The organism is Methylobacterium oryzisoli, assembly GCF_046557895.1.
Lineage (GTDB): Bacteria > Pseudomonadota > Alphaproteobacteria > Rhizobiales > Beijerinckiaceae > Methylobacterium > Methylobacterium oryzisoli.
On the sequence record NZ_JBKIBX010000002.1, the window covers coordinates 259,255 to 314,565 of the forward strand.

The following is a 55,311-nucleotide window of genomic DNA, read 5'->3' on the forward strand; positions in this document are numbered from 1 at the left end:
CTTTCTGAACCGGGGGCTCCATAGAGCATTTCCGTCCGGTATGGACACTCCAGCCGGAGAGAAAATCGAGCCGGCGCCATCCCCAGAGGGTTGGCGCTGCGACCAACCGACAGGGCCCTGCACCATTGTCAACGTCATCGCAGAACGGCTAAGCACCCGCGCGAGTTCGCACCGCGCGGCCCTGCGGCCGGTCCTGCATTCCCCACCCGCCTACGAGGCCCTGCTCGTTCGAGCACCGGAGCTGCCGAGACATGGATTCCTTCGAGCTTAACAAGATCGCCGGCGCCGTGCTGGGCGCGCTGCTCCTCGCGATGGGCACGGGGTTCCTGGCCGAGTTGATCTACAAGCCGAAGCCCGCGGGAGACCGTGGCTACGCGCTGCCGGCCGCGCAGGAGACGGCGGGCGGCGCCCCGGCCGAGGCGCAGAAGGAGGAGCCGCTGCCGGTGCGCCTCGCCAGCGCGGACGCCACCAAGGGCCAGTCGGCCGCCAAGAAGTGCGCCGCCTGCCACAGCTTCGACAAGGGCGGCGCGAACAAGGTCGGCCCGAACCTCTACGACGTCGTCGGCCGCGCCAAGGGCAGCCACGCGGGCTTCAACTACTCGGCCGCGCTCAAGGCCAAGGGCGGCGACTGGAGCTACGACGACCTCGACCACTTCATCCACGCGCCGAAGGGCTACGTCTCGGGCACCATCATGGCTTTCGCGGGCATCCCGTCGGGGGCGGAGCGGGCCGACATCCTGGCCTACCTGAAGACCCTCTCGGACAAGCCGGTGGATTTTCCCAAGCCCTGACGGGCGGGACGGCATCGGACGGCCGGGCGGGGGCCCGGCCTTCGTCGCTTGAAGCGACGCGCATCGCCTTGCTCGCGCCGAAAACCGGGTGAAGATGCGTCGGGCGCGGCCGCCCCCGGCGGGGTGCCGCCGAGAAGACCCGGCCGGCGCAGCGCCGGACTGCATCCGCGAGGTGGCTGTCGTGTCGCTCCGTTCGCTCGGCTGGCTCGCCGGCCTTCCGGTTCTCGCCGGTCTCGGCTTCGGGACCGTGCACTGGACCGCGCCGCATCTCGACCAGGACCTGACCGGCCCGGCCGAGGCCGTCGCCACCGCCACGTCGAGCGAGGCGGGTGAGCCGTGGCTCCGGATCGAGCGCCGCGGGCGCGACCTCGTCGCGCTGGGCGAGGCGCCGACGCCCGCCGAGCGCGACGCCGCCCTCGACCGCCTGCGCGACCTTCCCGGCCCGCGGCGGATCATCGACCGCGTCGGCGTGGTGGCCGAGCAGAACCCCTTCGTCTGGAGCGCGACGCGCCGCGACGACGACCGCATCGACCTCCTGGGCTACCGCCCCGCCGAGATGCGCCGCTCTGCGCTGACGGAGCGCCTCGGGGCGATCCTGCCCGGCGACGTGACGCTGCGCGACCATGCCCGCGCGGCCCGGGGGGCGCCCGCGGGCTTCGCCGAGGCCGCCGACTTCCTGCTGCGCCAGGTCGTGCGCCTCGGCCCCGGCGCCACCGCGACCCTTCAAGACCGCACGCTCACGCTCCAGGGCGAGGCGATGACCGTGGACGCCTACGAGGCGGTCCGCGCCGATCTCGGGCGCCCGCCCGCCGGCTTCGTGCTCGGCGACGGCGCGCCGGAGCCCGCCACCGTGAAGCCCTTCACCTGGGCGGCCACGCGCGCGCCGGACGGCCGCATCCGCCTGTCCGGCCACACCGTCTCGGAGACCGAGCGGGCGGCGATCCTGGGCGCGGCCCGGGCGCTGGCCAACGGCGCCCCGGTCGAGGATGCCATGCGCACCGCCCGCGGCCTGCCCGCGGGCGTCGACGCGCGGGCGCTGACCGATCGGGCCTTCGCGGCGCTGGCCCTCGTGCGCGACGGCAGCGTCACCCTGGAGGGGTCGGCCCTGTCGGTGCGCGGCGCGGCCATCGACGCGCAGGCGGTGCAGGAGGCGGACGCCCTCACCACCGGGAGCCTGCCGGACGGCGTCACGCGCGGCAGCGTCGACCTGACGGCGAGTCCCGTCTCGCCCTACGTGGTCGGCATCCGGCGGGCGGGCGAGACCGTGACCGTCACCGGGCACCTGCCGACGCCTGAGAGCCGCGCGGCCCTCCTGGCCGCCCTGCGCCCGCACTTCTTCGGGGAGCGCATCCTCGACCGCACCCGTCTCGCCGAGGGCGCGCCGCCCGACCTCCTGCGGGCACTGCAGGGCGCGGCGGCCCCGCTCGGGCAGCTCGCGGCCGGCGAGGTCACGGCGACCGATCAGGTGCTGCGCATCGCGGGCGAGAGTCTCTACCCGGAGAGCGCCCGCCGCCTCTCGGCCTCGGGCGACCGGCTCGCCCCGTCCGGCTGGCGCGCCGAGGTCGCGGTCTCCGCCCGGGACGCCCCCAGGCTCCTCGACGCCGACGCCTGCCGCACGGGCTTCGACGCGCGGCTCGCGGCCCGCACGGTCCGCTTCGCCCCCGGCAGCGCCGATCTCGAACCGGACTTTTACCCGTTGCTCGACGACCTCGCGGCGCTCGCCCGCTCCTGCCCGGACGAGCGCATCGAGGTGGCGGGCCACGTCGATCCGCCCGGCACCGCCCCGCCGCCGGCCCCCAAGCCGCCTCCGCCGGCGCCGCCGAAGGGCAAGGCCGCGAACGCGAAGAAGGCCGCCGAGAAGACCGCTCAGGACAAGCCGGCCCAAGACAAGCCCACTGAGGAAAAACCCGCCGAGACGGCGATGCCGGATGTGGGCCTGCCCCAGCGGCGCGCCGCCGTGATCGTCGATTACCTGCTCAAGGCCGGCGTGCCGGCCCAGCGCGTCGGGCCGGGACCGGCCGAGACGATGGCCGAGCGCCGGGCCGTGGCCTTCGCGGTGTCGAGGACCCGGTGACGCTGCTCCTCGCGCAGCTCTGGCCGGCCGCCCTGGCGGCGCTGCTGCTCGGCCTCGCGGTGGGCTGGTGGTTCGGCTGGCCGGGCGACCGCGCCGCCCACGCGGCGGCCGTGCTGATCGCCGCGGGCGCGCTCGTCCTGGCCGCGGTGGCGGCCGGCGAGGTCGTGCCCGGGGAGCCGGGATTGTGGGTCGAGACGGCGGCCCTGCTGCTGGTGCCCTACGCGATCGGCTGCCTCGCGGGCGCCGTCCTCCGGCGGCGCGGCCCGGCGCCGGATGCGCCGACCCCCACGGACCGGGCCGGGTGAGGCCGGATCCAGCGTTTGCGCGCGGTGCCCGGCGCTGCTATCCCGCAGCGCGGCTCGCGGCGAGGGCCGGACGGGAGCGGCGGATGGCGGCGCGGCGGGGCGAAGCGCGACGACGGCGGGACTGATCCGCCCCTCGTCCCCGTCCCCCCGATTCCGCGAGCTTCGTCCGTGAGCAGCCTTCCTCTTGTCATCCGTCCCGAGACCGCGCGCGACGCCGAGGCGATCGAGCGCCTGCACGAGCGCGCCTTCGGCCCCGGCCGCTTCGCCCGCACCGCCTATCGCCTGCGCGAGGGCGTGAGCCATCTCACCGATCTCTCCTTCACGGCCCTCGTCGGCACGCTGCTCGTCGGCTCGGTGCGGGTGTCGCCCGCGCGGGCGGGCGGCGCCCCGGCGCTGGTGCTGGGTCCGCTCACGGTCGATCCGGCCTTCGGCAGCCGCGGCATCGGGGCGGCGCTGACCACCGCCTCGATCGAGGCCGCACGCGCCCAGGACCACGGCATCGTGCTGTTGGTCGGCGACGCGCCCTACTACGCCCGGTTCGGCTTCCGCCCGCTTCCGCCCGGGCGCCTGACGCTGCCCGGACCGGTCGATCCCGCCCGCTTCCTCGCCCTCGCGCTGCGCGAGGGCGCTCTCGACGGCGTGTCGGGCGCGGTGGTCGGGGGGGCGTGAGATCACCCCTCGTCGGCAGCGTCAAGGCCGACGGAGGCGGCGAGGAGTGCCTCCCAGTCGTCCGGCGGGGTGTTGCGATCCAGCATGGTGCTGAACACCGCGTAGGGGTCGGTGCGCGCACCCCGGCTGCGGAGCGTGTCGCGGTCGTTCACCCAGGCGTAGATGATGACGCGCGCCTCGCTGCTGTAGCGGAAGAACAGGCGGAACCGCTGCCCGCCGAACTTCGCGCGAAACCAGTGCCGCCGCTCCGGCCCGAGGGTGCCGCCCTGACGGTACTCCGGTCGGGCGGGATCGGCCGGAATGCGCTCGAAGACGAGGTGATTCAAGGCCGAGAGGAGCTTGGCGTTGGCTCCCGTCCGGTAGCCGTCCGGATCCTTGGCCCGGGCCCGCTCGACCGCGGCGGTCAGCCGTTCGAGCTGTTCGAGGAAGAGCGGATGGCCGACGAGGTGCCAGCCGCGGACGATCATGCGCTCACAGATCGACCGCGCCGCCGATCGGCGCGTCCGGATCGTCCTCCACCCCATCGACGAGGTCCTGGATCCTCGCGGCCAGTGCGGGCGTGAGCGTCCGGAGCGCCTGCGGCCGTGTCAGCATGTCGGCGGCCAGAACGGCCAGGAAGCGGGTGACGACGGGGTCCTCGTCGTCCTCGTCCACCCGGTGCAGCGTCACGCCGGCCTCGGTCACCCGGAAGGCGATCCGCCCGCCGGGCTCCACCCCCAGCGCCCGCCGGACGGCCTTGGGCACCGTCGTCTGGCCCTTGGCCGTGACCGTGCTGATCGCCTCGTGCTCGATGGTCATGGTCCTGCTCAGGTCACGGCTCTGCTCTTGGCGAACAGGTAAGCTCTTGGCGAAGAGTAAGGAAAATTCCTTACTTCGGCAAGAGGTCAGGCGCGCCCGCGCCGCCCTTCGCTGAGCCACATGGCGAGCACCGCGGCCGTCAGGAGCGCCAGGGCCACGAGCCCGAGCGCCAGGGGATAGACCGAGACGCCCCGCACCACCGCGCTGTCGCTCGGCCGGAAGCCGATCCACTCGGCCCCGGCGAGACGGCCCGAGCGGGCGATCTGGAGCCGCGGCACCGTCACGCTGCCGCCGGCCTCGGCGAGGCGGCGCACCGAGCCGCCCGTGGCCTCGGCTACCGGGCGCAGCCGCTCGGTGTCGCTGAACACGTCCACGAGTTCGCGCGGGTTGGCCGGGCCGACGCTCACGAAGGTGACGAGGCTGCCCGAGCGCAGGGTGTGCAGGCCGAGTTCCCCCGCCTCGAAGGTGGTGGAGAACAGGCCGGGCTTCTCGGGCTCCAGGGCGAGGGTGCGGGTCGTGCCGTTCGGCGCCGTCACGGTGACGGGTTCGGCTGAGTCGGACATGGTCTGGCGCTCGATGCGCACCTCGCGGCCGTGGCCGGTGGCGGCGGCGCGCAGCGCCTCCTCCTCCAGGGCCGGCTCCTTCATCAGCCAGTGGCCGAGGCGGCGCAGCAGGTCGAGATGCGGCCCGCCCTCCTGGTAGCCCCGCGCCCACAGCCAGGCGTGGTCGGAGAGCAGCAGGGCGACCCGGCCCTTGTCCTCGCGAGAGAGGGCCAGCAGCGGCAGCGCGTCGGCGCCCGCCATGATCGGGGTGATGCCGGGCCGCACCGCCGCCCCGATCACCCGCAGCCAGTCGCCCCAGGCCGGCGGGTTCGCCTCCGAGCCCGGCAGGTCGCGGGTGACCGGATGGCGCTGGCCGCTGCCCGTGAGCGCGGCCTTGAAGGGCCGCTCGACCACACGCCCGTTCGGCTCGCCGGGCAGGATCGCGGCGAGCCGGGTGCGCGCGAGGCTCGCCGCCGAGGCGAATTCGGGTCCCGCCGCGATCAGCAGCGCCCCGCCCTCGCGCACGTAGCGCACGATGTTGTCGAAGTAGCTCGACGGCAGCACGCTCTGATTGGCGTAGCGGTCGAAGATGATGAGGTCGAAGTCGCGGATCTTTTGCTGGAACAGCTCGCGGGTCGGGAAGGCGATCAGCGAGAGTTCGGAGATCGGGGTGCCGTCCTGCTTCTCGGGCGGGCGCAAGATGGTGAAGTGCACGAGGTCGACGTTGGCGTCGGACTTGAGCAGGTTGCGCCACGTGCGCTCGCCCGCATGCGGCTCGCCGGAGACGAGGAGGACGCGCAGTTTCTCGCGGATGCCCTCGATGGGCAGCACCGCGCGGTTGTTGGCGGTGGTGAGTTCGCCCGGCAGCGCCTCGGCCTCGATCTCCACCACGTTGGGCCCGCCGTGCTCGATGCGCAGGGTCAGCGCGAAGGGGCGCCCGGTGCGCACGGTCTGGCGGGCCACCTCTTCGCCGTCGCGGCGCACCGTCACCACGGCCGAGCCGGTGCCGCCGCGCTCCATCACCTCGGCGCGGATGGTCTGCTCGCGCCCGACGATGCCGAAGCGCGGCGCCTCGATCAGGCGGATCTGCCGGTCGCGCTCGTCGGGCCGGCCGGTGACGAGGACGTGCAACGGCGCCTTGAAGCCGAGGGCGGCGGCGTTGGCCGGAACGTCGTGGACGACGCCGTCCGTCACCATGACGACGCCCGCCAGCCGGTCCGGCGGCACGTCGGCCAGCGCGTTCGAGAGCGCGGTGAAGAGCTTGGTGCCTTCGTCGCTGCCCGCCTCCGGCACCTCGATGAAGCGCGGCTCGATCTCGGTGAGGCTGCCGAAACGGCGCTGCAGTTCCGCCCGGACCTGATCGGTCATGGCCGGCCGGTCGCCGAGGCCCTGCGAGCCCGAGCGGTCGACGACGATGGCGGCGATGTCCTTGACCGGCTCGCGCTCCTCCTGGACCAGCGCCGGGTTGGCGAGCGCCGCCAGCACCAGGGCGAGGACGAGGACGCGCAGCAGCGCCACCGGCCCGCGGGCGAGGAACGCCACCACGCCGAGCAGCACGATCACGGCGGCGAGGCCCCACAGGACCGGAACCGGGATCAGGGGCGAGACGCTCAGGCTCAGCATGAAAGGACCTCAGCGTCTCGCGGCCGCACTCCTTGCAGGCGCGGGATCCCCTCTCCCGTGCGGCCCGCGCCATCTTCGTGGATCGACAGGATCTCGCACCTCATTGCCCGAGCCGCTCCAGCAGGGCCGGCACGTGCACCTGATCCGCCTTGTAGTTGCCGGTGAGCGCGTACATCACGAGGTTGACCCCGCCCCGGAAGGCCATCTCGCGCTGGCGCGGGTCGCCGCCGACCACCGGGTAGAGCGCCTCGCCGCGGCGGCCCATCGCCCAGGCGGAGGCGAGATCGTTGCCGGTGATCACGATCGGCGAGACGCCGTCGCCCGCCCGGGCCGGGCGGCGCTCGGCGCCGTCGCCCGCGGGCGGCAGGGCCTCGACCCAGGTCTGGCCGTTGGCGTAGCGGCCCGGGAAGCTGTCCACGAGGTAAAAGGCCTTGGTCAGCACGTGGTCGCGCGGCACCGGCTCCAGTTCCGGCACTTCGAGGGTCGCCAGCATCCGCTGAAGATAGAGGCCCTCCGGCGTCGGCGGTCCCCCCGACCGCGCCGTCATGGCGTCGCGGGTGTCGAACACCACGGTGCCGCCGTTCTTCATGAACGCGTCGATGCGCCGTATCGCCGCCTCGCTCGGCTGCGGCCGGCCCGGGACGATCGGCCAGTAGATCACCGGGTAGAAGGCGAGTTCGTCGCGGGCCGGGTCGACGCCGGCCGGCTCGCCGGGTTCGAGGGCGGTGCGGCTCGCCAGCATCTGGGTCAGGCCGGCGAGCCCCGCCCGGCTGGTCTCGTCGACGGTCGCGTCGCCCGTGACCACGTAGGCCAGACGGGTCACGAGGGAGGATTCGATGCCGTTCGGCCGGTTGGCCGCGGGCTCCGCCGCGCGGGCCGGGGCGGGCGCGCCGGCCAGGACGAACGGCACGAGCAGCGGCAGGAGCAGGGCCGCCGCGGCCGGCCGGCGCCAGCGCGCCGCCATCAGGCCGAGGAAGCCGCCGAGCCACAGGGTCGCCAGCGTGTCGAGGGCGAGGAGGGCGAGCGCCAGGAGGAAGAGCGGGCCGCGCAGGTCGTGCATCCGAGCCTGTTCGAGGCCGCCGAAGCGGGCCGTCGCCAGGGGCGCGAAGTCGAGCGGGCGCAGGCGGTCGTCGGGCCGCAGCGCGTTGACCGCGAGCCCGCCGTCGGGCGGGCCGTAGAAGCCCGGCGGGTGCTCGGCCGTCGCCCGGTCGGTGTAGGTGGCCGGCACCGCGCGGGCGGTGGCGGGCGGGGCGATGAACGCCCCGAACCCGTCGAGGACGAGGCGCGGGGCCAGCACCGGCGGCGGCCCGGCCTGCGGGCCGCCCTCCACCGGGGGATTGGTGCCCGCGAGCGCCACCGTGCGGCGCAGCAGGTCGAGGAAGAGACCGGAGAGGGGCAAGTTCGACCACGTGGTATCGGCGGTGACGTGGACCAGCACGAGCAGCCCCTCACCCCGCTTGGCGGCCGTTACAATCGGCGTGCCATCTTCCAGCGCCGCCCAGGTCTTGCGGGCGAGGTCGCCGTCCGGTTCGGCCAGGATCTGGCGGCGCACGCCGATATCGGCCGGGGGCTTGAGGCCGGAGAAGGGGCTCTCGGGGGCGAAGGGCGCGAGCGTCTTGGGGCTGTCCCAGGACAGCGCGCCGCCGAGCACCCGCCCGCCCCGGCGCAGGCGCACCGGCACGAGGTCGTCGCTGCCGGCCGCGAGCCGCGGGCCGGCGAAGCGCAGCAGGAGCCCGCCCTTCTCGACGAAGCCGCTCACCCGTTCGAGCGTCGCCGGATCGAGGGCGCCGACATCGGCGAGCACCAGCACCGAGACCTGGGCGTCGAGCATCTGACCGCTGGATTCCGCCACGCCCTTGCCGCCGCGGGGCTCCTGCACGTCCGCGAAGGGCGAGAGCGCGCGCGACAGGTAGTAGGCCGGCGAGAGGAGCGGCTGGGCCTGGTCCGCCGTGCCGCCGAAGACGAGGCCGACCCGGCGCCGCCGCCCCCGCTCGTCCGCGAGGGTCACGGCGGCGGCCGAGCGCTCGCCCACGATCTCGAAACGGGCGATGGCGTTGCGGATCTCCACCGGCAGGTCGAAGCCCACCTCGGCCTCGGTGGCCCCGCCCGCGAAGGCGAAGGGCCCCTCGGCGAGCGCCAGCCCCTTGGCGTCGACCGCCCGCACGGCGCCCGCCTCGCGGCCGTTCGCCTCCGCGCGCACCACGCGCACGCCGATGCGCCCGCCGCTGCCCTCCGGCCCAGCGAGCGCGAGCGCCGCCGCGCGGTCGCCCTTGAGGACCGTGAGCGCGGCGCCCCCCTTGGCCACGGCCTCCGCGAGGCCCGCCGGGAAGCGCCCGGCCTCCGCGCCCCCGACCCCGTCGCTGATCCAGACCACGGCGCTGCCCGGCACCCGCTCCAGAAAGGCCGCAATGGCCGGCAGGTGGGCCTCGCGGTCGGCGAGGTGGGGCTGGGGCCGCACGGCGCGCAGGCGCTCCAGGGCCGGCCCGGGACCGGTCGCGTCGAGCCCCGCGGGGGCGGTGGCGGTGGCGACGAGCGCCACCGGCCGGCCGGCGCGGGCGGCCGCCTCGATCTCGTCGGTGGCGATCCGCACCCGGTCGCGCCAGTCCTGCGCGGCGGTGGCGCCGTTGTCGAGGATGAGCAGGAGGGGCGTGCGCCCGTCGCCCAAAGCCGTGGCGGCCGGGTTCCAGACCGGACCCGCCACCGCCAGGATCAGGCAGGCGGCGGCCATGAGGCGCAGGATCAGCAGCCAGGGCGGCGTGCGGGCCGGCGTCTCGCGCTCGGGCAGGAGGTCGGCGAGGATGCGCAGCGGCGGAAAATCGATGCGGCGCGGGCGCGGCGGCGTGACCCGCAGGAGATACCATAGGGCCGGCAGCGCCAGGAGCGCGCCGAGGGCGAGCGGGGCCGCGAAGCTGAGGGGCAGGCCGAACATCCGGAGAACCTCCCTCAGCCCGCCGCGCGGGCGGCGACGAGCGTCACGAGGCGCAGGGCCGCCTCGCTGGCCGGACGGTCGGTGCGGTGGAGGCCGAAGGTCCAGCCGTGGCCGCGGGCGATCTCAGCCAACGCGTCGCGATGGGCCTGGATCCGCACCCGGTAGGCGCTGCCCCAGGCCGCCGCGTCGCCGACGCGCAGCGACAGCCCGGCTTCGAGGTCGTGCAGTTCCGCCTCGCCCGCGAACGGGAAGGTTTCCTCCACCGGGTCGACGATCGCCACGAGGTGGCCCCGGCAGCCCGAGGCGGCGATGCCGGCGACCGCCGCCCGCACCTCGTCGAGGGGGGAGAGGAAGTCCCCGATCAGCACCGCCTCGTCGAACCGGGCCACCGGCGCGCGCGGCGGCATGTCCTCGTCGAGCCCGGCGGCATCGGCGACGAGGGCCTCCGCGATCCGCTCGACGATGGCGCGGGTGGCCTGGGGCCGCGACAGGCCCAGCAGCCCCACCCGCTCGCCCGCCTCCACGAAGGCGTCGGCCAGCGCGAGGCCGAGCACCAGGGCGCGCTCCACCTTCGGGCAGAGCGCCAGCGAGGAGGAAAATCCCATCGAGGCGGAGCGGTCGATCCAGAGCCAGACGTTGTGGGCCGCCTCCCACTCCCGCTCGCGCACGTAGAGACGGTCGTCCCGGGCCGAGCGGCGCCAGTCGATGCGGTTGGCCGCCTCCCCGGCCACGAAGGGCCGGAACTGCCAGAAGCTCTCGCCCGGGCCGGCGCGGCGGCGGCCGTGCAGCCCGTGCGAGAGGGTGGCGGCGACGCGGCGCGCCTCCAGGATCAGGCGCGGCATCCGCTCGGCGAGCGTCAGCGCGCTCTCGGTTTCCCGCCGTCCGGGGGAGCGTCCGCCGGGGCTGAGGACGCGGGTCGAGGCCATGCGGCGGTCAGAGCCGCGCGGTCAGGCGGCCGACGAGGCCCGGGATGGTCTCCCCGTCCGCCCGCGCCGCGAAGGTGAGCGCCATGCGGTGCTTGAGCACCGGCTCGGCGAGCGCCGCCACGTCGTCCACCGAGGGGGCGACGCGGCCCTGGATCAGGGCGCGGGCGCGCACGGCCAGCATCAAGGCCTGGCTCGCGCGCGGGCCGGGCCCCCACAGGAGCTTGCCGGCGATCTCGGGGGCGCCGCCCTCGGGGCGCGCGGCGCGCACGAGGTCGAGGATCGCATCCACCACGCCCTCCCCCACGGGCAGGCGCCGCACGAGCCGCTGGGCGGCCAGCAGCGCCTCGGTGGCCATCACGGGCTGCGGCCTGTGCTCCTCCGCGCCCGTGGTCTCGAGCAGGATGCGCCGCTCGGCGGCGCGGTCGGGATAGCCGACGTCGATCTCCAGGAGGAAGCGGTCGAGCTGGGCCTCGGGCAGCGGGTAGGTGCCCTCCTGCTCGATCGGGTTCTGGGTGGCGAGCACGTGGAAGGGACGCGGCAGGTCGTGCCGGTCGCCGGCCACCGAGACGAAGTGCTCCTGCATCGCCTGCAGCAGGGCCGACTGGGTGCGCGGGCTCGCGCGGTTGATCTCGTCGGCCATCAGCAGCTGGGTGAAGATCGGCCCGCGCACGAACCGGAACGAGCGGTGCCGGTTCTGGTCCTCGTCGAGGATCTCGGTGCCGAGGATGTCGGAGGGCATCAGGTCGGGGGTGAACTGCACCCGGCGCGCGTCGAGCCCGAGCACGGTGCCGAGCGTCTCGACGAGCTTCGTCTTGGCGAGTCCGGGAAGGCCGACGAGCAGGCCGTGGCCGCCGGCCAGGATGGTCACGAGGGCGAGGTCGACCACGCTCTCCTGGCCGAAGATCACCTGATGGATGGCCTCGCGGGCGCGTCCGACCGAATCCAGGCAGGCTTCGGCCGCGGCCACGATGCCGTCGTCCAGGGTGGTCGCGGTGGCCGGCGCGCTGCCGTGTGTCATGCGGGTGTCCTCACCGATCAGCCTCGTGCACGGACCCGCCCCGATCCGCACCAGACCCGGGAGTGTGGAACCCTTGTTCCCCGCGGGCAAGGTCGGCGAGACGACGCAGGCCGGCGCGCGGCCCCGTGCGCTGGTCCGGCCGGGCCGCGTTGCGGCGGCGCCCTCGCCCCCCTATGCCACCCGCATGACCGCTTCCGATCCCCTCGCCGACGGCTGGCACCCCTTCACGGATCCCGGCTTCATCGACCTCGTCGGCCCGATCCTCGTACGCGAGGGCCACGGCCCGACCGCCTACGCGTTCCGGGCCTCCCCCAAGCACGCCAACCTGATCGGCGTCGTGCAGGGGGGCATGCTGATGACCTTCGCCGATCGCGCGCTCGGCGTCGCCGCGATGGCGGCGGCCGAGGGGGCGAACTGCGTCACGGTGCAGTTCGAGATGCAGTTCATCGGCGCGGTGCGCATGGGCGACGTCGTCACGCTCGTGCCGCAGGTGGTGCAGCGCACCGGCACCCTGGTGTTCATGCGCGGCGACCTGCGGGTCGGGGAGCGGATCGCCGCGAGCGGCACCGGGGTGTGGAAGATCCTGCGGCGGCGCCCCGAGGCGGCGGCCTGACGCCGTTCAAAACCCGCGCGCCTCCCCTATGTGAGCCGGGATGACGCAGGACAGGCCCGCGCCCGGCGCGCTCGAACGCCTCACGGCCGCCCTCGGCTCGAAGGAGCGCCGCGGTCCGCCGCCGGTGGAGCGGTGGAACCCCGCCTATTGCGGCGAGATCCCGATGCGGATCGCCGCGGACGGCACGTGGCACTACAACGGCAGCCCGATCGGGCGGCCCGCCCTGGTGCGCCTGTTCGCCTCGGTCCTGCGGCGCGACCCGGACGGGCGCACCGTCCTCGTCACGCCGGTGGAGCGGGTCGGGATCGAGGTGGAGGACGCGCCCTTCCTCGCCGTCGAGATGGCGGTGGAGGGCGAGGGCGACGATCGCGCCATCGCCTTCCGCACCAACGTCGACGACGTGGTGCCGGTGGATGCCGACCATGCCCTGCGCTTCGCGCGCGACCCGGACGGGGGCTTCAAGCCCTACCTGCACGTCCGCCACGACCTGTGGGCGCTGGTGACCCGCGCCCTAGTCTACGACCTCGTGGAGCTGTGCGAGACGCGCGAGGAGGACGGCACGGCGTGGTTCGGCCTCGCGGCGGGCGGGCGCTTCCACCGCATCATGCCGGCCGCCGAGCTCTCGTGAGCGCCGCATCCGCCGTCGCGGCGTTCCTCGCCCGCGCCGCCGCGGGCCTGCGGCCCGAGCCCCCCGGCCCCCTCGATCCCACCGCGAATCCCCGCGGCGACCACGACGTGGAGCCCGACGTGCTCGACGCCGCCCTCTCCCGCCCGCCGCGGCTCGCCGCCGTGCTGGTCCCGGTGCTGGCGCGGCCCGAGGGCGTGACGGTGCTGTTCACCGAGCGCGCCGCCCACCTGCGCGACCATTCCGGGCAGATCGCCTTCCCGGGGGGGAAGATCGACCCCGCCGACCCCTCCCCGCTCGCCGCGGCCCTGCGCGAGGCCGAGGAGGAGATCGGGCTCGACCGCGCCTTCGTGCGGCCGCTCGGCTACCTCGACCACTACCTCTCGGGCACCGGCTTCTTGGTGACGCCGGTGGTCGGCCTCGTCGGGCCGGAGGCCTCCCTGCGGCTCAACCCGAACGAGGTGGCGGACGCCTTCGAGGTGCCCCTCGACTTCCTCATCGACGTCGCCAACCACGCGCTCCACAGCCGGGAATGGCGGGGCCGGCAGCGGCGCTACTACGCGATCCCGTTCGGCGATCGCTATATCTGGGGGGTGACCGCCGGCATCGTGCGGAATTTCTCGGAACGCCTCTCAGCCCCCGGACCGCGATGATCCGCACCCTCCTCGACGACGTCGCGCTGTTTCTGCTCCCCTTCGGGCTCTACGCGATCTACCTGCTCGCGCGCCGCCGCAGCCCGCTGCGCTGGGTGCACTGGAACGACCACGCCCTCCGGCTCGCCCTGGCGGGCGGCGTCCTGGTGATCGGCTCGCTGCTGTTCGCGGGGCTGTTCGGCGAGCGCCACCGCACGGGCTACGTGCCCTCCCACATCGAGAACGGGCGGGTGGTGCCGGGGCAGTTCCGGTGAGCGGCGAGGCCGGGCGGCTCGCCCCGGAGGGTCTGACGGCCCTCCTGGCGCGGGCGCGCCTGCGCCGCGTGCTCGACGCCCTCGCGGTGCCCGGCGAAGAAACCCGGCTCGTCGGCGGGGCGGTGCGCGACGCGCTGCTCGGGCGGGCGGTCACCGACATCGACCTCGCCACGACGCTTCGGCCCGAGGCGGTGATGGAGCGGGTGGCGCAGGCCGGCCTCAGGCCGGTGCCGACCGGGATCGACCACGGCACCGTCACGGTGGTGGCGGGCGGCGAGCCCTTCGAGGTCACGACCCTGCGCGAGGACATCGAGACCGACGGACGCCACGCCGTCGTGCGCTTCGGGCGCGACTTCGCGCAGGACGCGGCCCGGCGCGATTTTTCCATCAACGCGCTCTCGGTCGGCCCCGACGGGCAGGTGCACGACACGGTCGGGGGCCTCGCCGATCTCGCGGCGGGGCGCGTGCGGTTCATCGGCGAGGCCGGCCAGCGCATCCGCGAGGATTACCTGCGGGTCCTGCGCTTCTTCCGCTTCCACGCCCGCTACGGGCGCGGGCCGATCGATCCCGCGGGGCTGTCCGCCGCCATCGCGGCCCGCGACGGCCTGAGTTCCCTGTCGCGCGAGCGGGTGCGGATGGAGCTCCTGAAGCTGCTCACCGCGCCGGGCGCGCCGGAGGCGGCGGTGATCCTCTCCGGCACCGGCCTGCTGCAGCGGCTCCTCGGCGGCATCGGCGATCTCGGGCGGCTCGCGCGGCTCGCCCCGACGGAAACGGCGCCCGACCCGGTGCGCCGGCTCGCGGCCCTGGCGGTCCACGCCGGCCCCGACGCCGAGCGCCTGCGCGACGCCTTGCGGCTCTCCCGGGCCGAGCACGCGCGGCTCTCGGGCTTCGCGGCGGCGGCGGCGCCCCTGCACGGCAGCACGACGCCGCTCGACGCGGCCGACATCCGCCGCCTCGTCGCCCTGCACGGCGTCGCGGCGGTGGCCGACGCGACGGCGATCCTCGCGGGCGAGCCGCGCCCGGTGCTGGACCCGGAGGCCGGGCGGGCGCTCGCCGCCTTCGCGTCCGGCGCCGAGCCGGTGCCGGTCCTGCCCGTGACGGGTGCCGCCCTGGTGGCCCGCGGGGCCGCGCCGGGCCGGGCGCTCGGCGCCGGGCTGGCCCGGGCGCGGCAAGCGTGGCTCGCCGCGGGCTGCCCGACCGGCCGGGAGGCCCGCGAACGGCTGACGGCCCTCGCCCTGGCCAGCGCGCCGGACCCGCCTAGAGCATTTTCCGACGAAGTGGATGCCGGTTCGTCGCAGAAAATGCGGCAAAACAAGAACTTAGAGTAGCGCCCCGGCCAGGAGGTTCAGGCCCGGACCCGGAGGGCATCGGCGCGCCGGAGCGCGACGGGCGCCTCCGGCGGGCGCAACGCGGGCGCCGAGGCCATCACGACGCGCAGGAGCTCCGCCTGGCGGCGCGTTCCGGTCTTGTCGAACAGCCGGGCGAGGTGCGTGCGGACCGTCGCGACGCCGATGCCGTAGGCCTGCGCGATCTCGTTCAGGGTGAGATCCTGCACGAGGCCGAGCAGCACGCGCAGTTCGCCTCCGGTGAGGCCGTAGAGCCGCACCAGCGCCTCGCCGGGCACCGCGCAGGGCTGGTCGGGGTCCTGCACGAACAGGGCGGCCACGGGTCCCGGCGCATCGGCGACGTCGCTCCCGGGGTCGCGCAGGCGCACGAGGCGCCCGACGAGGCCCCGGCCCGATGCGGCCCGGTTCGGCGGGAACGGCAGGGCCGGCGCGGGCGGCGCGGCGCCGAGGCGGCAGGCGGCGAGCGCCGCCTCCAGCCCCTCCTGGGCGGCCGGATCGCGGGCCGCGAGACCGCCGGAGGCGATGCGGCGCAGCACGCTGCCCTCGCGCAGGATCGTGTCGGCGGCGGCGTTGGTGCGCAGGATGCGGCCGGCGCCGTCGAGCAGGATCACCCCCGCGCAGAGCGCGTCGACGGCGGCGCCGAGGCCGCGCGACTCGCCGTCCCGCTCGGCGAGGCGCTGCCCGGTCTCCAGCGCCTGCCGGACGTGCGGCAGCAGCAGGCGCATCACCGCGCGGGCGGCCTCGGGCACGTGCGGGTGCCCGCCCCGATGGCCGGCACCCGGCATCCGGCGCGCGGCGGGAAACGGGCCTGCGCCGGCTTCGAGCCACGCCACGACCTGCAGCGGGCAGAGGCCGGCGAAGAGCGCGGCCAGGAGGTCGCGGTCCACCGCGCCCTCCCGCACGGCGCGGGGCGGAGCACAGACCGGATCCGGCAGGCCGGCAAGGCAGGCGACGCAGACGGCCAATCCGGCCGCCTCCACGATGCCCGCCAGGGTGTCGGGCCACAGGTGCGGCTCGGCCACGCAGGCGTAGATGCGAGCCACGAGATCCGAGAACTCGCTCTGCGTCAGGGACATGTCGTGAAACCCCCACGGCCGCCGATACACCCCGGGCAGAGTGACGCGGCGGCTCGGCCAGATCAGCCAGGACTTATTTTGGTATCTTTTTGGGCTGATCGACAAGCTGAGACACTGTGTCGGCGGACTCGATTCTCACCGTCATGTGTTCCCGCGCACATCGGACGGGCCCGCCCCACCCGCCCCGCGCCGCCGCTTTCCAGTCCCGCCACGCTTGATCTTGGGGCGGCGCACCCCACGTGCCGGACGATCACAGTCTGCCACCAGGAGGTTCGAGCGGCCGATGCTGAGCCTGTCGATCCCGCGCCCGGCGGCCTGCGCCGCGCCGGTTCGCGCAGCGGCCCTGGCGGTCCTGGCGCTGAGCCTGCTCGCGGGGCCGGCAGGGGCGCACGACCTCTGGCTGACGCTCAGTTCCCCCGAGGCGGGTCCCCAGGTGCGGGTCAATTTCGGCCGCGCCCGCGAGCGGCTGACGCCGTTCAGGCCGAAGCTCCTCGACCTGACGGCGATCACCCCGGACGAGACGAAGGACCTCGTCGGGGCGCTGAAGCCGAGCCCGCCCGACGTGCCGCCCGCGCTCCTCGCGGCCCTGCCCACCCGGCCGGGCCGGACGCTCGTCGCCGCCTCCTACGACAGCGGCTACTGGGTGCGGCTGAAGGACGGGACCGGGCGCAACACCAGCCGCCGCGTGCTGCCGGACGCGGAGGGGGCGCGCTGGTCGATGAAGTTCGCCAAGGCGGCGTTCGGGCCGGGGGCGCCCTGGCAGCGCGTGGTCGGACACCTCTTGGAGATCGTGCCCCTGGAGGTGCCCGGGCCGACCGCGGGGGCGCTGCGCGTGCGGGTGCTGTTTCGCGGCGCGCCCCTGGCCGGCGCCGCCCTGATGACCGGCGAGGGCGCGATGGATGCCGGGCAGACGCCCCACTACACCACCGACCAGGACGGGGTCGCGACGGTGCCGATCCGCCAAGCGGGCGCGCAGCTCATCACGGTGACCCACGACGTCGCTCCCTCGGCGACGCCGGACCTCGCCGACCGCGACGAGTACAGCGCGACCTTCGCGTTCCGCCTCGACGAGGCCCCGGTGAACTGACGCCGGGAGCAAGAGTCAGCGGATCAGCCGCGTCAGCGGGCCAGCCCGTGTCAGCGGGCCAGGACCTTGCCGGGATTGAGCAGGCCCTCGGGGTCGAGTGCGGCCTTGATGCGGCGCGCGAGCGCGATCTCCTCGGGACGGCGGTGCCGCACGAGTTCGGCCACCCGGTACTGCCCGATCCCGTGCTCGGCCGAGATGCTGCCGCCGAACCGGTCCACCACCCCGTGCACCAGCCGGTTGACCGCGTCGCTCTCGTGGTCGGGTGCGACCAGCACGTTGTAGTGGATGTTGCCGTCGCCCATGTGGCCGAAGGCGTTGGCCCGCGCGCCCGGCGCCCCCTCCGCCAGCGCACGGCCGGCGGCCTCCAGGAAGGCGGGAATCGCGGTGATCGGCACCGAGACGTCGTGCTTGACGGCGCGGCCCTCCTTGGCCTCGGCCTCGGTGATGCCCTCGCGCAGCGCCCACAGCCCCGCGGCCTGCTGGCCGGATTCCGCCAGTACCCCGTCGACGGCGTCCCCGCGCTCGAAGGCGGCGGCGAGCATACCCTCGGCGGCTTCGCGCAGGGCGGGCAGCGAGGAGGCGGCCTCCAGGAGCACGTGCCAGGGCGCCGGTCCCACCGGGCGCGTCAGCGCGGAATGGCGCCCGACGAGGTCGAGCGAGAGGCCGGAGATCAGCTCGAAGGCCTGGATGCAGTCGCCGAGTTCCTCCTGCGCCAGGGTGAACAGCCGCAGCGCCGCCTCCGGATTGGGCACGGCGAGGAGCGCCGTCGCCACGTGCCGGGGCCGCGCGGCGAGCCGCATCACCGCCGCCGTGACGAGCCCGAGCGTGCCCTCGGTGCCGATGAACCACTGCTTCCAGTCGTAGCCGGCATTGTCCTTGCGCAGGGCCCTGAGGCCGTCGACCACGGTCCCGTCCGCCAGCACCACTTCGAGCCCGAGCACGAGGCCGCGGGTCATGCCGTAGCGCACCACGTTGAGGCCGCCGGCATTGGCCGCGATGACGCCGCCCAGCATCGCCGAGCCCTCGGCCGCGAAGCTGACCGGCAGGAGCCGGCCGGCCGCCGCCGCGGCGTCCTGGGCGGTCCTGAGGACGCAGCCCGCCTCCGCCGTCAGGGTGAGGCCGACCGGATCGACGGCCCGCACCGCGTTCATGCGCGCGAGCGAGACCACGACCTGGGTCCCTGAGGCGTCCGGCGAGGCCCCGCCCGCGAGCCCGGTATTGCCGCTCTGCGGCACCATCGCGGCCCCGGCCTCGCGGCAGAGCCGCACCGCGTCCGCCACCTCGGCGGTGGAGGCGGGCCGCACCACGCAGGCCGGGCGCCCCGGGAAGAGGCGCCGCCAGTCGACCGCGTAGGAGGCGATGTCGCCCTCCTGCGTCAGCACGCCGGCGGGTCCGAGCCGCGCCGTCAGGCGTGCGACGAGGTCGTGATTCGTCCGGCCGTGGGTCGTCTCCTGGGTCATCACGGATCGGGTCTCCGGCGGGGGCGTGTCGCCGAGCGGCCTCGCGCGGTTAGGGCGCGGGGTCAAGGGCGCCGACCGCGGCGGATCGCGTGACGCGCTTGCACGGGTCGCCTTGCACGCATCCCTTGGCCCGCGGACGCGGCCGGGCCAGAGTGACGCCCGTGACCGCCCCCTGGGAGACGCCATGAGCGCGACGGACGAATTGCTGTGCGAGGTGGATGCGGACGGCATCGCGCACCTCACCCTGAACCGGCCGCAGGCCCGCAACGCGCTCACCTTCCCGATGTACGAGCGCCTGTTCGAGCTCAGCCGCAGCCTCGACGCGGACGGCGCCGTGCGGGCGATCGTGATCACGGGGGCGGGCGACCGGGCCTTCGCGGCCGGCACCGACATCGCGCAGTTCCGCGCCTTCTCGACGCCCGAGGACGCGCTCGGCTACGAGCGCTTCATGGACCGGGTGCTCGGCAGCCTGGAGCGCTGCCGCAAGCCCACCATCGCGGCGATCGCGGGCGCCTGCACGGGCGGCGGCGCGGCGATCGCGGCCGCCTGCGATCTCCGGATCGCCACCCGCGACGCCCGCTTCGGCTTCCCGATCGCGCGCACGCTCGGCAACTGCCTGTCGCTCGGCAACCTGCGGCGGCTCTCGGCCCTGGTCGGGGCGGCCCGGGTGAAGGAGATGATCTTCACCGCCCGCCTCGTGGAGGCCGAGGAGGCGAAGGCGATCGGCCTCGTCGGCGAGGTGCTGGCGGACGCGGACGCCCTGCGGGCGCGGGCCGGCGAGCTCGCGCGCCTCCTCGCCGGGCACGCGCCCCTGACGCTGGCAGCCACCAAGGAGGGCCTGCGCCGCCTGAACGAGGACGAGGCCTCCGAAGGCGCCCGGCCGGGGGATGACCTGATCCTGATGTGCTACACCAGCCGCGACTTCCGCGAGGGCATGGAGGCGTTCCTGGCCAAGCGCCCGCCGGAGTGGACGGGGACGTGAGGCCCGGGGGCCGCGCCACGCCCGCGCTCGGATGCTGCCCGCGCCTGACCCGGAGGGTGGCGGGGATGGGAGAGCCGGCCGCGCCTACGCCGCGGCCTTCAGCCCGACCTCCGGCAGGACCGGCCGGGTGGCGACGGCCTTGGCGACGATCGCCTCGACCTCGGCCCGCTCGGGATCGGTCAGGGCGAGGCGCGGCGGGCGGGTGAGCGCGCTGCCGCGGCCCATCAGGTGCTCGCACAGCTTGATGCACTGGACGAGGTCGGGCCGGGCGTCGAGGTGCAGGAGCGGCATGAACCACTCGTAGAGCGGCATCGCCTCGGCGAAGCGGCCCGCGGCGGCGAGGCGAAACAGCGTCTCGCCCTCGCGCGGGAAGGCGTTCGACATCCCGGAGACCCAGCCGACCGCCCCCATCGCGACGCTCTCCACCACCACGTCGTCGAGGCCGGCAAACAGCACGAAGCGGTCGCCGACCTGGTTGCGCGTGTCGATGAAGCGACGCGTGTCGCCCGACGAATCCTTGAAGCAGACCACGGTCTCGACGTCGGCCAGCGACACGAGGATGTCGGGCGTGACGTCGTTCTTGTAGATCGGCGGGTTGTTGTAGAGCATCACCGGCAGGTCTGTGGCGGTCGCCACCGTGCGGAAATGGGCCGCCGTCTCGTGCGGCTTGGCGCTGTAGACCAGGGACGGCATCACCATGACGCCGTCGATGCCGACGCGCGCGGCCTCGCGCGCGGTCTCGACCGCGAAGGCGGTGGTGAACTCGGCGATCCCGCACAGGACCGGCACCCGCCCGGCGGCGACCGACTTCGCCGCCTCCATGATCGCGACCTTTTCGGAGCGCGTCAGCGAGGTGTTCTCGCCCACCGAGCCGCAGACGATGAGCCCCGACACGCCGTCGCGGATCAGGCCGTCCATCACCCGGGCGGTGGCGTCGATGTCGAGGGAAAGATCGTCGCGGAACTGCGTGGTGACGGCCGGGAAGACGCCCGTCCAGGAAATGCGGGGAGCCATGGGGTTTCTCCGAGAGGCGGGCGTGACGCGGCCCGCAGGAAAGGGGCCGCCCCGGCCGCGGGCCGGGGCGGCGGGGATCAGGCGAGGGTCGCGCCGACCTTGCGCAGCTCGGCCAGCACCGGCGCCTTCGGCAGCCAGATCTTGTCGTAGGCCTCGATGATCGGCTCGGCGTCCTTCACCTCGGAGACCACGATCTTCACCGGCTGCTTGGCGAGGTTCGCCCAGATGCCGGGCTGGTTCGCCACGATCTCGTCGATCTCGGCGTCGAGCGCGGCCTTGGTGGTGCGGGTGACGAGCTCGCGGTCCCCTGCCGGCAGGCCCTGCCAGACGCGGCCCGACACGAGCGCGATCATCGGCATGTGCACGGCGTTCATGCGCAGGATGGTCTTCGCGACGCGGTCGAAGCGCTGGTTCCACGAGAAATCGAGATCCGCCTCCAGGCCGTCGACCTGGCCGTTGGCCATCGCGTCGTAGACCTGCGGGGTCGGGATCGGCGTCGGGGCGGCGCCGAGCAGCTGGTAGAAGTCGCGGAAGGCCGGGGTCGGGTTGATGCGCAGCTTCATGCCCTTGAGGTCGCCCACCGAGGCGATGTCGCGCGCCGCGAACACCGCCCGGATCGAGGTGATGCCCCAGGCGAGCCCGATGGTGCCGGTCTCGCGCGGCAGCACGTCGAACAGGCCGAGGGCGACCGGATGGCGCACGAGCTTGGCCACGGCCTCGGTGGAGCGCACCACGTAGGGCGCGTTGATCGCCGCGATAGCCGGCACGCGCGAGCCGAGTTCGGCGGCCTGGATGAAGGCCATGTCGAGGGCGCCCGATTGCAGCTGCTGCATCATCGCGCCCTCGTTGCCGAGCTGGCCGGCATGGAAGACCGTGAGCGAGAGCCGCCCGTTCGTCTCCTGCTTCAGGCTCTCGCCGACCCTGAGCGCCGCGTTGTTCCACGGGTGGTTGGGGGGCGTGATCAGCCCGAGGCGGAACTCGCGGGTCTGCTGGGCGCGCAGCACGGACGGGGCGGCGAGCGGCAGCGCGGCGCCGGCCGCGGCGGCGAGGAGATGGCGGCGGGAGAGGGTCATGATCGGCACTCCTTCGAAGACATCGCGGATGGGCCTCTCGGGCCGGGGGGGTCGGGCTACGCGGACGAACACCAGCTCACTGCTTGACGAGGGCGAGGGACAGGCCCGGCCACACCGACAGGAGCAGCAGCAGCACGCAGGAGATGAAGAAGAACGGCAGGGTGACCAGGAACATCCGGCCGGGCTTCGCCCCCGTGACCGCGGCGGCCACGAAGAAGCACAGGCCCACCGGCGGCGAGAGCAGGCCGAGCACGAGGTTGACCGTCACGACGACGCCGAAGTGGCGCGGGTCGATGTGGTAGACCTCGGTGGCGATCGGCAGCAGGATCGGCACCGTCATGATCAGGCCGGGCACGCCGTCGATGACCGTGCCGATGACGATCAGGATCACGTTCACGAGCAGCATGAAGGTGACCGGATCCTTGGCCACCGTGCGGATCCAGCCCGCCACATCCTGCGGCACCTTGCCGAAGACCAGCACCCACGAAAAAACCGCCGCGGCCGCGACGAGGAAGAGCACGATGGCCGAGTAGATGCCGGCCCGGCCGAGCATCGCCGGGAGCTGCCGGACGTCGAACTCGCGGGTCCAGTAGCGTCCGACCAGGGCCGCCGCGACCGTGCCCACCGCCGCCGCCTCGGTGGCGTTGGCGAGGCCCGAGAGGATCGAGCCGACGATGACCACCGGGATCGACAGGGTCGGCAGCGCGCCGAGCACGGTGCGGACGCGCTGGCGCAGGCTCATGCGCTCGCCCGCCGGAAAATTGTGCACCCAGCCCATCACGGCGATCACGAGGCAGAACAGGGCCGTCAGGATCACGCCCGGGATGATGCCGGCGATCAGCATGTCGGAGACCGGCACCTGGGCGAGCACGCTGTAGACGACGAACATCACCGAGGGCGGGATGATCGGCCCGAGCATGCCCGCATAGGCGGTCAGCCCGGCCGCGAAGGTGCGGTCGTAGCCCTTGCGCTCCATCTCCGGCACCATGATCTGGGCCATGATGGCGACCTGGGCGGTGGCCGAGCCCAGGATCGAGGACACGAACATGTTGGCGAGCACGTTGACGTAGGCGAGCCCCCCGCGCAGGGCGCCCACGAAGGCCATGGCCATCTCGACGATGCGGCGCGTGATGCCGCCGCCGTTCATGATCTCGCCGATCAGGATGAAGAGCGGGATCGCGATCAGCCCGTAGCTATCGACGCCCCCGAAGAGCTGCAGCGGATAGGATTGGAACAGCAGCGGGTTGCCGGAGGCCGCGATGTAGACCATGCCGGCGAGGCACAGGCAGAGGCCGATCGGCACGCCGGCCAGCATGATGGCCGCGAAGGCCGCTCCCGTGACCATCAGTTGATCCCCTCGTTCGAGGAGATGCCGAAGCGCGGCAGCACCGCGCGCTCGGCGAGCCCGAGATCCTCGGCGAGCAGCGCGAGGCCGTGCACCACCATCGAGGCCGAGAAGAGCGGCAGGATCAGGTAGAGGACCCAGCTCGGCCAGTTCAGCGTCTGGGTGCGCTCCGTGTAGAGGAAGTTGAAGGTCTCGGCCGCCAGCGCCCGCGTGTCGAAGCCGGCCCGCACGAGGCCCGGCGGGTCCATCCACAGCCAGCACATCCAGGTGAGCGCGAGCCCGAAGCCCACCACCGCGGCGGTGGCGATCACCCGGGCGGCCGCCTGCCCCGAGGCCGGGAGCCGCTCGGTCAGCATCGTCACGGCGAAGTCGAGTCGCAGCCGGGTCATCGCCGAGGCGCCGATGAAGGTGAGCCAGACCACCGAGTAGACCGCCGATTCGTCCACCCAGTAGAGGGGCGCCCCGAGGTAGCGGGTGACGACGTTGAGCAGGATCAGCGCCATCAGGAGCCCCATCAGCCCGACGAGGGCGTGACGCTCGGCGGCCAGGAGCAGGCGCGACGCCGCCATGACGAGCCGCACGGGCCGGGCGGCGGGACGGGCGGCGACGATGCTGGGCGAGACGGACATGCGCGGCCCTCGGTGACGCGCTCGCATCGTAGATTTTATACAATCGACAAATCAAGCGCAAAGCGGCATCGTGCTGCTCGTTCCCGCAGCACCCAGCCGATGCCCGCTCTCAAGCACCGCACCCTCTCGGCCGCGATCCTCGATCAGATCCGGCAATCCATCCTCGACGGCTCCTCGCCCGCCGGCACGCAGCTGCGCCAGGACGCACTGGCGGAGCTCTACGGCGTGAGCCGCATCCCGGTGCGCGAGGCGCTCTTTCAGCTCGAGGCGGAGGGGCTGGTGCGGATGGTGCCGCACAAGGGAGCAGTGGTCTCCGACCTCTCGCTCGGCGAGGTGGACGACGTCTTCGACCTGCGCGCCCTCCTAGAGCCGCGGCTGCTCGCCGCCGCCCTCCCCCATTACGATGCGGCCCTGTTCGACACCCTGGAGACGCTCCAGCACCGCTTCGAGGCCGCGATCGCGGCCGGCGACGTGGCGTGCTGGGGCCTGCTCAACGCCGAGTTCCACATGGCCCTCTACGGCCCGGCCCCGCAGCCGCGCACCCGGCAGGTGGTGGCGGGCCTGCTCCAGACCAGCGACCGCTACACGCGCATGCAGCTCTCCACCCCGGCGGCGATGCGGGTCGCCGAGCGCGAGCACCGGGGCCTGATCGACCTGTGCCGCGCGGGCGATCCCGCCCCGGCCTGCGCCCTCCTCGTGCAGCACATCGAGACGGTGCGGGCGGGCCTGCGGCGGGTGCTGAGGCAGACCGAGAGCGGCCTCGGAGGGGTGTGAGGTATCCGGGAGGTCGACGCGGGCGGGACTTCTGCGATGCGCAGCGATCCGGCCGCGGGAGAGCCCGACGCCGTCGGATCGGCGCGAGCGCGTCGCGGAGGGCGCCTCGCGCCGGGAGGCGGCGCGGGGCTTCGGGCCCGGCCCGCGCGATGGGCGCCGGCCCGCGGCCTTCGTGCACGAGGGCCGAGCGCAGGCCAAGCCGATGGGCAGCCGCCCGCACGCCGTCCCGGCCCCCGACACCGTTTCCGCGCGTTGCACGCCGCGAGGTGCTCGCCGCCCGCTCGCCGCGCAGCCGACCGCCTGCGATCAAAGCATCGATCGGACGAGGGTCAGGGCCGTGGGTGCCTTGCCGGTCGAGGCCCCGTTGGCGGCGCCGGTGGCGGCGCCGATCGCGACGGCGGACCCGCTGACCCCGCCGCCGACCGCCCCGCCGACCATGGCCCCCCAGGCGCCGACGACCGCTCCGACGAAGATCGCCGCGCCCAGGCTCAGGCTGCCGGGACTTCCATCCTGCTTGCGCTCCTGCGACTTCGGGGTCACCGATATCATTCCGCCGCCGACTTGGTCGCATTCGCGCTGCGTCAACTCACGAATCATCCGGCAGTCCTCCTGGACGAGAATCCACTCGGGTGCGCACCCCGACACGGCTCTACTGCGTGGCTGCTTCGCCGTCGTCATCCGATCAGGTGACACGGCACGGGACGCCTCATGATCCGGGAGTGAGGACCGGCGCGGCGGCGCCGACGATCCGCCCATCCTCGAGCCGCACCACGCGGTCGGCCCCGACGCGGGCCGCCGGCCTGTGCGCGACATAGATACGCGTGATGCTCAGGTCGCGCAGCGCCCGCGCGATCGCGACCTCGGTCTCCTCGTCGAGGAAGGCGGTTCCCTCGTCCATGAACAGGATGCGCGGCCTGCGATACAGGGCCCGGGCCAGCAGCACGCGTTGGCGTTGACCGCCCGACAGCGTGCTGCCCACGTCCCCGACGAAGCTGTTGTAGGTCATGGGCATGCTCATGATCTCGTGGTGAATGCCCGCGAGATGCGCTGCCTCAAGCATCGCGTTCACGTCGAAGTTGGTATCGAAGAAGCTGATGTTGTCGGCGATCGTTCCCGACATCAGCTGGTCGTCCTGCATCACGACACCGATCTGGCTGCGGTAGTCGGCGAGGCCGAAGGTTCGCAGGGGCGTGCCGTCGACCAGAACGCTCCCCTGCGTCGGATCGAGCAGGCCGGTCATGAGCTTGATCAGCGTCGTCTTTCCTGCCCCGGACCGCCCCGTGATGACGACGAATTCGCCCGCACGGATATCCAGATCGACACCGTCGAACAGCGAAGCCTCCGTCTCGGCATGGCGAAACCCGAGATCGACCAGCGCGACCGATCCGCGAACCTCCCTCCGGTAGGGCGCCGGGCAAGCTGCGCCGCTCTCCCGCTCGGCCAGAGCGATCTCGGACAGTCTCTCCAGATGAAGCTGGATGATGCGATAATCAAACAGTCTTTCGATCAGCAGGACCGTTTTTCCGACGAATTGCTGCTTGTATGTCATGTAGGCAAATATCATTCCGACGCTGAATATTCCGTCCATCGCGAGGCGCGCTGCGATGTATACTGCGATGATTGCCTCAAGACCGAAGATCAGATCGTTCGCCGTCTTGAACCCGAGCTGCAGATTGGCGATGCGGACTTGCGCATTGGCGGCGATCGAGGCCTGAGACAGCCAGCGGCCCTCCCGCTCCCGCTCCGCGTGGGCCAGCTTGATGGCCTGCATGGCGCGCAGCGTGTCGATCACGGCCGATTCCTCGAAGGCGGCGGTCCGGATCCCCTCTTCGCTCCGCTCACGCAGCGGCCGGTAGAGCGCGAAACGCAACCCCGCGTAGCCGGCCAGGGCGGCGAGGGAGACCAGGGTGAGGAGCGGGCTGTACAGGAGCAGCATCAGCAGCGTGAGCGTCGCCATGACCCCGTCGAGAACGGCGGCGACCAAGCCCTCCGCAACCAGTTTGCGCACCGGCGCGACGGACGAGAGCCGCGACAGCACGTCACCGATGTGGCGCGTCTCGAAGAAGCGCAGCGGGAGATGCAGCAGGTGCCTGAAGAGGCGCGCTTCCACCTGCAGACCGAGCAGCGTCTGAAGCCGCAGGAGGACGAGCGACCTGAGTGACGCGATGGCGACGGTGACGATGACGAGGAGCGCGAAGCCGATCGCCAGGACCGTCAGCAGATCGACGTCGCCGCGCGAGATGGCCTCGTCGACGACCAGCTGGAGGTACAGCGGGCTGACGAGAGCGAAGAGTTCGAGCCCGAACGAGAGCAGCAGGATCTGCGCGAGGGTGCTCTTCAATCCCGGGGCGGGTCCGATCGCCTCGCGCAGGCCGAGCCTGCTGGCGTCCTGGCGCGGAGCGAACGCGGCGGTCGGCGTCAGTTCGAGCGCGACGCCGGTCACGTGGCGGGACGCGTCCGTGTGGGTGATCCTGCGTCGTCCGACCGCCGGGTCGAGCACGGTGATCCCACGCGAGGTCACCGCCTCCAGGACGACGAAGTGCGACATGTCCCAGTGGAGAACGGCCGGCAGGCGCAGCAGCTTGAGATCCGGGAGGTCGAAGCGGACGGCGCGGCTCGACAGGTCGAGGACGTGTGCGACATCCATGAGCTGCGTGAGCGTCGCACCGCGCGTGGAGATCGGGTGCCGCCGCCGCAGGGTGCCGAGGTCGATCCGATGGCCGAAGTGAGCGGCCACCATGCCGAGGCACGCGAGCCCGCACTCGGACGCCTCCGATTGCAGCAGCACCGGCGTGCGGCCGCGTCCACCCAGGATGCGGGCGAAGCCCAGCGTCACAGCCGCATCCGCTGGAGAGGGCTGAGAGCCCACTGCCACAAGGGCCGCTCGTCGAGGACGATGGCGGCCCGCAGCTGCATCCCCGGGTGCAGCGCGTGCCGCGTCGATTCGAGCACGACCTCCTGATGGTCGAGCACGACGGTGACGCGGTACGCCGCCTCGGCCAGCCTCATGGCGCCGACGAATTCGGGCGGGGTGAGCACCGTCCGGCTGACCGAGGCCACCCGGCCCGGCTGACCACCGAACTTCTGGTGGGGATAGGCCTCGTACAGGACCCGGACGGGAAGGCCGGGGCGGACGTGCCCGATCGCGCGTGTCGGCACGAGGAGCTGTGCGACCAGCTCGCCCTGCAGCGGCGCAAGGGAGAGCAGCGGCGCGGTCGGCGTGACCCAGCGGCCGGGCGAGGCCTGCAGGGCCGAGACGCGGCCGCCGGTCGGCGCGCGCAGCATGTAGGCTCGGCCGAGCTGCGCCTCCGTCAGGCGCTGCTCCACGTCGGACAGCTCGGCGGTCAGCGTCCGGATCTGCGCCTCCGTCACGGATGGAAGCTGGGCGAGCGCGTACTGGCTGTCCTGGCGCTTCGCTTCGAGAGTGACGATCTGCTGGCGCAGCGCGGCGGCGCTCTGCCGGGCGCCGAGATGCGCCTCGACCCAGCGGTCGTACTCGGACCGGGAGATGAACCCCCGATCCAGACTCGGCTTGAGTGCCTCCGCGCGCGTCGCGATGAGGTCGGCCCGCTCGATCTGAAGGCGGAGCTGAGCCTCGATCTCCCGCAGCTCGCGCTCGGCTCCACTCAGCCTCGCGGCGGTGCGCGTCTCCTCGATCCCCGCCCACTCGCGCTGCCGCTCGATCTGCTGCGCGAGGCGATCCCGCCTGGACGCGAGCAGCCGAACGGCGTCGACGCCCGCATCCGTCCCGGTCGCGGTCGTCTGCTCGGCTTCGATCGTCATCAAGGCGTCGCCGGCCTCGACCGACTGCCCCTCGGCGACGAACAGAGCCTTGACCGTGCCGGGGCGCATCGCGTGCACCGGGGCGATCCCGGACCGCGGCTCGAGATAGCCGGGAGCCACCTCCGTGCGGGCATACCGGAAGGGCAGCAAACCGACGCCGAGCGCCACGAGGATGGTCACGGCGAGCCATCCGAGACAGGGGATCAGGGACGATCGGAGCAGCAGCGGGGGAGACCAATGGCCGTGGTGCTGGGCCTCGACGGCTTCCTGGCGAAAGAGGGGTTGGGGTCGCATCGGGAAGCGCCGCGATCGAGCAAGCTCCTGCGGCCCAGGCTAGACCGGCCGTTCCAGGGCGACATCATCTCATCGGATGAGGCGGCCGATGGCGCCGGGTGGTTCACCCGCCGCCCTGCGGCTCGACGTTCGACCCGACCGGGCAGGCCTTCGCCACGCGGCAGGTCGTGCCGCCACCGGCCGCGGCCCACGCGGCGGAGGAGCTGCACCCGGCCATGCGCGGTCCCAGGACGGGCGTCACCACCCGCTCCCTCGCGCAGCACCCTTTCGGGCTAGTGCCGGAAAGACGCGCCGCCGGGCGGAACATTCGCCCGCGCGCCGGCGAACCGGATCGCGGACGGGGCGGCTCTCCTGCGGATGCCGCGCCGCCCATCGCAGCCGGGCGGGCCGGCCGCGGTCGGCCCGCCCGGGCACCGCCCCGCCGTCCCACCCCCGTAGGTATTAAGAGCAATCGCCCTAGCCCGGATGATCGATTGTCCGCAATGAGAGATTATTAGACACATTCTAGATACAGTTTGGGCAGTGGGAAGGATGATCCCATGCGTAAAAAAATCGCGATCACCGGGGCGGGCGGCTACATCGGCTCCATACTCGTCCAGCGATTGCTTGAGAACGATTTCAGTATCAAAGCCGTCGATATGTTCTTCTTCGGAGACGCGCCGCTGTCACGGCTTCGCGCTCATCCTTCACTTGAGCTGGTACGCCAGGACATCCGCTCGATCGAGCCCGAACTGTTCGAGGATTGCGACTGCGTCATCGATCTTGCTGCTCTTTCGAATGATCCGTCGGGCGATCTCGACCCCGAACTGACACGCTCGATCAACGAGCGGGGCCGGATGCGCACCGCCGCCGCCGCCGAGCGGGCCGGGGTGCGCCGCTACCTCTTCGCGAGTTCCTGCGCGGTCTACGGCGCCGGCCTGGAGATGAACCTCTCGGAGGAGGCGCCGCTGCGCCCGCTCACCGTCTACGCCCAGACCTGCGCGCGGGCCGAGGAGGCGGTGCTCGCCCGCAACGGCGCCCACTTCACGACCGCGGCCTTGCGCAACGCCACCGTCTTCGGCCTGTCGCCGCGCATGCGCTTCGACCTCGTGGTGAACCAGATGACGCTCAACGCCCACGAGAGCGGCCGGATCACCGTGGCGGGCGACGGCACGCAGTGGCGACCGCTCGTCCACGTCCGCGACGTCGCCGAGGCGTTCCTGCTCGCCCTCGGCGCCCCGCGGCAGGCCATCGGCGGCCAGGCCTTCAACATCGGCGCGGAGAACCGTCAGGTCATCGACATCGCCCGCTCGGTGAAGCGCGCCGTCGCGACCCCCTCCCTGATCACCTTCGCGCCGGGCGGCCCCGACCGGCGCGACTACCATGTCGCCTTCGGCAAGGCCGAGCGGACCTTCGGCTTCGTGGCGGACCGGACGATCGACGAGGCGGTCGCGGAGATCGCCCGGGCGATCCGGGCCAAGCGCCTGACCGACACGCCGACCTGCCACACGGTGAGATGGTACCGCGACCTCCTGAGCAGGCCCGGCCAGGGGCTGCGGCTCCCCGACCTGGTGCCGGTCGAAGCGCGGCTCCCCATCGCGGCCACCGCGTGACGGCCGGTTTCCGCGCCGCCCGGGAGTCCGCCCGATGATCCCCCCTGTGCAGGCTCCGGCCCGCCCCTCCGGAGCATCCGGTCCGGAGGGGCCGCTCGACATCCGCCACGTCGTGATCGCCGACACCGGCGGCTATCCCTCCGCCTCGAACGGGGTCCATCAGGTCGCCCGCTCGCTGGCTCTGGAACAGGCGCGCGCGGGCGATGCGCCGCGCATCGTCTTCGTGTCGAACGAGCCCGGCGGTTTCTCGGGGCCGCCCGGCATCCGGCTCGATCACGTGCCGCTCGCCGGGCCGACGCTCCGCGGCCGCCCCGTGACGCTCGCGCCCGCGAGCCGCGAGGCCCTGCTCGCCGGGGCGGGGCCGCGCACGGTGTTCCACCTCCACGGCGCCCGCCAGCCGCTCCTCGTCGGGCTGACCCGGCACCTGCGGGCGCGCGGCCTGCCCTACATCATCACGCTGCACAGCTGCTTCTCGCACCTGTTCGACCGCGACGGCCGGGTGAAGAAGCCGCTCGTCGCCCTCTACGTCACCCTCATGGAGCGCGCGGCCCTGCAGGGCGCGCGGTTCGTCCACGTCCTCACCGACCTGGAAGAGGCCGAACTCGGCCGGCTCGCGCCCCGCGCGCGGGCCCGCCTCATCCCGAACGGCGCCTTCTCCAGCTCCGGATCGGGGCGCCCGCCGCCGCCCGACCGGGCCGGCCCGCGCAGGGGCGAGCCGGTCTTCGGCTTCTGCGGGCGTCTCGCGGTCTTCCACAAGGGGCTCGACCTCCTGGTCGACGGGTTCGCGCTCCATTGCCGCCGCGGCGGCCGCGGCCGCCTCGTGCTGATGGGGCCGCGCGCCGACGATGAGGACCTGGCCGCGCGCGCCGCCGCGCTCGGCATCGCGGATCGCGTCACGGTCCTCGAACCGCGCTACGGCGCGGAGCGCGACGCGGTGGTGCGGGACTGGGACTTTTTCGCCATTCCCTCCCGGCTCGACCACTGGCCCACGGCCGCACTGGAGGCCGAGCTGCTCGGCGTGCCGGTCCTCGTCACCCGCGAGACAGGACTGCACGCGCTGGCGGTGCAGTACGGCGCGGGCCTGCTCGTCCCCGACCTGACGGCCGAGCAGGTGGCCGACACCCTGGCGGAGGCCGCGCGCATCGATCCGGCCCGCTGGCGGCAGATGTCGGCCGGTGCCTACCGCATGGCCTGCGAGGTGGCGGACTGGCACGTGGCGGCCGCGCGGGTCGACGCCCTCTACCGCGGGCTGCCGGAGCCCCGGGCCGGGATCCCGGTCAGCCTGCTCAGCCCCGCGGGCCTCGTCCGCCCGGCGCAATGCCGATGACCCGCCCGGACCTAAGCAGAACTGCCCGGGGCGATTCTGCTTAGGCTTTTGATATTGCATAATTTTTTCGTCGCCGAACCGGTGACCACTTCGGCGAATGATGCTTAGATCAGGGAGATCCCGCATGGCTGTTCCGTTCTACCGGCACGCTCTCTCGCCCGCCTGCGCCGAGCGCGTCGCCGGGGTGCTGGCGAGCCCGTTCCTGACGAGCGGCCCGCAGGGCGGGCGCGTCGAGGAGCGGCTGCGCGGCTTCTTCGGGGTGGCGCACGCGAAGCTCACGTCGAGCTGGACGCAAGGGGCCGTCGCGACGCTGCTCGCCCTGGAGATCGGGCCGGGCGACGAGGTGATCGTGCCCGCCATGACCTTCGCGGCGACGGCCAACGTGGTGCGCCTCGTCGGCGCCACCCCGGTCTTCGTCGATGTCGATCCGGCCACGCTCCTCATCGACCGCCGGCAGGTGGCCGGGGCGGTGACGCCGCGGACCCGGGCGGTGATCCCGGTGCATCTCTACGGCCAGATGGTCGACATCCCGGCCCTGCGCCGGGTGCTTCCCTCCTCCGTCCGGATCATCGAGGACGCAGCACATTGTTTCGAGGGCCGGCGCGACGGCCGGCGGCCCGGCCAGGACGGCGATGCGGCGATTTTTTCCTTCTACGCCACGAAGAACGTGACCTGCGGCGAGGGCGGGGCCGTCATCACGAACGACCCGGACTTGGCCGCGGCGCTGGTCCAGACGGTCCTGCACGGCATGTCGGCCGGCGCCGCCCAGCGCTTCCAGGGCGGCACCTACCGACACTGGGACATCGCCCGCCTCGGCACCAAGGCCAACCTGCCCGATCTCCTGGCGGTGCTGCTCGAACCGCAGATCGACGGGATCGAGGCGCAGCTCCCCCGGCGCGAGCGGCTCTGCGCCCGCTACGAGGCGGCGCTCGCCGGTACGCCGTTCACGTGGCCGGCGATCGAGCCCGGCGCCGTCTCGGCCCGCCACCTCTTCCCGATCCACGTGCCGGGCGGGCGGCGCGACGCGGTGCTGCAGGCCCTGGGCCAGGCCGGCATCGGCGCGACCGTGAACTACCGCAGCGTGCCCTGCCTCACCCTCTACGCCGCCTCCGGCACCATCCCCGACCTGCCGGTCTCCCGGGGCTGGGGCGAGGGCACGCTCTCGCTCCCGCTCTTCCCGGACCTGCGGGACGAGGAGCAGGACGAGGTGATCGCCGTCCTGCGCGACCAAGCCCTCGCCATCGAGGCGCCCGTCGCGCGGCAGCGGGAGGAGCCGGCGCTCGTTTGATACGATCGCCCCCCGATCGGTTCGGGAAGTAATTAAAGCGCGGGGAACCCCTCTCCCGTGCGGGAGAGGGGTTCCCCGCGTTCTCTTTACACGAACGGATCAACCGCAAACCTTATGACTGCCGGCCCACCGGGCCGAGCGAGGCTCGACCTGAGGACGCCCTCCGCGTCCTCCGCGGCCGCCTCTCGCGGGCTCCCGCCCGCGATGCCCTCCCCTGTCCGATCCTGTTTCGGCCTGCGCGCGTCGAGCGGCGTGGCCGACGCGCCGTGAACCCGCCGTGGCCGGACCCGCATCGCGGGCCGGAAGCCCACATGGGGTCGCGCGCGATCCGCATGAGATGATATCCAGCCCGCCGGGCGAATCCCCCGCCGCGCGCGCTCGCGGCCTCCCGCCCATTCTCCTATCTTATAAAAGATAGGGTTATCTTTACGCCTCCGGCTCGGATTGCTATGTCCGGAGCCGGTCCCGCCCGGACGCCGAGACGCCAGCGGCGCCAGGGCTGGACGACCCCGCCCCGCCCGGGGAATCCTGTCGCGAAAAACGCCCGCGCCGGGCGCGTCGGTGAATCCGGCACGGCCGCGCGGTCCGATCAGGACACGAAGCTCGCAACGACACCAACGCGGCCCGAGCCGCGACGTCAGGGAGGAGCGCATGGGCTTGAGCGAGCCGCTGCTGGAAGTCGATGGGGTCACGCTCCAGTACAAGACGCCGCATCACCTCATCACCGCGACCTACAAGGTCAGCTTCGATGTCCTGCGGGGCGACCGCTTCATCCTGCTCGGCCCCTCGGGCTGCGGCAAGTCCACGCTGCTGAAGGCGGTCGGCGGCTACATGGCGCCCACCGAGGGCGAGATCCGCCTGAACGGCAAGCCCGTCACCGCGCCCGGCCCCGACCGGATGATGGTGTTTCAGGAATTCGACCAGCTCCTGCCCTGGAAGACCGTGAAGCAGAACGTCGCCTTCGCGCTGACCGCGAGCGGGCGGGCCAGCGGCGCCGAGGCGCAGGACCGGGCGATGGCCACGATCGAGAAGGTCGGCCTGACGAAATTCGCCGATTCCTACCCGCACATGCTCTCGGGCGGGATGAAGCAGCGGGTCGCCATCGCCCGCGGCATGGCGATGGAGCCCGATATCCTGCTGATGGACGAGCCCTTCGCGGCCCTCGACGCGCTGACGCGGCGGCGCATGCAGGACGAGCTCCTGCGGCTGTGGGAGGAGCACCGCTTCACGGTGCTGTTCGTCACCCACTCGATCCCCGAGGCGATCAAGATCGGCTCGCGGATCCTCCTGCTCTCGCCCCATCCCGGCGAGGTGAAGGCGGAGCTCAACAGCGCCCGCGCCCCGGACGAGCAGCGGCACCTCGAGAGCCGCATCCAGCAGATGCTCTTCGCCGAAGAGATCGAGGAGGCCGAGAATGTCTAGCGCCGACCTGCTCGCGCCCGCCGCGCCCGCCCGCCCCGAGATCGTCCGCGACGCACGGGCGGCGCAGGGCGGCATGATCGTCGAAAAACCGCTCTCGATGCTGGAGCGGCTCTACAACCAGGCCTGGCTGCGCAAGCTCGTCATCCTGGTGGCGCTCGCCGGGATCTGGGAGATCTACGGGCGCTCCCTCGACAACGACCTCCTGTTCCCGACTTTCTCGGCGACGGTCGGCGCCTTCGCGCGCGGGATCGCGGAGGGCACGCTCCTGCTGCGGGCCTGGGGCTCGATCAAGGTCCTGCTGATCGGCTACGCCGCCGGCATCGTGCTGGCGACGCTGCTCACCGGCCTCGCCATGACCTCGCGGATCGGCACCGACTTCCTGGAGACCATGACGTCGATGCTGAACCCGCTGCCGGCGATCGCGCTCCTGCCGCTGGCGCTGATCTGGTTCGGCCTGGGCAACGGCAGCCTCGTCTTCGTGCTGGTGCATTCCGTCACCTGGGCGATCGCGCTCAACACCCATTCGGGCTTCCTGTCGGTGAGCCGCACCCTGACGATGGTGGGCCAGAATTACGGCCTCTCCGGCGCCGGGCTGATCCGGCAGATCCTGATCCCGGCGGCCTTTCCCAGCATCCTCACCGGCCTCAAGGTCGGCTGGGCCTTCGCGTGGCGCACCCTGATCGCCGCCGAGCTGGTCTTCGGCGTTTCCTCGGGCTCGGGCGGCCTCGGCTGGTTCATCTTCGAGAACAAGAACATGCTCGACATCCCGAACGTCTTCGCCGGCCTGTTCACGGTGATCATCATCGGGCTGATCGTCGAGAACCTGATCTTCCAGACGATCGAGCGCAACACGATCCGGCGCTGGGGCATGCAGGCCTGATCCGCGCGGCGGAGCTTCGGCTTCCCCGAGCGAAGCCGACATCCGCATCGCCAAGCGGCCCCTGGCGATCGATCGAACCTCGCTGAGCCAGGGGACCGCCGAACGCCCACGCCAGTCATGTATATGACAGAGGACAGTTGACAGGGGGCACCCCGACCGTATCCTCCCTCTCAAGAACGATTCAGAACTCCGCGACACGGGACGGAAACGCATGGCTAGCAACGGCTTGGCTGGTAAAGGCCTGCTTCGGCTGCTCGGGGCCGCGATGGTCGTCGCCGCGGGACTCTCGGGCGCACGGGCCGAGGTCGCGACCGTGCGCCTCGCCAAGCAGTTCGGCATCTCCTACCTGCCGCTCACCCTGATGGAGGAGGAGCGCCTGCTGGAGAAGCACGCCAAGGCGAAGGGCCTCGACATCAAGACGGAGTGGCTGCGCTTCACCGGCGGCTCGGGGATGAACGACGCGCTCCTGTCGGGCAACCTCGACCTCGCGGCGGGCGGCGTCGGCCCGATGCTGACCATGTGGGGCCGCACGCGGACCAACCTGAAGGTGAAGGGCGTCGCGGCCCTCAACGCGATGCCGCTGTGGCTGGTGAGCGTCAATCCGGCCGTGTCCTCGATCAAGGACTTCACGCCGAAGGACAAGATCGCGCTGCCCACCGTGAAGAGCTCGATCCAGGCCATCACCCTGCAGATGGCCGTTGAGAAGGCCTTCGGCCCCGGCGAGCAGAACAAGCTCGACGCGCTCACCGTGTCGATGGGCCACCCCGACGCGCAGACCGCGCTGCTCAGCGGGCGCTCCGAGATCACCGCCCATTTCGGCTCCTCGCCGTTCCAGGAGCAGGAGCTGAAGGACCCGCGGGCGCGCAAGGTCCTCGACAGCTACGACGTGCTCGGCGGTCCCCACACCTTCAACCTCGTCTGGGCGTCGAGCCGCTTCGTCACCGAGAACCCGACCGTCACGGCGGCCTTCCTGGCGGCGCTGGAGGAGAGCCTGAAGCTGATCCGCGACGACCCGTCCCGCGCCGCCGCGCTCTGGATCAAGGCCGAGAACGCCAAGCTCTCGCCAGGAGAGGCCGAGGAGATCATCCGCTCGCCCCAGAACGAGTGGACGACGCAGCCCAAGCGCATGCTCGACTACCTCGCCTACATGAACCGCATCGGCCTCGTCACCGCGAAGGCCGCCGACGAGGCCGAGCTGTTCCACGCAAGCCCCGCGGCGGGGCGCTGAGCATGACCGCCCCAGTAACCCCGGAAACCGTGACTCCGGAGGCCGTGCAGGGCTCGGCCCGCATGCTGGAGGTGCGGGTCCGGCGCGACGAGGGCTTCCAGGCCTTCGCGGTGGCGCGGCGGCCGAACCAGACCGTCCTCGACGTCGTCACCGAGATCCAGCGCGAGCAGGATCCGACGCTCGCCTACCGCTTCGCCTGCCGGGTCGGCATGTGCGGCTCCTGCGGCATGACCGTGAACGGCCGCCCGCGCTGGACCTGCCGCACCCGCGTCGCCGAGGCGGCGGACGGCGACGCGCTGGTGCTGGAGCCCCTGCGCAACCTGCCGGTGGTCAAGGACCTCGCCGTCGACATGGAGCCCTTCTTCGAGAAGTGGCGCCGCGCCCACGGCTACTTCGAGCCGGGCGAGGCGCCGCCGGCGGATTTCGCGGCGGTGCGGCCGGACGAGCCGGAGCGCCGCGAGGCCGATGCCGGCATCGAGTGCATCAATTGCGGCGTCTGCTACGCGGCCTGCGACGTGGTGGCGTGGAACCCGGACTATCTCGGCCCCGCCGCCCTCAACCGCGCCTGGACGCTGGTGAACGACGTGCGCGACCGCGGCCAGGAGGCGCGCCTCGCGGCCGTCGCAGGGGACGCCGGCTGCCATTCCTGCCACAGCCACATGAGCTGCACCGAGCACTGCCCGAAGGCGCTCTCCCCCACCTTCGCCATCGCCGGGCTGAAGCGCGAGACCGGCCGCGCTGCCCTGCGGCGCCTGTGGAGGAAGGCATGAGCCCCCTCCTCTACCTCGCCCAGCGCGCCACCGCCCTGATCCTCGCGCTCACGGTCGCGGTCCATCTCGGCACCATCCTGTACGCGGTGCGCGGCGGCCTCACGGCGGGCGAGATCCTGGCGCGCACGCAGGGCAACGGGGCCTTCCTCGCCTTCTACGCGGTGTTCGTGCTCGCCGCCGCGATCCATGCGCCGATCGGCCTGCGCAGCGTGCTGCGCGAGTGGACGGGCTGGCGCGGCCGCTCCCTCGACGTCGCGATGATCGCGCTCTCGGCCGTCATCGCGGTGCTGGGCCTGCGCGCGGCGCTGGCGGTCTTCCTCGCATGATCCGGCCCGCGCACCGCCGGCCCGGCTACGCCGCGGCCCTGATCCACCGCCTCTCGGGCGTGGCGCTGGCGCTCTTCCTGCCGATGCACTTCATCGCGCTCGGCACCGCGCTCCAGGGCGCCGACCGGCTGGAGAGTTTTCTCGGGCTCACCCACAACCTCGCGGTGCGCACCGCCGAATGGGGCCTCGTCTGCGCGCTCGCCGTCCACATGGCGCTCGGCCTGCGCATCCTGGCGATCGAGTGGCTCGCCTACCGCGAGCGCACCGCCCTCGTCGTCTCCGGCTGCCTCGCGACCTCGTTCGCGGTCGGCCTCCTCTTCCTCCTGAGCGCCTGAGCCGCCAGGCTCACCAACAAGCCCCGCCAACAAGGCCCGCCAACCTCTGGGGAGACCGGCATGGAGCTCGATCTGCACGAAGTCGAGGAGGTCTGCAGGGACCTCTACGTCCGCGCCCTCAAGATCCTGCCGCCCGACATCAAGGCCGGCTTCGCCGCCCTGCAGCGTCAGGAGACCAGCGCCACGGGCCGGGCCATCCTCGGCACCATGGTCGAGAACGTCGCGGTGGCCGAGCGCACCAACAACATCCTGTGCCAGGATACCGGCATCCCGATCTACAACGTGGTGATCGGGCGCGCGGTGAGCTTCGACGGGGCCGGGCTGAAGGCCGCCATCCGGCGCGGCTGCGAGCGGGCGACGAAGGAGTTTTCGCTGCGCTCCTCCGTGGTCCACCCGATCACCCGGCACAACGACCAGACCTCCTGCGGCATCCGCGTGCCGATCATCCACGTCGACTTCGACGAGACCGACGAGACCGTGGCGATCGAGATGATCCCGAAGGGCTCGGGCTCGGAGAACGGCTCGTTCCTGCAGATGCTGCTGCCCTCCGACGGCATCAACGCGGTCAAGCGCTTCGTCATCGACCGGGTGATCGACCTCGGCGGCCGGGTCTGCCCGCCCACCATCGTGGGCGTCGGCATCGGCGGCACCTCGGACCTGTGCATGCACCTCGCCAAGATCGCGGCGACGCGGCCCCTGCGCACGGCCTGCGCCGACCCGGAGGGCGCCCGCATCGAGGCGGAGCTGTCGCGGGCCGTCAACGAACTCGGCATCGGCCCGCAGGGGCTGGGGGGCCGGGCGACGAGCTTCGCGGTCCATGTCGAGGTGGCGGCGACCCACATCACCCAGAACCCGGTCGCCGTGAACATCCAGTGCCACTCGGCCCGCCGCGCCCGTGCGACGATCACGCCGGGCGGCATCGCCTTCGCCTGAGCGGACCGGTCCGCTCGGGCTCGTGTGGTTCCCATCCCGGTCGCGGCGGGTTGCGGCGGGGATGCAGAGGGAGGGCGCCATGGCCCATCACATCCTCGACATGCCGGTGGACGCCGACCGGGTGCGGGAGCTGCGCGTCGGCGACACCGTCACCCTGCGCCGCACCCTCTACGGCATCCGCGACGCCACCCTGATCCACATGTTCGACCGCGGCCGGCGCACCCGGCTCGACCTCCAGGGCCACGCGGTGATCCACACCGCCCCGAACGTCCACCGGGTGGAGCCCTCCCCCGAGGCGCCGGTCGGCTACGCGCCCTTCTGCATCGGCACCACCACCTCGATGCGGATGGAGCGCTTCACCGCCGACCTGATGCGCCGCGAGGGCGTGCGGATCATCATCGGCAAGGGCGGGATGGGGCCGCAGACCCAGGCGGCCTTCGCCGAGCAGGGCGGGGCCTACCTCGCCATCGTCGGGGGAGCGGCGGCGCTGGAGACCACCTGGATCGAGCGCATCGAGGATGTCGACCTCGACGACCTCCACCCCGAGAGCCTGTGGCGCTTCGCGATCCGCGATTTCGGGCCGCTCCTCGTCGGCATGGACGCCCATGGCGGCTCGCTCTTCGCCGAGGTGCAGCGGGACGTGGCGAGCCGGCGCGACGCGGTGATCGCCAGCCTGGAGGAGGCCCGATGAGCCTCGCGCGCACCGACACCGACATCCTGATCCTGGGCTCCGGCGGGGCCGGGCTGTTCGCGGCGCTCCACGCCAAGAAGATCGCCCCCGACCTCGACGTCACGGTCGCCGTGAAGGGGCTGCTCGGCAAGTGCGGCTGCACCCGGATGGTGCAGGGCGGCTACAACGTCGCGCTCGCCTCGGGCGACTCGGTCGAGCGCCACTTCATGGACACGATCGAGGGCGGCAAGTGGCTCAACAACCAGGCCCTCGCCTGGACCCTGGTGACCGAGGCGCAGGTGCGCATCCGCGAGCTGGAGAACGAGCTCGGCTGCTTCTTCGACCGCAACCCGGACGGCAGCGTCCACCAGAAGGCCTTCGCCGGCCAGACCTTCGACCGCACGGTGCACAAGGGCGACCTCACCGGCATCGAGATCATCAACCGCCTCGCCGAGCAGGTCTGGCGCCGCGACGTGCGCCGGCTCGAAGACCACCGCGCCCTGGAGCTGATCCCGGCCGCGGACGGCTCGGGCCTCGCGGGCGTGCTGATGCTCGACATGCGCAGCGGGCTGCCGCTCCTCGTGCGCGCCAAGGCGGTGCTGCTCGCCACCGGCGGCGGGCCAACCATGTACCGCTACCACACGCCGTCCGGCGACAAGACCTGCGACGGGCTCGCCATGGCGCTGCGGGCCGGCCTGCCGCTGCGCGACATGGAGATGGTGCAGTTCCACCCTACCGGCCTCCTGGCCGGCACCGGCACGCGCATGACCGGGACGGTGCTGGAGGAGGGCCTGCGGGGCGCGGGCGGCTGGCTCCTCGACGCCACCGGCGAGCGGTTCATGCAGGCGGTGGACGAGCGGGCCGAGCGGGCCACGCGCGACATCGTCAGCCGGTCGATCCTGCGCCGCATCCGGGAGGGCTTCGCGAGCCCGAACGGCGGCGTCTACATCCAGATGAGCCATCTCGGCCCGGACAAGGTCCGCCGCAACTTCAAGGGCATGGTCGAGCGCTGCGCCGATTGCGGCTTCGACCTCGCGGGCGGGCGCGTCGAGGTGGTGCCCACCGCCCACTACATGATGGGCGGGGTCGCCTTCGAGGTGGATTGCCGCACGGCTCTGCCGCGCCTGTTCGCGGCGGGCGAGGACACGGGCGGCGTGCACGGGGCCAACCGGCTCGGCGGCAACGGCGTGGCGAACTCGACGGTCTTCGGCGGGCTCGCCGGACAGTCGATGGCCCGCGCGGTGCCGCGGGCGGGCGCCCACGCCGAGCCCGACCGGGCCGCGATCGAGGCCGGCCTCGCGCGGGCCTTCGGGCCGCTCGGGCGCCCGTCCGGCGATCTGGAGGCGATCCGCGAGGCGCTCTACGGGACGATGTGGGACGATGTCGGCATCCTGCGCGACGCGGCGGGCCTGTCGCGCGCCATGGCCACCCTCGACGGCCTCGCCGAGGCGGTCGGGCGCGCCGGCGCCCCGGACGGCGACCGGCGCTACAACCTGACCTGGATGGACCGGCTCAACCTCGAGAACCTGATCCTCGTCTCGAAAACCATCTGCGCGGCGGCGCTCGCCCGCACGGACAGCCGCGGCGCGCATTTCCGCGAGGATCACCCCGAGACCTCGGACCTCGACACCTCGCACTACACGGTGGTGCGCCAGTCGAGCGACAACCAAGCGGGCGACGACCTCGCGGTCTCCCTCGAACCGGTGCACTTCACCCACGTGCGGCCCGGCCGCTCGCTCCTCGACGCCGCGGCCTGAAGGCCGCCCGCTCCTCGACGGGAACCCTGCATGGACAGCCTGCGCGGTGCCGACATCGTGGCGAAGGGCCTGGAGCGCCTCGGCGTCACCCGGATCTTCACCCTGTCCGGCAACCACATCATGCCGGTCTTCGACGCGCTGCTCGCCACCGGGATCGCGGTCGTGCACGCCCGGCACGAGGCGGCCTGCGTGCACATGGCCGATGCCTGGGGCCGGCTGACCGGCGAGCCCGGCGTGGCCCTGGTGACGGGCGGCCAGGGCCACGCGAACGGCGCGGCCGCCCTGTTCACGGCGCTCGCCGCGGAATCGCCGGTGCTGCTCCTCTCGGGCCATGCCGGGCTCGGCGAACTCGGGCGCGGCGCCTTCCAGGAGATGGCCCAGGCCGAGATCGCCCGGCCGATGACCAAGGCCTCGTGGACCGCCACCTCTGTGGCCGCGCTCGGCCCCGATCTCGCGCGGGCGTGGCGCCTCACCCGCGAGGGGCGGCCCGGCCCGGTCCATCTGAGCCTGCCCGTCGACCTCTTGGAGGCCCGGGTGCCGGCCGATTCCGTGCGGCTGCCTGACGCCGGGCCGCCTCCCGCCGCCACGCCCGATCCGGCCCTGGTCGCGGCCATCCTCGAACGGCTTGCCCGGGCCGAGCGGCCGCTCGTCCTGTGCGGCCCGGCCTCGTGCGATCCCGCCGGCCGCGCCGCCATGGCGGCACTCGAGGAGCGGATCGGCGTGCCGGTGATCGGGATGGAGAGCCCGCGGGGCCTCAACGACCCGAGCCTCGGCGCCTTCGCGCCGGTGCTGGCGCGCGCCGACCTCCTCGTGCTCGCGGGCAAGCCCCTCGACTTCACGCTGCGCTTCGGCGATGCGCCCGCCGTGGCGCCGGACTGCCTCTTCTGCGTCGCCGATCCGGATCCGGCGCTGCTCGGCCGTGCCCCGCCCGAGCGCCTCGTCGCCTCCGGCCTCGCCGAGGCGCGCCCGCTCCTGGCCGCACTATGCGCGGCGGGCGCGCCGCACCCGGCGACGTCCTGGCTCCAGGAGGTCCGGGAGGCCCTGGCCTTCCGTCCGGCGGCCTGGACCGAGGCGCGGGGCACGCCCGGGCGTCTGCACCCGGTGGAGCTGTGCCGGGCGGTCGATGCCTTCCTGGCCCGCCATCCGGAGGGCACGCTGATCTGCGACGGGGGCGAGATCGGACAATGGCCGCAGGCCCTGGTCCGGGCGCGGCGGCGCCTCGTCAACGGCGTCTCGGGCACGATCGGCGCCTCGCTGCCCTTTGCCATCGCGGCCCGCGCGGCGCATCCCGACGCGCCCGTGGTCGCGGTGCTGGGCGACGGCACCTTCGGCTTCCACATGGCGGAGTTCGACACGGCGCTCCGCTACGGCCTGCCCTTCATCGCGGTGGTCGGCAACGACGCGCGCTGGAACGCCGAGTACCAGATCCAGCTGCGCCAGTACGGCCCGGAGCGCGCGCGCCACTGCGACCTCCTGCCGAGCCGCTACGACGCCGCCGTGGCGGCGCTCGGCGGCTTCGGCGCCCTGGTGACCTCCGCCGACGACCTGCCCGCGGCGCTCGATGCGGCCCATGCGAGCGGCAGGCCGGCCTGCGTGAACGTGATGATCGACAGCGCTCCGGCCCCGGTGATCCGCCGGCCGGGGTGAGGCGCTGGCTTAGAGCACCGCCCGATCGCGCTGCGATCGGGCGGTGCTCCAAGCCTTTGACTTGCCGTATTTTCTGCGACGAACCGGGATCCACTTCGTCGGAAAATGCTCTAGGCCCGCTTCGGGGGAGGACGAGATGCGCAGACGGGAGGTTCTCGCGGCCGCCGCCGCGGCGCTGGTTCCGGGGATCGGCGGGGCGCGGGCCGAGATCGGCGAGGTGCGCATCGCGCGCCAGCCGAGCCTCGGCCATCTCCCGCTGATGATCATGGAGGAGCAGGGCCTGCTCCAGAAGGCCGCCGCAGCGCGGGGCCTGCCCAGCCTCGTTCCCCGCTACGTCACGCTGGCGGGCGGCGCGGCGATGAACGACGCGCTCCTCTCGGGCTCGATCCAGTTCGCGGCCGGCGGCGTGCCGCCCCTGGTGCTGCTGTGGTCGAAGACCGAGGGGACGGGCCTCGCCGTCAAGGGCGTGGCGGCCATGAACGCCATGCCGCTCCTGATGAACACCCGCAACCCGGCGATCCGCTCGCTCGCGGATTTTTCCGACCGGGACAAGATCGCGCTGCCGGCCGTGAAGGTGTCGGTGCAGGCGATGTTCCTGCAGATGGCCGCCGAGAAGGAACTCGGGGAAGCGCGCCGCCACGACCTCGACCGCCTCACCGTGACGCTCTCGCACCCCGACGGCATGGCGGCGCTCCTGTCGGGCGGCGAGGTCACGGCGCATTTCACCGCGGCGCCGATCCAGGAGCTGGAACTGCGCCATCCGGGCATCCGCACGCTGCTGAACACCTACGACATCCTGGGGGAGCCCTCGACCTTCAACGTGGTCTGGGCCTCCTCGGCCTTCGTGGAGGCCAATCCCCTTCTCTACGCGGCCTTCACGGCGGCCCTCGACGAGGCGGTGGGCGCGATCAACGCCGACCGGCGGGCGGCGGCCGCATCCTACGTGCGGCTTGCCCGGGACGCGAGCGACGTCGGGCTGATCGCCCAGATCCTCGACGACCCGCAGGTGCGCTTCACCACGACCCCGCAGGCGATCGGCCGCTACGCCGACTTCATGGCGCGCACCAAGACGATCCGCCGCCGCCCCGGGAGCTGGAAGGACCTCTTCTTCGCCAACCTGCACGACCGGCCCGGCAGCTGAGCGCCCTCAATGCAGCAGGGCCGGCAGCGCCAGCGCCGTGGTGGTGAGCCCGATGGCCGCGAGCAGCGCCAGGACGAGCGTGCGGAACCGCGCCTGATCGATGCGCGCGAACAGCGACAGGCCCGCGAGCACGCTCACCAGCACCACCGGGACCGCCAGGACGAGGTCCTGCACCAGGGCGGCGGGGAGAGGATCGACCAGGACGAGGATCGCCAGGGCCCAGACCTGGAGCACCAGCGTGAAGGATTGATAGATCGCCCGCTGCGTGGGGGGGTCCCCNACGAGGTCCTGCACCAGGGCGGCGGGGAGAGGATCGACCAGGACGAGGATCGCCAGGGCCCAGACCTGGAGCACCAGCGTGAAGGATTGATAGATCGCCCGCTGCGTGCGCGGCTCCCAGCCGCGCACGAGGCTCCAGGCGGTGGGCAGCGCCCCCGACAGGCCCGCGACGCCGCCCAGCACGCCGCCGAGGAAGCCGACCGCGCCGTCGCTCCAGGCATTGCCGAAGCGCACCCGGTAGCCGGCGCCGAGGAGCGCGACGAGCAGGCTGTAGAGGATCAGGAAGCAGCCGATCCCCGCCTTGATCAGGTTCGGATCGAGCCCGTGCAGCAGCACGACGCCGAGCGGCGCGCCCGCGAGACCGGGCAGGATCATCACCAGCGCGGTGCGGAGCGGGGGCCGCGCGCGCAGGCGCAGGAGCGAGATCGCCTGCGAGAGGATGCTGCACACCAGCACCAGCGCCGTCGCCTCCGCGGGCGGGCGCAGCATCAGGAGCGTCCCGGAGGCGACGAGGCCGAAGGCGAAGCCGGTCAGGCCGGAGATCAGGCCGGCGCTCCCCAGGCACAGGACGAGCAGCAGCGTCTCGCTCACGGCCCGCCCCCTCCCCTTCTGCCGCGCGGCGTGAAAGCCGCTCCGCCACGCGAGATCCCGTGGGTCTTTTATAAGAGTGGGCCGGCAGCGCCAATCCAAACTTGCATCCCGGAACGGAAAGGGGTTGTCTCCGTGCAGGACCCCTGGCCGCAGACCGCATTTCGAGCCGTCCGGCGTTGACAGGCACTGTATCTGTTATCTTATACAAGACCGTTCGTCGCGGCCACGTCCGCGCAGGAGGAGCTTCGCCATGAGCAGTCAGGCCGCATCGGGCGGGGGGCGGACCCACCCCCACCTTCTCGCCCACAGCCCCCTCGACAACGTCGCGGTGGCGGTGGTGGAGGGGCTGGCGGCCGGCACGGCCGCCTTCGGCGTCATCACGGAAGACAACTCGACCTTCGAGGTCGCGGTCCGGCACGACATCCCGATCGGCCACAAGGTCGCGCTCACCGACCTCAAGGCCGGCGACACCGCGGTCAAGTACGGCCAGGACATCGGCAAGGTGATCCAGCCCGTCGCCAAGGGCGAACACGTCCATGTCCACAACGTCAAGACGAAGCGCTGGTGAGGTGACCATGTCCGCGACCCAGTCCATGCTCCCGCACGAGATCGCCACCCCCTTCGTCGGCGGCGCTCCCGATCAGCTCGCCACCCAGGCCCTGCCGCCCGTCCGCGCCTCGGCCGATTACCGCAACGCCACCTTCACGGGCTGGCGGCGCGAGAACGGCCGGGTGGGCGTGCGCAACCACGTGGTGCTGCTGCCCCTCGACGATCTTTCCAACGCCGCCTGCGAGGCGGTCGCCAACCTCGTCAAGGGCACGATGGCCCTGCCGCACGCCTACGGCCGGCTGCAGTTCGGCGAGGATCTCGAGCTGCATTTCCGCACCCTGATCGGCATCGGCTCGAACCCGAACGTCGCCGCCGTGGTGGTGATCGGCATCGAGGATCAGTGGACCAACCGGGTCGTCGAGGGCATCGCCAAGACCGGCAAGCCGGTGGTGGGCTTCGGCATCGAGGGCCACGGCGACATCGCGACGATCGCCCGCGCGAGCTACCAGGCGAAGCGCTTCGTGCAGTGGGCGACCGAGCTGCCGCGGGAGGTCTGCCCGATCGCGGACCTCTGGGTCTCGACGAAGTGCGGCGAGTCCGACACCACCACCGGCCTCTCCTCCTGCCCCACGGTCGGCAACCTCTACGACAAGCTGATCCCGCTCGGCATCTACGGGGTCTTCGGCGAGACCTCCGAGATCACCGGCGCCGAGCATCTCTGCCGCGAGCGCGCCGCCTCGCCGGAGATCGCCGACAAGTGGTTCACGATGTGGAAGGCCTACCAGGACGACGTGATCGAGGCGCACAAGACCGACGACCTCTCGGATTCGCAGCCCACCAAGGGCAACATCGCGGGCGGCCTCACCACCATCGAGGAGAAGGCGCTCGGCAACCTGGAAAAGATCGGCCACACCTGCCGGTACATCGACGCGCTCCAGCCCGCCGAGGCGCCGGCCCGGGGTCCCGGCCTCTACTTCATGGACACGTCCTCGGCCGCGGCCGAGTGCGTGACCCTGATGGCGGCGGCCGGCTACGTGGTCCACACCTTCCCGACCGGCCAGGGCAACGTCATCGGCAACCCGATCGTCCCGGTGATCAAGATCACCGGCAACCCGCGCACCGTGCGCACGATGGGCGAGCACATCGACGTGGACGTGACGGGGGTGCTCACGCGCGAGATGACGATCTCCCAGGCGGGCGACGCGCTCATCGACATGGTGGTGCGCACCGCGAACGGCCGCCTCACCGCCGCCGAGGCGCTGGGCCACCGCGAGTTCGTGATGACGAAGCTCTACCGTAGCGCGTGAGCGGAAGCGCGCCGGATCGAGGTCATCACCGCTCGGGAGCCAGGCGCGGGCAACGCGGGACCCCCTCTCCCGTGCGGGAGAGGGGCAGGGGTGAGGGTCCCGGGAGGGAGCCGCAGTGAAGCGTGGTGCGTGGTGAGGGGAGCGGAACGGTTCAGGGCTAATCGCTGAACGTTGTGCTGGTAGCGGCAACGTTCCGGATCCTTGCTGCACCCTCCCAGGACCCTCACCCCTACCCCTCTCCCGCACGGCAGGGCAATCGCATATGGAAATGGTGTTCTCTCACTCCGCCATGCCAAGAGGAATTTCCACTCTTCCCAGCGGGGCATTCCCACGACGGGTCTGCACCCAACTCAGGCCCGAGAGAACAAAATTCTCATATGCGATAGCCCTGCCCGCACGGGAGAGGGGATCCCGCGTTGCCCGCGCTTTTCCATTGGCGTGTGAAGAGAGGGGATTCCGCGCGTGACGACATCGGACGGGGCAGCGAGCGCATGAAGGTCGTCATCAGCGAGTTCATGGACGAGGCGGCGATCGCCGCCGACCTGTCGGGCTTCGAGACCCTGTACGATCCGGGCCTCGTGGATCGCCCGGAGGCGCTGCGGGCGGCGCTCGCGGGGGCGGATGCGCTGATCGTGCGCAACCGGACGCAGGTGCGCGGCGACCTTATCGCCGGCGCGCCCGGCCTCAAGGCCGTGGGCCGGCTCGGCGTCGGCCTCGACAACATCGACCTCGACGCCTGCCGGGCGCGCGGGATCGCCGTCTACCCGGCGACGGGCGCCAATGACCAAGCGGTGGCCGAGTACGTGATCGCCACGGCGATGCTGCTCCTGCGCGGCGCCTACGGGGCGACCTGGGCGGTGGCCGATGGCGCGTGGCCGCGCAACGCCCTGATGGGCCGGGAGATCGCGGGCAAGCGCCTCGGCCTCGTCGGCTTCGGCGCCATCGCCCGCGAGACCGCCCGGCGCGCCGCCGCCCTCGGGATGAGCCTTGCGGCCCACGACCCGTACCTCGCCCCCGACGACGCGGCGTGGCGGCTGGCCGACGGCCCCGTCGAACCGCAACCGCTCGACGCCCTCCTGGCCGAGAGCGACGTCGTCTCGCTGCACGTGCCGCTCACGCCCGAGACCCGCGGCCTGATCGGCGCGGACCGGATCGCCCGGATGCGCCCGGGCGCGATCCTGATCAACGCCGCCCGCGGCGGGATCGTCGACGAGGCGGCGCTGGCCGAGGCCCTGCGCGCGGGCCGGCTCGGCGGCGCGGCCCTCGACGTCTTCGACCGGGAGCCCCTCGACGCGGATGCGGGCGCGGTCTTCCGGGACGCGCCGAACCTGATCCTGACGCCGCACATCGCGGGCGTGACGACAGAATCGAACGAGCGCGTCTCCGCGCTCATCGCCCGGGCGGTGCGCCGCCACCTCACGGAGGGCTGATGCCGATCCTCTCGCTTCCGGCCGCCCGGGATCTGGCGGAAGGCGCCCTGGTCCGCTGCGGCACCGCGCGCGCGGCCGCCGCCAGCACCGCGCGGGCGCTCGTCGACGCCGAGGCCGACGGGCTCAAGGGCCACGGCCTGTCGCGCCTGCCCGCCTACGCGGCGCAGGTGCGCAGCGGCAAGGTGGCGGGCGAGGCGGTTCCGGCCGTCACGCGCCCGCGCCCGGGGTTGCTCGCCATCGATGCCGCCCACGGCTTCGCCTATCCGGCCCTCGACGCGGCCGTGGCGGGCCTGCCGGAGGCGGCGCGGGCGCAGGGCATCGCCGCGGCGGGCATCCGCCGCTCGCACCATTGCGGCGCCGCGGGCCGGCCGGTGGAGGCGCTGGCCGCGGAGGGGCTGGTGGCGCTGCTCTTCGCCAACACCCCGGCCGCGATGGCTCCCTGGGGCGGCGCGACGGCCGTGTTCGGCACGAACCCGATCGCCTTCGCCTGCCCCCTCCCCGACCGGCCGCCGATCGTGGTCGACCTCTCGCTCTCGAAGGTCGCGCGCGGCACCATCATGGCGGCCCGCCAGCGCGGCGAGGCGATCCCGGAGGGCTGGGCGCTCGACGCGGACGGACGCCCCACCACCGACCCGGCCGCCGCGCTCAAGGGCACGATGGTGCCCCTCGGCGACGCCAAGGGCACGGCGCTCGCCCTGATGGTGGAACTCCTGGCCGCCGGGCTCACCGGCGGGCGCTTCGCCGCCGAGGCGAGTTCCTTCCTCGACGCCGAGGGCGAGCCCCCCGGCACCGGGCAGCTCCTGATCGCCCTCGACGCCGAGGCCTTCGGTCCGGGCGCGCTGCGGCGCTTCGGGGCGCTGGCGGAGGCGATCACCGCCCAGGACGGCGCCCGCCTGCCCGGTGCGCGGCGGCTGGCGCTGCGCGCCCGGGCCGCCGCCGAGGGCGTGGAGATCCCGGATGCGCTCCTGGCCGAGATCCGCGCGCTCGCCGCGCCGGACGGCGCGCCGCGCGAGCATCGGCTGTGAGGCGCCAGGACCGCACGATCGCCGCGGGCGGGGTCCTCGGCGCCAACGGGGAGCACACGACCGTGCCTCACGCCGATGTCACCGCATCGCGCACGCTCGAGGATCTGCGCCGGGACGAGACGAGACGGCCGGGTCCGGGCCGGGCGATCGAGACCGCGCGCAGCGAGAGCGTGGGCTTCCGGCCGCTCTACCGGCAGGTCTACGACACGCTGCTGCGCCGGCTCGCCGACGCGGTGTGGCAGCCCGGCCAGATGCTGCCGAGCGAGGGGCAGCTCGCCGCCGAACTCGGCGTCAGCCAGGGCACGGTGCGCAAGGCGCTCGACGCGCTCACCGCCGACAGCCTGCTGGTGCGCCGCCAGGGCCGCGGCACCTTCGTGGCCGAACACGACGACAAGCAGAGCGTCTTCCGCTTCTTCAAGCTGCAGCCCGACGCCGGGGGCGGCGGCATCCCCGACAGCCGCGTGGTGTCGATCACCGAGGGCACGGCGAACGGCGACGAGCGCGAGCGCCTCGACCTCGCCCGCACGGCCCGGGTCCTGCGCATCGAGCGCCTGCGGTCGGTCGCGGGCAGCCTGTGCGTGTTGGAAACGATCAGCCTGCCGACCGGCCTGTTTCCGGGCATCGCCCAGATGCCGATCCCCAACACCCTCTACAGCCTCTACGCGACCCGGTTCGGGATCACCATCGCCACCGCCCGGGAGCGGCTGAAGGCGATCCTGCTGCCCGCCCGCGAGGCGGCGCTCCTAGAGACCGCCGCGGGCGCGCCGGCCCTGGAGATCGACCGCGTCGCCGTCGACTTGGAGGAGCGCCCGGTGGAGTGGCGCCTGTCGCTCTGCCTGACGCAGCAGGTGCATTACCTCTCGGTCCTGCGCTGAGCCGGCGGCCGGCCCCGTGCCCGATCGGGGGCGGCCCGTTCCACACTCGAGGCGGATGGGGGACGACGCGTCCCCACGCCACCCGGACCTTGCGATGACGACGAAAGCATCCTCAGAGGAGGCGCCGCGCGACGCCGCAGCGGGGACGACGGCGGAGCAGTCCTCGACGCTGCCGGGCATCCTCCTGTGCGTCGCCATCACGGCGGTCGCGGCGGGCCTGCAGGCGATCGAGGAGCACAGCCTCGGGCACCCCTACGTCGAGGCGCTGGTGATCGCGATCCTGATCGGCATCGCGGTGCGCACCGCCTGGCAGCCCGGCGCGCGCTTCCGGCCCGGCATTGCCTTCAGCGCCAAGCAGCTGCTCGAGATCGCGGTGGCCCTGCTCGGCGCCTCGATCAGCCTGCAGGCGATCGTCGCCTCGGGCGGGGCGCTCATCGCCGGCATCGTCGCCACCGTCGTGGCCGCCATCGCGGCGAGCTACGGCATCTGCCGCGCCCTCGGCCTGCCCGCCCGCATGGCGATCCTGGTCGCCTGCGGCAACGCCATCTGCGGCAACTCCGCCATCGCGGCGGTGGCGCCCGTCATCGGCGCCGAGGCGCGCGACGTCGCGGCGGCCATCGCCTTCACGGCGGTGCTCGGCGTGCTGGTGGTGCTCGGCCTGCCGCTCCTGATCCCGCTCGCCGGCCTGTCCGAGCACCAGTACGGCGTGCTCGCCGGCCTGACCGTCTACGCGGTGCCGCAGGTGCTCGCCGCCACCGTGCCGGTGGGGCTGCTCAGCACGCAGGTGGGCACGCTGGTCAAGCTGGTGCGGGTGCTGATGCTCGGCCCCGTGGTGGTGCTCTTCTCGCTCATCGCCCCGCACCTGCCGGGCGCCCGGCCCGCCGCCGGGCGGCCGGGGCTCACCAAGCTGGTGCCGGGCTTCATCCTGGGCTTCCTGGCGCTCGCCGGGCTGCGCTCGCTCGGGCTGGTGCCGGATGCGGTGGCCTGGCCGCTCACCAAGGTCGCGGCGCTACTCACCGTGGTGTCGATGGCCGCGCTCGGCCTCGGCGTGGACGTGCGGGTCCTGGCCCGCGTCGGCGGACGGGTGACGCTCGCGGTCACGGGCTCGCTCGTCCTGCTGCTCGCGATCAGCCTCGGCCTGATCCGTGCGCTGGGGATCACGTGATCCCCCGTTCGGCCTTCGCATGACGCGGGATCCCTTCTCCCGTGCGGGAGAAGGGTAGGGATGAGGGTCCCGGGAGGGGGCCGCAGTGAAGCGCTGCGCGTGGTGAGGGGAGCGGAAGGGGTCAGGATCAAGCACAAGGCGTGGTGCTGGCAGCGGCGGCAGCGTCCCGCCTTCTTGCGGCCCCCTCCCGGGACCCTCACCCCTGCCCCTCTCCCGCTCGGGAGAGGGGTTCCCGCGCTCCCCGCGCCAGCCGATCCCCCGGAGGGATCACGCCGCCAGCGCGTAATCCTGCGGCGCCTCGGCGGCCATGAACTGAGCCCGGGCGAGCTCGGCGAAGCGGCCCCCCTCGGCCACGAGGTCATCGAACGTCCCCGCCTCGACGATGCGGCCGTGGTCGAAGACCAGGATGCGGTCGGCGTTGCGGATGGTGGCGAGGCGGTGGGCGATCACGAAGGTGGTGCGGCCCTCCATCACCGCCTCCAGGGCGCCCTGGAGCTTGCGCTCGGTGGCGGCGTCGAGCGCGCTCGTCGCCTCGTCGAGGATCAGCACCGGCGGGTTCTTGAGCAGCGCCCGCGCGATCGAGAGCCGCTGGCGCTCGCCGCCCGAGAGCGAGCGCCCGCGCTCGCCGATCACCGTGTCGAGCCCGTCGGGCTGGCGCGCCATGAAGTCGCCGGCCTGCGCGCGCTCCAGGGCGTCGAGCATCTCGGCATCGGTGGCGTCCGGGCGGCCGACCTGCAGGTTCTCGCGGATCGAGCGGGCAAACAGCATCGGCTCTTGGAAGACCACGCCGATGTTGTGCCGCAGCGAGGCCACCGAGAGGTCGCGGATGTCCTCGCCGTCGACCCGCACGGTGCCGGTCTCGGGATCGAAGGCCCGATGCAGCAGGCTCAGCGTCGTGGACTTGCCCGACCCGGTGGTGCCGACCAGGGCCACCGTCTCGCCGGGCTTCACCGTGAAGCTGATCCCGTCGAGGGCGCGGCGGCGGCCGTCATACGAGAAGGTCACCTCGTCGAACGTCACCTCGCCCGCGAGCCGCGCCACCGGCTTAGCGTGCGGCCGATCGCGCACGGCCGGCACCGTGTCGAGGATGTCGAAGAATTCCTGCATCTTGGGGGCCTGCATGAACAGGCCGTTGACGAAGGAGACGACCTGATCGAGGCGCCCGACGAGGAGCGTCGCGAGGCTCATGAAGGAGACCACATCGCCGACGGTGGCCTGCCCCCGGAAGTGCAGCGCGAGGCCCGCGACGAAGATCGCCGTCATGGTCAGGGTCGCGGAGGCGCGGGTCGCCACCGCCGCGAGCGCCCACCACGACAGGACCGGGGTCTGCGCGGTGAGGAGGTCGCGGATGATGCCGTGCATCGCCTCCTTCTCGGCCTTGGCCCGCGTGAAGGACTGGATCACCGCGACGTTGCCGAGGGCGTCCGAGGCGTGCGCGGCGAGGCCCGAATGGTAGTGCTCCACCGCGCCCTGGAGCGTCTCGGTCCGGCGCAGCACGTAGGTGGTGAGCGCCGTGAAGACGAGGACGAGCACGACGAGGATCGAGCCGAGCTGCCAGTTCAGGAAGAGGGTCAGCGGCAGCAGCACGGTGAGCGAGACGATCGCCGCGCAATGGTCGCGGAAGAAGCCGAGCCACAGCCACGCCATGCCGTTCGAGCCCTCCAGCATCGCCTTGAGCACCCGACCCGAATGGTTGGCGGAGTGGAAGGCGAGCGGCAGGTCGAGCACGTGCTCGAAGTAGTTCGCCATCACGCCCAGGCGGCGGCGATGGGCGAGCCGGTCGGCGTGCAGCGCGATCAGGACGCCGGCCGCGATCGAGAACAGGCCGAACCCGACCCAGGCGGCGACGAGGATCATCAGATCGGCGTAGCCCGCGTCACCCACGCGCGCCGGCAGGCGGGTCACGCGGTCGATGATCTTCCCGAACAGCACCGGCTCGGCGAAGGCCGCCGCGGCGAGCGCGATGTTGGCGCCCGCGAGCAACCCGCCGAGCCGCAGATCGGGTCCGAGCTGGCCCATGACCCGCGCGTAGAGCCTGAACAGCCGCATGGTGAACTCCGAAACCCCTCGGCGCAGGTCATCTCACGGACCTGTCGCGTCCCTTAGACCTCGGTGGGGCGGCGCCGCGCGCCGTCCTCCTACCGCCCTGATCTGATGCCCGATTCTGCCTGAACGGCGCATGACGGGAAAGGCGGCGCCGGGGCGATTTCGGCCGGTTTTTACCCTTCGTTGACCCTGCGGCCCGTAACCTGGGGAAGCCCGGGGCGCGCGAACCGGGCGACGAGGGTTCGACAGGGTCATGGATCTCGCAACCGGCCTCGGCCTCATCGGCGGCATCGCCGTCGTCGTCGTCCTGATCATGATCGACGGCGGCAACTTCGCCGCCTACTTCGACAAGCACGCGGTGATCGTGATCTTCGGCGGCGCCACCGCCGCCACCATGCTGCGCTTCCCCTTCTCGGTGATCATGCACGGCGTGCCGATGGGCCTGCGCTACGCCTTCAGCATGCGCTCGGTGAAGCCGCGCGAGCTGATCGAGGAGATCACCAAGATCGCCGAGGTGGTGCGCAAGTCCGGCCCGATGGCGCTCGAGACCATGGAGATCTCGGACCCGTTCCTGGCCCAGGGCGTGCGCTACATCGCCGACGGCTACGACCGCGAGTTCATCCGCGACACGATGGAGCGCGACCGCGACAACTTCCTGATGCACCTCGACGAGGGCTCGAAGGTGTACCGCGCCTTCGGCGACTGCGCCCCGGCCTGGGGCATGATCGGCACCATCCTGGGCATGGTGACGATGTTCGCCAACATGTCCGACCCCTCGAAGCTCGGCCCCGCGATGGCGACCGCGCTGCTCGCCACCCTCTACGGCGCGCTCATCGCCAACATGATCACGCTGCCGATCGCCGACAAGCTGCACGTCAAGCTGGAGGAGGAGGACGTCTCGCGCTCGCTCATCATCGACGGGATCCTGCTGATCCGCGACTCGAAGAGCGCCTCTCTGGTGCGCGAGATGCTGATCGCCTACCTGCCCCACAACCACCGGGATGAGCTCGCCGCCGAGGCGGCGTGAGCCCTCCGCGCGCTCCCGGGAGACCCTGATCCGTGGCCAAGAAGAAGCGGGGCGGCGCGCATGGCGGTCACGGCTGGTTCGTGACCTTCGCCGACCTCATGGCGCTGCTCATGAGCTTCTTCGTCATGATCGCCGCCTACTCGACGCAGGACCAGAAGAAGCTGCAGGCGGTGGCGGGCTCGATGCGCGACGCCTTCGGGGTCAACAAGGAGAGCCGCTTCAACGGCATCATCGAGAAGGACGGCCTGCCGAGCGCCACGCGGCTGCGCGACGTGCGCGACGTGCCGCCCGAAAAAGCCTCCGACCGCACCACGCCGCCGAACCCGGACGACATCTACGCGGACGGCGTGCAGGTGAACGGCTACAAGGACGGCTTCGGCCTCGCCATGGCGAGCCTGCGCCAAGCCCTGCAGGACCTGCCCGACATCGCCGAACTGTCGAAGAACATCCTGATCCAGCCGACCCAGCGCGGCCTCGACATCTCGCTCGTGGACCAGGACAACCGCGCGATGTTCCCGGACGGCTCGACCCGGCCGAACGACCGCACCCGGCAGGTGCTGGAGCGCATCGCGCCGACGATCCGCCGGATGTCGAACCGGATCGCCATCGCCGGCTACACGGCGGCGACGCGGCCGGGGCGGCGCCCGTCCGCCCCGCCCTGGGAACTCTCGGCCGGGCGCGCCGTCAGCGTGCGCGAGGTGCTGGCCGGCAGCGGCATCCCGGACGACCGCTTCGCGGTGGTGGCGGGCAAGTCCGACACCGAGCCGCTGTTTCCCGACAATCCCTATCTCGCGGCCAACCGCCGGGTGACGATCACGCTCCTGAACGACGCGCCGCCCACGCCCGCGGGCGCCGGGGTGCCGTGACGGCTACTTCGACACCAGGAGCGTCCAGTAGACCTTGTACTTCGAGCCCGGCGCGTAGGCGGTGGCGATGCCCATGCGGGTGGCGTCGGGGGAGAGCAGCACGGCGTTGTGGGCCGGGCTGTCGCGCCAGCCCGAAAATGCCTCCGCGAGGG

The 55,311-nt window shown here is 72.8% G+C and carries 53 protein-coding genes (1 of these 53 only partly in view); 34 read left to right on the top strand and 19 right to left on the bottom strand.

What is annotated here, in order from left to right:
- Window positions 1–251: 251 nt before the first annotated feature.
- The 4 genes from ACKUB9_RS03575 to ACKUB9_RS03590 all read left to right on the top strand — a co-directional run bounded on the left by ACKUB9_RS03575 (window position 252) and on the right by ACKUB9_RS03590 (window position 3,839).
- Entirely contained in the window at window positions 252–791 is a 540-nt protein-coding gene (locus ACKUB9_RS03575; protein WP_407519414.1) for a c-type cytochrome, read from the top strand.
- 181 nt (window positions 792–972) lie between these two features.
- Complete coding sequence (locus tag ACKUB9_RS03580) at window positions 973–2,865, top strand: flagellar motor protein MotB (RefSeq protein WP_407519415.1); 1,893 nt, start codon at window positions 973–975, stop codon at window positions 2,863–2,865.
- On the top strand, window positions 2,862–3,170 hold the full coding sequence (locus tag ACKUB9_RS03585) for a hypothetical protein (protein ID WP_407519416.1): 309 nt from the start codon (window positions 2,862–2,864) through the stop codon (window positions 3,168–3,170). Before ACKUB9_RS03580 ends, ACKUB9_RS03585 begins: the two co-directional genes overlap by 4 nt.
- 168 nt (window positions 3,171–3,338) lie before the next feature.
- Window positions 3,339–3,839 (top strand): GNAT family N-acetyltransferase, encoded by a 501-nt coding sequence (locus ACKUB9_RS03590; protein WP_407519417.1) that lies wholly within the window; start codon window positions 3,339–3,341, stop codon window positions 3,837–3,839.
- 2 nt (window positions 3,840–3,841) lie between these two features.
- Here the strand turns inward: ACKUB9_RS03590 and ACKUB9_RS03595 are convergent, their stop codons facing one another.
- From ACKUB9_RS03595 to ACKUB9_RS03620, 6 genes are all read right to left on the bottom strand, one after another.
- Window positions 3,842–4,306, bottom strand: a complete 465-nt coding sequence (locus ACKUB9_RS03595; RefSeq protein WP_407519418.1) for a type II toxin-antitoxin system YhaV family toxin — start codon at window positions 4,304–4,306, stop codon at window positions 3,842–3,844.
- Between the two features lie 4 nt (window positions 4,307–4,310).
- Window positions 4,311–4,637 (bottom strand): type II toxin-antitoxin system PrlF family antitoxin, encoded by a 327-nt coding sequence (locus tag ACKUB9_RS03600; protein ID WP_407519419.1) that lies wholly within the window; start codon window positions 4,635–4,637, stop codon window positions 4,311–4,313.
- Between the two features lie 86 nt (window positions 4,638–4,723).
- The gene (locus ACKUB9_RS03605) at window positions 4,724–6,802 is read right to left on the bottom strand and encodes a hypothetical protein (RefSeq protein ID WP_407519420.1); all 2,079 of its coding nucleotides are present in this window, start codon (window positions 6,800–6,802) and stop codon (window positions 4,724–4,726) included.
- A gap of 100 nt (window positions 6,803–6,902) precedes the next feature.
- Window positions 6,903–9,731 (bottom strand): DUF4159 domain-containing protein, encoded by a 2,829-nt coding sequence (locus tag ACKUB9_RS03610; RefSeq protein ID WP_407519421.1) that lies wholly within the window; start codon window positions 9,729–9,731, stop codon window positions 6,903–6,905.
- Between the two features lie 14 nt (window positions 9,732–9,745).
- A complete protein-coding gene (locus ACKUB9_RS03615; protein ID WP_407519422.1) occupies window positions 9,746–10,657 on the bottom strand; it encodes a DUF58 domain-containing protein in 912 nt (303 codons plus the stop codon).
- Window positions 10,658–10,664: 7 nt separating this feature from the next.
- Entirely contained in the window at window positions 10,665–11,675 is a 1,011-nt protein-coding gene (locus tag ACKUB9_RS03620) for an AAA family ATPase (protein WP_407519423.1), read from the bottom strand.
- Window positions 11,676–11,859: 184 nt separating this feature from the next.
- On the opposite strand from ACKUB9_RS03620, the gene ACKUB9_RS03625 reads away from it, so the two are divergent.
- The 5 genes from ACKUB9_RS03625 to ACKUB9_RS03645 are packed head-to-tail and all read left to right on the top strand — an operon-like array spanning window position 11,860 to window position 15,148.
- Window positions 11,860–12,288, top strand: coding sequence for a PaaI family thioesterase (locus ACKUB9_RS03625; protein WP_407519526.1), 429 nt, complete (start codon window positions 11,860–11,862; stop codon window positions 12,286–12,288).
- A gap of 40 nt (window positions 12,289–12,328) precedes the next feature.
- Window positions 12,329–12,916: a DUF1285 domain-containing protein gene (locus ACKUB9_RS03630; RefSeq protein ID WP_407519424.1), complete on the top strand. Its 588-nt coding sequence runs from the start codon at window positions 12,329–12,331 to the stop codon at window positions 12,914–12,916.
- A complete protein-coding gene (locus tag ACKUB9_RS03635; RefSeq protein ID WP_407519425.1) occupies window positions 12,913–13,566 on the top strand; it encodes a CoA pyrophosphatase in 654 nt (217 codons plus the stop codon). Before ACKUB9_RS03630 ends, ACKUB9_RS03635 begins: the two co-directional genes overlap by 4 nt.
- Complete coding sequence (locus ACKUB9_RS03640) at window positions 13,563–13,820, top strand: DUF6111 family protein (RefSeq protein WP_407519426.1); 258 nt, start codon at window positions 13,563–13,565, stop codon at window positions 13,818–13,820. The genes ACKUB9_RS03635 and ACKUB9_RS03640 overlap by 4 nt, the downstream gene beginning before the upstream one ends.
- Window positions 13,817–15,148 carry a CCA tRNA nucleotidyltransferase gene (locus ACKUB9_RS03645; protein ID WP_410825751.1) on the top strand — a complete coding sequence of 444 codons (1,332 nt, stop codon included), beginning with the start codon at window positions 13,817–13,819 and terminating at the stop codon, window positions 15,146–15,148. Before ACKUB9_RS03640 ends, ACKUB9_RS03645 begins: the two co-directional genes overlap by 4 nt.
- Before the next feature lie 17 nt (window positions 15,149–15,165).
- Here the strand turns inward: ACKUB9_RS03645 and ACKUB9_RS03650 are convergent, their stop codons facing one another.
- The gene (locus ACKUB9_RS03650) at window positions 15,166–16,242 is read right to left on the bottom strand and encodes a helix-turn-helix transcriptional regulator (protein ID WP_407519428.1); all 1,077 of its coding nucleotides are present in this window, start codon (window positions 16,240–16,242) and stop codon (window positions 15,166–15,168) included.
- Window positions 16,243–16,525: 283 nt separating this feature from the next.
- Between ACKUB9_RS03650 and ACKUB9_RS03655 the strand changes: the two genes are divergently transcribed.
- Window positions 16,526–17,329 carry a DUF4198 domain-containing protein gene (locus tag ACKUB9_RS03655; RefSeq protein ID WP_407519429.1) on the top strand — a complete coding sequence of 268 codons (804 nt, stop codon included), beginning with the start codon at window positions 16,526–16,528 and terminating at the stop codon, window positions 17,327–17,329.
- A gap of 50 nt (window positions 17,330–17,379) precedes the next feature.
- Here the strand turns inward: ACKUB9_RS03655 and ACKUB9_RS03660 are convergent, their stop codons facing one another.
- Complete coding sequence (locus ACKUB9_RS03660) at window positions 17,380–18,789, bottom strand: FAD-binding oxidoreductase (protein WP_407519430.1); 1,410 nt, start codon at window positions 18,787–18,789, stop codon at window positions 17,380–17,382.
- Between the two features lie 184 nt (window positions 18,790–18,973).
- Between ACKUB9_RS03660 and ACKUB9_RS03665 the strand changes: the two genes are divergently transcribed.
- Window positions 18,974–19,771, top strand: a complete 798-nt coding sequence (locus tag ACKUB9_RS03665; RefSeq protein ID WP_407519431.1) for an enoyl-CoA hydratase/isomerase family protein — start codon at window positions 18,974–18,976, stop codon at window positions 19,769–19,771.
- Between the two features lie 84 nt (window positions 19,772–19,855).
- Here the strand turns inward: ACKUB9_RS03665 and ACKUB9_RS03670 are convergent, their stop codons facing one another.
- The 4 genes from ACKUB9_RS03670 to ACKUB9_RS03685 all read right to left on the bottom strand — a co-directional run bounded on the left by ACKUB9_RS03670 (window position 19,856) and on the right by ACKUB9_RS03685 (window position 23,832).
- Window positions 19,856–20,785 carry a dihydrodipicolinate synthase family protein gene (locus ACKUB9_RS03670; RefSeq protein ID WP_407519432.1) on the bottom strand — a complete coding sequence of 310 codons (930 nt, stop codon included), beginning with the start codon at window positions 20,783–20,785 and terminating at the stop codon, window positions 19,856–19,858.
- A gap of 77 nt (window positions 20,786–20,862) precedes the next feature.
- Complete coding sequence (locus tag ACKUB9_RS03675; protein WP_407519433.1) at window positions 20,863–21,858, bottom strand: TRAP transporter substrate-binding protein; 996 nt, start codon at window positions 21,856–21,858, stop codon at window positions 20,863–20,865.
- Window positions 21,859–21,934: 76 nt separating this feature from the next.
- The gene (locus tag ACKUB9_RS03680; protein ID WP_407519434.1) at window positions 21,935–23,203 is read right to left on the bottom strand and encodes a TRAP transporter large permease; all 1,269 of its coding nucleotides are present in this window, start codon (window positions 23,201–23,203) and stop codon (window positions 21,935–21,937) included.
- A complete protein-coding gene (locus ACKUB9_RS03685) occupies window positions 23,203–23,832 on the bottom strand; it encodes a TRAP transporter small permease (RefSeq protein ID WP_407519435.1) in 630 nt (209 codons plus the stop codon). The genes ACKUB9_RS03680 and ACKUB9_RS03685 overlap by 1 nt, the downstream gene beginning before the upstream one ends.
- Window positions 23,833–23,931: 99 nt before the next feature.
- Here ACKUB9_RS03685 and ACKUB9_RS03690 point away from each other — a divergent pair, with 99 nt between their 5' ends.
- The gene (locus ACKUB9_RS03690) at window positions 23,932–24,606 is read left to right on the top strand and encodes a GntR family transcriptional regulator (protein ID WP_407519436.1); all 675 of its coding nucleotides are present in this window, start codon (window positions 23,932–23,934) and stop codon (window positions 24,604–24,606) included.
- Window positions 24,607–24,912: 306 nt separating this feature from the next.
- Here ACKUB9_RS03690 and ACKUB9_RS03695 read toward each other — a convergent pair whose 3' ends face one another.
- The 4 genes from ACKUB9_RS03695 to ACKUB9_RS03710 all read right to left on the bottom strand — a co-directional run bounded on the left by ACKUB9_RS03695 (window position 24,913) and on the right by ACKUB9_RS03710 (window position 28,924).
- Window positions 24,913–25,203: a hypothetical protein gene (locus tag ACKUB9_RS03695; protein ID WP_407519437.1), complete on the bottom strand. Its 291-nt coding sequence runs from the start codon at window positions 25,201–25,203 to the stop codon at window positions 24,913–24,915.
- A gap of 109 nt (window positions 25,204–25,312) precedes the next feature.
- On the bottom strand, window positions 25,313–27,442 hold the full coding sequence (locus ACKUB9_RS03700; RefSeq protein WP_407519438.1) for a peptidase domain-containing ABC transporter: 2,130 nt from the start codon (window positions 27,440–27,442) through the stop codon (window positions 25,313–25,315).
- On the bottom strand, window positions 27,439–28,683 hold the full coding sequence (locus tag ACKUB9_RS03705) for an HlyD family secretion protein (protein WP_407519439.1): 1,245 nt from the start codon (window positions 28,681–28,683) through the stop codon (window positions 27,439–27,441). Before ACKUB9_RS03705 ends, ACKUB9_RS03700 begins: the two co-directional genes overlap by 4 nt.
- Before the next feature lie 103 nt (window positions 28,684–28,786).
- Window positions 28,787–28,924: a hypothetical protein gene (locus ACKUB9_RS03710; protein WP_407519440.1), complete on the bottom strand. Its 138-nt coding sequence runs from the start codon at window positions 28,922–28,924 to the stop codon at window positions 28,787–28,789.
- Between the two features lie 298 nt (window positions 28,925–29,222).
- On the opposite strand from ACKUB9_RS03710, the gene ACKUB9_RS03715 reads away from it, so the two are divergent.
- The 14 genes from ACKUB9_RS03715 to ACKUB9_RS03780 all read left to right on the top strand — a co-directional run bounded on the left by ACKUB9_RS03715 (window position 29,223) and on the right by ACKUB9_RS03780 (window position 43,999).
- Entirely contained in the window at window positions 29,223–30,275 is a 1,053-nt protein-coding gene (locus ACKUB9_RS03715; RefSeq protein ID WP_407519441.1) for an NAD-dependent epimerase/dehydratase family protein, read from the top strand.
- A 34-nt stretch (window positions 30,276–30,309) separates the two neighbouring features.
- Window positions 30,310–31,602: a glycosyltransferase family 4 protein gene (locus ACKUB9_RS03720; protein WP_407519442.1), complete on the top strand. Its 1,293-nt coding sequence runs from the start codon at window positions 30,310–30,312 to the stop codon at window positions 31,600–31,602.
- 124 nt (window positions 31,603–31,726) lie between these two features.
- Window positions 31,727–32,890, top strand: coding sequence for a DegT/DnrJ/EryC1/StrS family aminotransferase (locus ACKUB9_RS03725; protein ID WP_407519443.1), 1,164 nt, complete (start codon window positions 31,727–31,729; stop codon window positions 32,888–32,890).
- Window positions 32,891–33,541: 651 nt separating this feature from the next.
- Window positions 33,542–34,312, top strand: coding sequence for an ABC transporter ATP-binding protein (locus tag ACKUB9_RS03730; RefSeq protein WP_407519444.1), 771 nt, complete (start codon window positions 33,542–33,544; stop codon window positions 34,310–34,312).
- Window positions 34,305–35,192: an ABC transporter permease gene (locus ACKUB9_RS03735; RefSeq protein WP_407519445.1), complete on the top strand. Its 888-nt coding sequence runs from the start codon at window positions 34,305–34,307 to the stop codon at window positions 35,190–35,192. The genes ACKUB9_RS03730 and ACKUB9_RS03735 overlap by 8 nt, the downstream gene beginning before the upstream one ends.
- 265 nt (window positions 35,193–35,457) lie before the next feature.
- The gene (locus ACKUB9_RS03740; RefSeq protein WP_407519527.1) at window positions 35,458–36,420 is read left to right on the top strand and encodes an ABC transporter substrate-binding protein; all 963 of its coding nucleotides are present in this window, start codon (window positions 35,458–35,460) and stop codon (window positions 36,418–36,420) included.
- A 2-nt stretch (window positions 36,421–36,422) separates the two neighbouring features.
- On the top strand, window positions 36,423–37,190 hold the full coding sequence (locus ACKUB9_RS03745; protein WP_407519446.1) for a succinate dehydrogenase/fumarate reductase iron-sulfur subunit: 768 nt from the start codon (window positions 36,423–36,425) through the stop codon (window positions 37,188–37,190).
- Window positions 37,187–37,516: a succinate dehydrogenase/fumarate reductase transmembrane subunit gene (locus ACKUB9_RS03750; protein WP_407519447.1), complete on the top strand. Its 330-nt coding sequence runs from the start codon at window positions 37,187–37,189 to the stop codon at window positions 37,514–37,516. The genes ACKUB9_RS03745 and ACKUB9_RS03750 overlap by 4 nt, the downstream gene beginning before the upstream one ends.
- Window positions 37,513–37,851, top strand: coding sequence for a succinate dehydrogenase, cytochrome b556 subunit (locus ACKUB9_RS03755; protein WP_407519448.1), 339 nt, complete (start codon window positions 37,513–37,515; stop codon window positions 37,849–37,851). Before ACKUB9_RS03750 ends, ACKUB9_RS03755 begins: the two co-directional genes overlap by 4 nt.
- A 60-nt stretch (window positions 37,852–37,911) precedes the next feature.
- Window positions 37,912–38,784 carry a fumarate hydratase gene (locus ACKUB9_RS03760; protein WP_407519449.1) on the top strand — a complete coding sequence of 291 codons (873 nt, stop codon included), beginning with the start codon at window positions 37,912–37,914 and terminating at the stop codon, window positions 38,782–38,784.
- 79 nt (window positions 38,785–38,863) lie between these two features.
- Entirely contained in the window at window positions 38,864–39,475 is a 612-nt protein-coding gene (locus ACKUB9_RS03765; RefSeq protein WP_407519450.1) for a fumarate hydratase C-terminal domain-containing protein, read from the top strand.
- Complete coding sequence (locus ACKUB9_RS03770) at window positions 39,472–41,211, top strand: L-aspartate oxidase (RefSeq protein ID WP_407519451.1); 1,740 nt, start codon at window positions 39,472–39,474, stop codon at window positions 41,209–41,211. The genes ACKUB9_RS03765 and ACKUB9_RS03770 overlap by 4 nt, the downstream gene beginning before the upstream one ends.
- Window positions 41,212–41,241: 30 nt before the next feature.
- Entirely contained in the window at window positions 41,242–42,858 is a 1,617-nt protein-coding gene (locus ACKUB9_RS03775) for a thiamine pyrophosphate-binding protein (RefSeq protein ID WP_407519452.1), read from the top strand.
- A 136-nt stretch (window positions 42,859–42,994) separates the two neighbouring features.
- Complete coding sequence (locus ACKUB9_RS03780; protein WP_407519453.1) at window positions 42,995–43,999, top strand: ABC transporter substrate-binding protein; 1,005 nt, start codon at window positions 42,995–42,997, stop codon at window positions 43,997–43,999.
- 6 nt (window positions 44,000–44,005) lie between these two features.
- On the opposite strand, the gene ACKUB9_RS03785 is transcribed toward ACKUB9_RS03780, so the two are convergent.
- Window positions 44,006–44,869, bottom strand: coding sequence for a TSUP family transporter (locus ACKUB9_RS03785; RefSeq protein WP_410825753.1), 864 nt, complete (start codon window positions 44,867–44,869; stop codon window positions 44,006–44,008).
- Window positions 44,870–45,119: 250 nt separating this feature from the next.
- Between ACKUB9_RS03785 and ACKUB9_RS03790 the strand changes: the two genes are divergently transcribed.
- The 6 genes from ACKUB9_RS03790 (at window position 45,120) to ACKUB9_RS03815 (ending at window position 51,220) form a co-directional block, all read left to right on the top strand.
- On the top strand, window positions 45,120–45,437 hold the full coding sequence (locus ACKUB9_RS03790; protein ID WP_407519455.1) for a UxaA family hydrolase: 318 nt from the start codon (window positions 45,120–45,122) through the stop codon (window positions 45,435–45,437).
- A 7-nt stretch (window positions 45,438–45,444) separates the two neighbouring features.
- The gene (locus tag ACKUB9_RS03795; protein ID WP_407519456.1) at window positions 45,445–46,725 is read left to right on the top strand and encodes a UxaA family hydrolase; all 1,281 of its coding nucleotides are present in this window, start codon (window positions 45,445–45,447) and stop codon (window positions 46,723–46,725) included.
- Window positions 46,726–47,216: 491 nt separating this feature from the next.
- Window positions 47,217–48,155, top strand: a complete 939-nt coding sequence (locus tag ACKUB9_RS03800) for a hydroxyacid dehydrogenase (RefSeq protein ID WP_407519457.1) — start codon at window positions 47,217–47,219, stop codon at window positions 48,153–48,155.
- Window positions 48,155–49,180, top strand: a complete 1,026-nt coding sequence (locus ACKUB9_RS03805) for an Ldh family oxidoreductase (protein WP_407519458.1) — start codon at window positions 48,155–48,157, stop codon at window positions 49,178–49,180. Before ACKUB9_RS03800 ends, ACKUB9_RS03805 begins: the two co-directional genes overlap by 1 nt.
- 62 nt (window positions 49,181–49,242) lie before the next feature.
- Entirely contained in the window at window positions 49,243–50,055 is an 813-nt protein-coding gene (locus tag ACKUB9_RS03810) for a GntR family transcriptional regulator (RefSeq protein WP_407519459.1), read from the top strand.
- A gap of 94 nt (window positions 50,056–50,149) precedes the next feature.
- Window positions 50,150–51,220, top strand: a complete 1,071-nt coding sequence (locus ACKUB9_RS03815; protein ID WP_407519460.1) for a YeiH family protein — start codon at window positions 50,150–50,152, stop codon at window positions 51,218–51,220.
- 267 nt (window positions 51,221–51,487) lie between these two features.
- Here the strand turns inward: ACKUB9_RS03815 and ACKUB9_RS03820 are convergent, their stop codons facing one another.
- Window positions 51,488–53,269 carry a glucan ABC transporter ATP-binding protein/ permease gene (locus ACKUB9_RS03820; protein WP_407519461.1) on the bottom strand — a complete coding sequence of 594 codons (1,782 nt, stop codon included), beginning with the start codon at window positions 53,267–53,269 and terminating at the stop codon, window positions 51,488–51,490.
- Between the two features lie 250 nt (window positions 53,270–53,519).
- Here ACKUB9_RS03820 and ACKUB9_RS03825 point away from each other — a divergent pair, with 250 nt between their 5' ends.
- Complete coding sequence (locus ACKUB9_RS03825; RefSeq protein WP_407519462.1) at window positions 53,520–54,293, top strand: motility protein A; 774 nt, start codon at window positions 53,520–53,522, stop codon at window positions 54,291–54,293.
- A gap of 32 nt (window positions 54,294–54,325) precedes the next feature.
- Window positions 54,326–55,159 carry a flagellar motor protein MotB gene (locus ACKUB9_RS03830; RefSeq protein ID WP_407519463.1) on the top strand — a complete coding sequence of 278 codons (834 nt, stop codon included), beginning with the start codon at window positions 54,326–54,328 and terminating at the stop codon, window positions 55,157–55,159.
- 3 nt (window positions 55,160–55,162) lie between these two features.
- Here the strand turns inward: ACKUB9_RS03830 and ACKUB9_RS03835 are convergent, their stop codons facing one another.
- Window positions 55,163–55,311 carry the 3' end of a CAP domain-containing protein gene (locus ACKUB9_RS03835; protein WP_407519464.1) on the bottom strand. 361 nt of this gene lie beyond the right edge of the window, so only the last 149 of its 510 coding nucleotides appear in the window; the start codon falls outside the window, past its right edge — the gene reads right to left on this strand; its stop codon occupies window positions 55,163–55,165.

Excerpts from the sequence above, each read along its gene's own strand:
- ACKUB9_RS03575 (WP_407519414.1), top strand. The coding sequence starts at position 252 with ATGGATTCCTTCGAGCTTAACAAGATCGCCGGCGCCGTGCTGGGCGCG.
- ACKUB9_RS03595 (WP_407519418.1), bottom strand. The coding sequence starts at position 4,306 with ATGATCGTCCGCGGCTGGCACCTCGTCGGCCATCCGCTCTTCCTCGAA.
- ACKUB9_RS03600 (WP_407519419.1), bottom strand. The coding sequence starts at position 4,637 with ATGACCATCGAGCACGAGGCGATCAGCACGGTCACGGCCAAGGGCCAG.
- ACKUB9_RS03605 (WP_407519420.1), bottom strand. The coding sequence starts at position 6,802 with ATGCTGAGCCTGAGCGTCTCGCCCCTGATCCCGGTTCCGGTCCTGTGG.
- ACKUB9_RS03610 (WP_407519421.1), bottom strand. The coding sequence starts at position 9,731 with ATGTTCGGCCTGCCCCTCAGCTTCGCGGCCCCGCTCGCCCTCGGCGCG.
- ACKUB9_RS03615 (WP_407519422.1), bottom strand. The coding sequence starts at position 10,657 with ATGGCCTCGACCCGCGTCCTCAGCCCCGGCGGACGCTCCCCCGGACGG.
- ACKUB9_RS03620 (WP_407519423.1), bottom strand. The coding sequence starts at position 11,675 with ATGACACACGGCAGCGCGCCGGCCACCGCGACCACCCTGGACGACGGC.
- ACKUB9_RS03625 (WP_407519526.1), top strand. The coding sequence starts at position 11,860 with ATGACCGCTTCCGATCCCCTCGCCGACGGCTGGCACCCCTTCACGGAT.
- ACKUB9_RS03630 (WP_407519424.1), top strand. The coding sequence starts at position 12,329 with ATGACGCAGGACAGGCCCGCGCCCGGCGCGCTCGAACGCCTCACGGCC.
- ACKUB9_RS03640 (WP_407519426.1), top strand. The coding sequence starts at position 13,563 with ATGATCCGCACCCTCCTCGACGACGTCGCGCTGTTTCTGCTCCCCTTC.
- ACKUB9_RS03650 (WP_407519428.1), bottom strand. The coding sequence starts at position 16,242 with ATGTCCCTGACGCAGAGCGAGTTCTCGGATCTCGTGGCTCGCATCTAC.
- ACKUB9_RS03655 (WP_407519429.1), top strand. The coding sequence starts at position 16,526 with ATGCTGAGCCTGTCGATCCCGCGCCCGGCGGCCTGCGCCGCGCCGGTT.
- ACKUB9_RS03660 (WP_407519430.1), bottom strand. The coding sequence starts at position 18,789 with ATGACCCAGGAGACGACCCACGGCCGGACGAATCACGACCTCGTCGCA.
- ACKUB9_RS03665 (WP_407519431.1), top strand. The coding sequence starts at position 18,974 with ATGAGCGCGACGGACGAATTGCTGTGCGAGGTGGATGCGGACGGCATC.
- ACKUB9_RS03670 (WP_407519432.1), bottom strand. The coding sequence starts at position 20,785 with ATGGCTCCCCGCATTTCCTGGACGGGCGTCTTCCCGGCCGTCACCACG.
- ACKUB9_RS03675 (WP_407519433.1), bottom strand. The coding sequence starts at position 21,858 with ATGACCCTCTCCCGCCGCCATCTCCTCGCCGCCGCGGCCGGCGCCGCG.
- ACKUB9_RS03680 (WP_407519434.1), bottom strand. The coding sequence starts at position 23,203 with ATGGTCACGGGAGCGGCCTTCGCGGCCATCATGCTGGCCGGCGTGCCG.
- ACKUB9_RS03685 (WP_407519435.1), bottom strand. The coding sequence starts at position 23,832 with ATGTCCGTCTCGCCCAGCATCGTCGCCGCCCGTCCCGCCGCCCGGCCC.
- ACKUB9_RS03690 (WP_407519436.1), top strand. The coding sequence starts at position 23,932 with ATGCCCGCTCTCAAGCACCGCACCCTCTCGGCCGCGATCCTCGATCAG.
- ACKUB9_RS03695 (WP_407519437.1), bottom strand. The coding sequence starts at position 25,203 with ATGATTCGTGAGTTGACGCAGCGCGAATGCGACCAAGTCGGCGGCGGA.
- ACKUB9_RS03705 (WP_407519439.1), bottom strand. The coding sequence starts at position 28,683 with ATGCGACCCCAACCCCTCTTTCGCCAGGAAGCCGTCGAGGCCCAGCAC.
- ACKUB9_RS03715 (WP_407519441.1), top strand. The coding sequence starts at position 29,223 with ATGCGTAAAAAAATCGCGATCACCGGGGCGGGCGGCTACATCGGCTCC.
- ACKUB9_RS03720 (WP_407519442.1), top strand. The coding sequence starts at position 30,310 with ATGATCCCCCCTGTGCAGGCTCCGGCCCGCCCCTCCGGAGCATCCGGT.
- ACKUB9_RS03725 (WP_407519443.1), top strand. The coding sequence starts at position 31,727 with ATGGCTGTTCCGTTCTACCGGCACGCTCTCTCGCCCGCCTGCGCCGAG.
- ACKUB9_RS03730 (WP_407519444.1), top strand. The coding sequence starts at position 33,542 with ATGGGCTTGAGCGAGCCGCTGCTGGAAGTCGATGGGGTCACGCTCCAG.
- ACKUB9_RS03735 (WP_407519445.1), top strand. The coding sequence starts at position 34,305 with ATGTCTAGCGCCGACCTGCTCGCGCCCGCCGCGCCCGCCCGCCCCGAG.
- ACKUB9_RS03740 (WP_407519527.1), top strand. The coding sequence starts at position 35,458 with ATGGTCGTCGCCGCGGGACTCTCGGGCGCACGGGCCGAGGTCGCGACC.
- ACKUB9_RS03745 (WP_407519446.1), top strand. The coding sequence starts at position 36,423 with ATGACCGCCCCAGTAACCCCGGAAACCGTGACTCCGGAGGCCGTGCAG.
- ACKUB9_RS03750 (WP_407519447.1), top strand. The coding sequence starts at position 37,187 with ATGAGCCCCCTCCTCTACCTCGCCCAGCGCGCCACCGCCCTGATCCTC.
- ACKUB9_RS03755 (WP_407519448.1), top strand. The coding sequence starts at position 37,513 with ATGATCCGGCCCGCGCACCGCCGGCCCGGCTACGCCGCGGCCCTGATC.
- ACKUB9_RS03760 (WP_407519449.1), top strand. The coding sequence starts at position 37,912 with ATGGAGCTCGATCTGCACGAAGTCGAGGAGGTCTGCAGGGACCTCTAC.
- ACKUB9_RS03765 (WP_407519450.1), top strand. The coding sequence starts at position 38,864 with ATGGCCCATCACATCCTCGACATGCCGGTGGACGCCGACCGGGTGCGG.
- ACKUB9_RS03770 (WP_407519451.1), top strand. The coding sequence starts at position 39,472 with ATGAGCCTCGCGCGCACCGACACCGACATCCTGATCCTGGGCTCCGGC.
- ACKUB9_RS03775 (WP_407519452.1), top strand. The coding sequence starts at position 41,242 with ATGGACAGCCTGCGCGGTGCCGACATCGTGGCGAAGGGCCTGGAGCGC.
- ACKUB9_RS03780 (WP_407519453.1), top strand. The coding sequence starts at position 42,995 with ATGCGCAGACGGGAGGTTCTCGCGGCCGCCGCCGCGGCGCTGGTTCCG.
- ACKUB9_RS03790 (WP_407519455.1), top strand. The coding sequence starts at position 45,120 with ATGAGCAGTCAGGCCGCATCGGGCGGGGGGCGGACCCACCCCCACCTT.
- ACKUB9_RS03795 (WP_407519456.1), top strand. The coding sequence starts at position 45,445 with ATGTCCGCGACCCAGTCCATGCTCCCGCACGAGATCGCCACCCCCTTC.
- ACKUB9_RS03800 (WP_407519457.1), top strand. The coding sequence starts at position 47,217 with ATGAAGGTCGTCATCAGCGAGTTCATGGACGAGGCGGCGATCGCCGCC.
- ACKUB9_RS03805 (WP_407519458.1), top strand. The coding sequence starts at position 48,155 with ATGCCGATCCTCTCGCTTCCGGCCGCCCGGGATCTGGCGGAAGGCGCC.
- ACKUB9_RS03815 (WP_407519460.1), top strand. The coding sequence starts at position 50,150 with ATGACGACGAAAGCATCCTCAGAGGAGGCGCCGCGCGACGCCGCAGCG.
- ACKUB9_RS03820 (WP_407519461.1), bottom strand. The coding sequence starts at position 53,269 with ATGCGGCTGTTCAGGCTCTACGCGCGGGTCATGGGCCAGCTCGGACCC.
- ACKUB9_RS03825 (WP_407519462.1), top strand. The coding sequence starts at position 53,520 with ATGGATCTCGCAACCGGCCTCGGCCTCATCGGCGGCATCGCCGTCGTC.